This is a genomic window from Celerinatantimonas marina (assembly GCF_046054165.1).
GTDB lineage: Bacteria > Pseudomonadota > Gammaproteobacteria > Enterobacterales > Celerinatantimonadaceae > Celerinatantimonas.
This window is the reverse complement of sequence record NZ_JBFNXK010000006.1, coordinates 1-56,975: the sequence shown is the minus strand read 5'-3', so window position 1 is coordinate 56,975 and position 56,975 is coordinate 1. Positions and strand designations below refer to the sequence as shown.

Below are 56,975 nucleotides of genomic sequence, written 5' to 3'. Positions count from 1 at the left end.
GGCCGGGAGTATTGGCCTGAATATGGTTGATAGTAATTCCGGTGGAAAATATCGAGTGATGGCGGAGGTGGATAGTGCCTGTTATGCCGCAAAAGAGCAGGGGCGAAATCGGCTACATGTTTTTGAATTAGATGATGAGCAGCTTATTGAGCGGCAGGATAAAATGCGTTGGGTTGAGCCGATCCAACAAGCCATCCGGGAAGAGCGGTTCGTCTTGTATGCACAGCCCATTGTCGCCGTTACTCATGATGAGCCTGGTTTACATTATGAAGTTCTGGCCCGAATGCAGGATAAACAGGGGATCCTGATTGCTCCCGGTATTTTTTTGCAGGTGGCTGAGCATTACAATTTAGCGGATCGGGTCGACATGGTGATCATTAATAAAATTTTCGACTGGCTGGAAGCCCATCCCGCGCATGTGGCGCAGTTGTCATTGTGCTCGATTAATCTATCGGGGTTATCTTTAAGCAATCATGAATTTGTGAATTGGTTATTGTCCCGTCTGCAACGACTATCGATTCCGCTTCACAAACTTTGTTTTGAAACGACCGAAACGGTCGCCATTAGTCATATTCAGGTGGCCACCCAATTTTTTAGTGAGATTAAAAGCATGGGCTGCAAAATTGCTTTAGATGATTTCGGTTCGGGACTTTCGTCATTTGGCTATCTGAAAACACTCCCGATTGATTTTCTTAAAATCGATGGCTTATTTATCCGGGAGCTTCCCGAAAATGCCATGGACTTGGCCATGGTGAAGTCGATCAACGAAGTGGCACATGTGCTGGGTAAACAAACGATTGCTGAATTTGTAGAAAATGAAGCGGCGATGCAATGTCTTACTGAAATCGGGGTCGACTTTGCGCAAGGCTATTATATCGATAAACCGATGCCCATTGAGCATCTTCCCCATTAAACTTGTTGGCTTTTCGTCAAGCGTATACACTGCGGACAATTGTTTCTGCGAGGGTATGCCGTGATTCCGTTGCTCTGTAGCGAGTCATTTTTAAAAATGACTGCAACTTCGATGAGTCAAGATTTTCAATTACCGATGATATCCCGGGCCCCTGTTGTGGGTCTTTATTTGGAATATAGTGCGGAAGGATTAGCGTTAAAGCTGGCGGATGAACCTAAGCTGGGTGGCGTGCAGGTGGATTTTGGGCATGGCCGCAGTGAATACCGGCGCAAGCAGGGCGGTGCCGAAGCGGTGACCAAAGCGTTGGGGATCAAAAAAGGCTGGCGGCCGGTCGTCTTAGATGCCACGGCAGGACTGGGCCGGGATGCCTTTGTGATTGCATCGCTCGGATGTGAAGTGCGAATGATCGAGCGCTGTGCTCCGGTCGCGGCGCTGCTCGCCGATGGTTTAGCACGGGCCCGTCTTAACGGTGAATTGGCTTGGGTGGATCAGTTGATGAGTCTGCACTATGCCAGCAGTTTGGACAGGTTGAGTGAGTTAGGGCAAGGCGTGGATGCGGTGTATCTGGACCCGATGTATCCGCATAAGAAAAAATCGGCACAGGTCAAAAAAGAGATGCGATTGTTTCAAATGTTGGTGGGCGGCGATGATGATGCCGATGGTTTGCTTGCTGCGGCGCGGCAAACCGGCGCTCGACGAATTGTGGTGAAACGTCCGAATTATGCGGACTGGTTAGCGGGTGAAAAACCGCAGGCCGAATTGAAAACCAAAAGTCACCGATTCGATATTTATTTATCGCACTTGTAAGTAGCCATACCCAAACTTCAAGCATGGATGAAAGCGCGCCCGTTCAGGCGCGTTTCACTAGTACCGCATCAATGGAGTGATTCCCGACACTTTTGGGGGATTACTGCGTGATCATCTTTTGTGTGCCTTTGGCTTTTTCTTCATCGCTTTCTGGCGGTTGTTCCGGGATCAACAATCCTTTTTGGCAAGCAGGTTTGGCCGCCATCTGTTGATGCCAACGTTGCAGGTGATCCAACCCATCAATACTCACACCGCTCCACTCATAAATTCGAACCCACGGCCAGGTCGCAATATCGGCGATAGAATAGTCTCCTGCCAGATATTCGACTTCACTTAATCGGTGATCCAGTACTTCAAATAAGCGACGACTTTCGTTTTGATAACGCGCGATCGCCGCTGGTATTTTCTCTGGAAAATAGCGATAGAAGACATTCGCCTGACCCATCATCGGCCCGACGCCACTCATTTGGAACATCAGCCATTGTGTGACAATGCTGCGTTGTTTCAGATCGGTCGGTAATAATTGTCCACTGCGTTCGGCCAGATACAACAAGATGGCTCCACTTTCAAAAACACAGAAATCATCATGGTCATGATCGACGATGGCGGGGATCCGACCATTCGGATTAATCGCCAGAAATTCCGGTTGTTTTTGTTCATTTTGGCGTAAATTAATCGGGTGAACTTGATACTCCAACCCCATTTCTTCAAGGGCAATAGAGACTTTAAAGCCGTTTGGTGTGGCCGCTGTGTAAAGAGAGATCATCTGTTTTCCTCGATAAGATTTAAAATGTGGGATTTTTCAACCCCATTCGAGCCTAGATGGTGATGTGTTGCCGTTCTTTAACTCTGAAACGCCGGGCGTTGAGCTATTTGAGCTTGCCAGTGCGCTAATGCCGGCAGCCGATGATCAACGTGGATATCTAACACGGAGGCCATTTTTAGCATGACGAAGGCACTAATATCGGCAATCGTAAAGCGCTCGCCCGCTAAATAAGAGCTTTGCGAGAGGCGCGTGTTCAGTTTGGGGAGTAAGGTCCGAAAACGTGATAATGCTTCATGTCCCCAGTCTTCAATGCAGTTTTCTCGATCTTGATACACTTTTTTTAGATTTCGAACGGCTTGGGCCACCAGAATAATGCCCTGAAACTCGATTAGCCGTTGCCACATTTCGATCCGGGCTTGCTCTTCACCACCGATACCGAACAAATTAGGTGTTGGATGGAGTGCTTCGAGATAGCGACAGATCGCCACCGATTCACAGAGATATTCCCCCGAGTCTAACTCCAGTACTGGCACTAGCCCGTTGATACTTTTAGCCTGAAAGGCTGCGGTTAAATTATCTCCAGCACGAACATCAAGCTGTTCTCTGTCGATCTCAATGCCTTTTTCGCGGATAAATAAATTTACCCGGAGGCAGTTGGGTGTGATAGGCATTTCATAGAGCTTCATCGTTTTACGTGCCATATTGTTTGTAATATGTTACATATTAAAGACAATATCTAAACGATCAGTCAAGAATGATTTTTTAGGAATGCAAAATGGCAAGACCATGTTCATTTGATCGTGAACAAAAACTGGATGAAGCAATGCAGCTGTTTTGGCAACAGGGGTTTGAAAGCACATCGATTCGAGATCTGGAACAACATCTGGGACTCAATCGATTTAGTATTTATCACAGTTTTGGCGATAAGCAGGCGTTGTATCATTTGGTTCTCGATCGCTATCAACAACGTTCCGAGGCGCTTTGGCGACAGATTATCGATCACAGTGATAGTCCGTTGCAGGCTCTTCACAATTTAGTGGACAGCTTTTTGGCTCGGGTCAAAACACAGCCGCAAGGTTGCTTGATCCAAAGTGCACTTCTTGAATGTGCGGCTGAAGATGACATTGTGCAGCAGATGTGCCGGGCTCAAATGCAAACGTTAGAGCATATTATTATGGAGCAGTTTGCACTGCTGGGATGGGAAGGTGAAACACGAGAGGCATTAAGTGCGTTTGTGTTGACCCATTTACAAGGGTTACGAATGCTGGGCAAGACCCATTTAAATACCTTGGTTGAACAAAGTGCTCAGCAATTGAAAGCATGGATCGAGAGGCAAGCTTAGTATCACCCTGCGGGTTCCATACAGCATCTTGAACGGTGTCGAGCCCTGTTCGCTGAACTCATGAGGCATCACCGGTCGCCTTTTGTTCAACATGGGGGTCATTGAAATAAAATATAAGCATGAACGTTCAATAGCCTTTAGGGGCAATTCGTATGGATATGATAGCGTTTAGTCATAAAAGGGTGATTCACTTCTAATTTCTACGACAAAATCCCCCGTGAAATTTGCTTCGGCGAATCGACAGGACTAGAGTTAAATCATCGCGCAGGGATAGCGTGATATGGAAAGAGATAACATCTGACCTTTGTTGACCGACAGAAAGCGGGGGAAGCATTAGCTTCTCTCGCTTTTCTCGTTTTAACCCTATCAATTTCATCAAATCTGGCTGACATCACTGCATTTTTTAGGCTTTTTGTTGAAAAATCGGTATGATCGGGCGATTTTTGGAAATGAGGTGGCTCAATGCAAACATGGGATGTTGTGATTATCGGTGCTGGTGCCGCCGGATTAATGTGTGCGGCGCAGGCAGGCTACCGTGGCCGACGGGTGTTGCTGCTCGATAATGCCAAACAAGCAGGTCGCAAAATTCTCATTTCGGGCGGTGGTCGTTGTAACTTTACTAATACTCATGCCCAACCCGATGCTTATATCTGCCACAATTCCCATTTTGTTAAATCGGCACTCAGCCGCTTTAGTGCCCATGATTTTATCGAGCTGGTGGAACGCCACGGACTGAATTATCACGAGAAAACACTCGGGCAGTTGTTCTGTGATGAGAGCGCTAAAGATCTGTTAGAAATCCTGATGACCGAACTTTCATGGTCGGGAGCCAATCTGCAACTGCGCACTGAAGTTCTGAAAGTCATAAGAACCGATACTGGTTTTCTGATCCAGACCAGTGCGGGTGAATTGCAGTGTCTGTCACTGGTTGTGGCAACCGGTGGCTTATCGATGCCGAAACTAGGCGCTACTCCGCTGGGGTTGCAACTGGCGGAACAGTTCGGGCTGCATGTTTATCCAACCCGAGCCGGTCTCGTGCCTTTTACACTGCATGCCGAAGATAAAGTGCGTTTTGCACAGATCTCCGGCGTTAGTGTGGCCTGTGAAGTTCACAGTCTCTCAGGAATGAGGTTTCGGGAAAGCTTGCTGTTTACCCATCGCGGTTTATCGGGACCGGCTATTTTACAGATTTCTAGTTTTTGGCAGGCCGGCGAGCCGGTTTGGATCAATCTTCTCCCTGACGTGAAAGCGGGGGATTGGTTGCAAACTTTGTCACGGGATCGTCCACGTGTCAGCCTACGTAAATTGCTGAGCGAAAAGTTACCGAAACGATTTGTCGATATCTGGTTGGAGACCGATATTGCCGATACCGCAATTGGCCAACTACCGCTGAAACGGCGCGAGCAGCTGGCCGAACAGCTGAATCATTGGGAACTAAAGCCCAATGGTACCGAAGGTTATCGAACGGCAGAAGTTACTTTGGGTGGTGTAGATACCGACGAGCTTTCCTCTAAAACGATGGAATGCAAAAACATCCCTGGGCTTTACTTTATCGGTGAAGTGGTGGATGTGACGGGTTGGCTCGGGGGTTATAACTTTCAATGGGCCTGGAGCAGCGGCTGGGCCGCCGGGCAAGTGGTTTGATGCTGTTGTAGAACAATAAAATCTCCCCGTTGTCACGTTGATGACTTCACTTTCATTGTGTGACTATTCGACCATCTTCGATGGTTTGTCCTAAAGGGAATGAATTTAAAGGCCCTTGAATCACAATGTAATATAAAATTTCATTGGATTGGTTGCGCCAGCTTCGAGCTCCATTAGGTGATATTCGTAATGCTGTTCCTTCTTTAATTGGAATGGTTTCTTCATCAATCAGAAATTGCCCATTTCCTTTTATAAATAGGTACACCTCCTCATTATTGACGTGGCGATGAAAGAAAGGCATAGAGGTATGTGGCGCGAGCAGATTTAAGGAAATAATTGAGCCTGTGCAATTCAAAATCTGACTTAAAAATAATTTGCCAGAGGCGGTGGCCGGAATACTTTTATGAGTAAATGTACAGCTGCTTAAATCAGCCATATCTTGAATTTGGAATACGGAATAGTGGGTTCCGTGGTGAATATTATAGTTTTCTGACGACATATTTATTCCTTATCGATGAGGATCCCGTTCACTCATAGCCTAAATTGCCTCACAATATGTTCAACATAATATTTTGAAAGGAGATCAATGATGTCGTGGCCAAAAGAAAGAAAGGCAGAAAGCAGAAAAAAAATATTAGAAAGTGCCGCTCGACTCTTTACGGCTTATGGCTATGAGCGGATTTCTATTGGTGATGTAATGAAAGATGCAGGTAAAACTCATGGTGGCTTTTATTCTCATTTTTCATCTAAAAATCAACTGTATGCTGAGGCTATACAACAAGCTGCAAAAAACAGTATGAATCAGCATGGGGATGAAAATCTCGATCAAGTTTTTACAAATTATCTGAGTATGGAACATGTAAAGCTTGATAAGGCATCCTGCCCACTGGCTTTTTTATCCACTGATGTTGCAACCAAAGAAAAAGCAATCAGAGATGTTTATACCCATACTTTTACGGGATTTGCGGATTTAATTGGGCGTAGTCAGCGTATTGATAGTCAAGAAAAATCGTATGCCATTTCTGCTCTTTTAATCGGGGGCGTTGCTATCGCTCGAGCATTAAGTAATGACACGTTAGCGCAAGCTGTATTGAATTCATGCCAAAAGATCTGTCATCAGCTATCTTCAATTGAAGAGGATTCGATTTGAATTCATTTTTTATATCCAGATTATGGATAACATCGCAAAAGATGGCTCAAGGGAGCTTGAGCAAGAGACTCCTTTATGCAAAGGAGCCTCGGTCTTTTTGATTAATGATGATTCATTTTCTACATCACGAGATGGTTTAGTCCATTTCTGTAAGTGCGGTTTGACCTGCAATACGGCCAAAGGTAAAGATATCCGTCAAGGCGTTACCTCCAAGGCGGTTCCCGGCGTGGATGCCACCTGCGACTTCCCCGGCTGCATAGAGATTCTTGATGGGTTGATTATTTTCATCCAGAACCCGCGTGGCGGTATCAATTTTTAAACCGCCCATCGTATGGTGAACCGCCGGATGGCGAGGTGTGGCATAAAATGGTGCTTTTTCCACCTTCAAGCTAAAGGTATCTTTGTGGAATTCGGGATCGTATCCGGCCTCAACATAGCTGTTATATTTGCTAATAGTATCCACGAGCACGTCAGGATCCATCCCCACTTTAACCGCTAGCTCTTCCAGCGTATCCGCTCTGTAGAGCGTTCCTGCTTCAACTTGCTGATCTAGCTTTTCTTGGCTGGTATTGACCGCATGTTTTTTGATTTCATCATCGGCAATCAGATAGAAGAGCCCCCCTTCGGCCAAGGCGGCTTTGGTCAATACGTCACGCCCCGCGAATTCATTGATGAATCGTTTCCCCTGAGTATTCACAATGATGAAGTTCTCTGGTGGAACCACAATTCCGCTGAACAGCTCTCCGGTAATGGGGTCGGCGACCGGCATCATCTGAGAAAATCCCATCCCGACTAAGCTCGCCCCCACGGATTGACCAAGGATAATACCATCCCCCGTCATTGCGGATGAGTTGGTGGTGTTGATATCGTCAGCAATGTTACTCCAGTAGGTATTGTATTGTTGCAACATCTTGGTGTTGGCTCCAAAGCCGCCGCTCGCCAAGACTACGGCTTTCGCATGAACGGTAATTTTTTGACCGTTTACCCCGGATGCGATGATCCCTTTGATTTCACCATTGTCGATCAGAAATTCTTTGGCTGGACTATCAGTGATGATGGTGCCGTGCATTTTTTCAATGTATTGGCTTAATGCAAGAATGAAGGCCGTCCCATATTTTTTGATGGGTTTATGACCACGGCGCCATAGGGCACCCACGGGGGCACAAACGCTTTCTTTGTCATATTCGACGCCGATATCTTCTAACCATTTCACACTTTCTAACGCACGGTCAGTTAAAATTTTGACTAAATCGTATTGGCCATAGATGGCGTTGCCTTGAAGATCGGTCCGTTTCCCACCGAAGTAAGTTTGCATTCTGTGTAGCAGGGGAGAATCAAATAGATAGCCTTTCCCTTTACCAAATTGGGCTTGGTAGTTGGCAAATTCGTCTTTTAGAGCGCGGAAATCTTCTAAATACTCGGCGTGAATGTCGCTCTCCGCCGTGTTCATGAGTGTTTCAAGGGTATGCCTTTCACCTGGATTTTCATCGAAACTATGTTGCCATTCGGGGTCTGCGGCATTAATTGGACCACCGGAACGGATCGTGTTGCCCCCCAGAGCCGGGAATTTTTCGAGCACGATGGCACTCTTGCCTTGTTGGAGCACGGTGGCTGCTGCGCTTAGGCCTGCACCACCTCCGCCGATGACCACAACATCACAAGTGTACTCTTCGTCCTCTTTATTTAGGCTGCTCGCAGGTTTGGGCCGCTTTCTTAAGATATCAGGGTTAACCCCTGCTAATTTTACCGCTTTCGCTACACCATCAAGAACCGCGTGACTTGTTTCCGAGGCACCCGATAAGGCATCCACATTGAGTGTTTGACCTTCGATGATTTTATTTGGAATTCGGACAAATACGACGTCTGCTAGACCTTCGGTCTCACGACTGGTATCGATATCGATGCGTTCAATTTTCTTCTCGCTGAAGGCCACTTTCATGGGTAGCGCGCCCCCATGACCTAGTGCGTGAACTTCATAAGTGCCCGGTGTAAATGAAAACGCTTCTTCTTCGTTTAATTGGTTTGAAATTTTGGCAAAACGCATGAAGCGTAAGAAACAGATGTCTAAAAAGTCGACGGTTTCTTCGTTGTTGAGCTGCCCTTTTTCATCAAACGCTCGATTGGCATTCCCAAGCAAGAATTCGTAGCCCGGCATGACATTGGCATTCACTCCGGGGGCATCCAAGATCTGTCGCAGGTGTAGCTGTGCGCGAGATGAGCCTTGAGCATCGATAGATGCACCCAAGATCATCACGGGTTTGCCATCGAGTGGATGGAGCTCGTAGCTGAGCCATTCCAGCACACTTTTTAGGCTAGAGGGAATCGAGTGGTTATATTCCGGTGTCGCAATAATAACGCCATCGCTGGCCATGATTTTTTCATGGATCTCTAAGAGCTGTGCGTTATTGGAGGGTTGGTCCTGATTAAACATCGGGACATCATTGATTTCTAACAACTCGATCTCTGCGGTGGCTTGAAAATGAGTTTGCATAAATTGAAGTAAAGTCCGGTTGTAGGACTTGGGAGACGTTGTTCCGACGAGTGCTGTAAATTTCATTTTTTATGCCTCCTGTGTTTGCCAAACGTATTTTTTGTCTTTTTTTATGCCAGCTTTGTTTGATAAGAGTTTTGTAATAAGGCCGGTAAATAGAACAAATTCTCTAAATATTTCATCGAGTTCTGCCTGCTTATCTGCATCGATTAAAGCCCCTTTGGCATTAAAGGCGGCTTGTGATTTTCCAAGTAAGAACTCACTGCTTGGCATCAGCCGTGCGGCTAATTCTGGGGAATACAAAATTTGGCGAAGTTGAGCTTGGGCCCGTGAAGAACCTAATGCACCGTGAGAAGCTCCGACAATCAACACCGGCTTATCGATGAGAGCTTGACTGGTATAACTGATCCACTCCAATGCACTCTTCAATACGGCCGGAATGGCATGATCGTATTCGGGCGTTGCAATAATGACGCCGTCAGCCTGCTGGATTTTTGTCGAAAGAGCGTCGACGGCTTCAGGCACCTGGCTCTCTTCTACTTCGTAAAAAGCCGGTAGTTGTTTGATTTCATAGAGCTCGATTTGGGCTTCGTCTTTAAAATGCTCTTTCATGAATTGCAATAACATGCGGTTTGTTGACACGTCTGAATTGGTGCCAACAATAGCTAAGTAGTTCATATCGGAGGATCCTATGCTGTAAAACCATAATGGGTATCTGGATATTGTTTTAACACAGTCCGAAAAGGCTATCTAATAGCTAGTTATTCGCACCTTATAAGTAATTTGTTATGATGTAGAGATAAAGGGGAAGGCAGGTCGGAAAATGTCAAAATATCACACTCAAAATACCCTCTATTTTATTGATGCGTTGCTCAAATTTAGCAATTACAGTAAGGCGGCTGAGTCTCTCTATATTTCTCAACCTTATCTGACCCAAGTGATCAAACGTATTGAAAAAGAGCTGCACTGTCAGATCATTAATCGTAGTGAACTGCCTTACCGGTTAACGGAACAGGGCAAAATTTATTATGATTATCTTGGCTCTTTGGAGACGGTTCACGCCAATATGCGTCGGCAAATTACCGCGATTACCGACATGGGCAAGAAGACATTAAAAATCGGCGTTTTATCCAGTATCGGTACTTATCTTATCCCATTGTTTTTGCCTAATTTTTTGCGTCTCTATCCGGAATGTCAAATAGAGTTAGTGGAAGATATACCGGAGAATAATGAGAAGCGGCTTTTAAAAGGGGAAGTGGACTTTTTTATAGGCCAGAATTCAAGCCATATTGCGCCTAATCTTCTGACTGTTTCTTGGGGAAGGCATGGGTATCTTGCGATCATCCCCAAATCTTGCGAGCTTTATCGAGATAATACCGCCACCATTGCTCCCGGCCGTTTGGCCATCGAAGATTTATTGCGGCAAAAACTGGTGTTAACCACCAGAGGGTCGGCTATTCGATCGCAGGTGGATCATTTGTTGGGCATTTATAAAATTAAGCCCACTATCGTGATTGAAAGCAGTGAAATTTCAACCGTAAAACGCCTTTCGATGGCTGATGTTGGCCTTACTTTTGTGCCTAAAAGTTTGATCGTTGAGCCATGCCCTTGCAAATACAATATCTATCCATTGCCGATTGAACAATTATATTTAGATTACTTTATTGCCTACCGATGTGACCGCAAGTTGTCAGCTCTGGACCGAGGCTTATTGGATTCATTTCTGCGTTACAAAGATATAGTCCAGTATTAATGCGATGAAAGGAGCATACATGACTGAAGGTCATCAAGTGATCGAGCTGATGGGAACGAAGATCCGTCTTTATTTTAAAGGGCATCAGGCGGAGCAATGGCTTGCTGAGGCATGTGCCATGTTAAGGCATTATGAACAGGTTTTTAGCGCTAATAGTGATCAGTCTCAGTTGTTTGCTTTGAAAAAAAATGCAGCGAAGCGAGCGGTTGTTGTGGATCCGGAGTTGTATGAATTAATCCGGATAGGAAAGGCGCATAGTCTTGAGCCCAATAGTTTTTTGAATATTGCCATCGGTCCTTTAATTAAGCTCTGGCGTATTGGTTTTGAAGAGGCCAGAGTGCCTCGCCCAGAAGAAATCCGTCAGGTTTTGGAGCGTCTCGATCCTGCCGATATTATTCTGGATGATGAGCAACAATCGGTGTTCTTTGCTCGAGAAGGTCTAGAAATAGATTTAGGGGCTATTGCTAAAGGATATTTCAGCGATAGGGTCATGGATTTTTTTAAGGAAAAAGATCCGGTTTCGGCCCTGATTGATATAGGTGGCAATTTACTGGTTTATGGTGAATCACCTAAAAAAAATCCAGATTGGGCGGTGGGGATCCAAAATCCTTTTTTGCCACGAGGCCACTGTGTGGCCAAAGTTGCCATAAGAAATCAATCGGTGGTGACTTCAGGGATCTATGAACGGACCTTGGAGCATTGTGGGCATCAGTACCATCATATTTTTGATAGCCACAAAGGGTATCCGGTTGACAATAATGTGGCTTCTCTGACCATCATTGCCGATGAATCCTTGATGTGTGATATCTATACCACGCGACTTTTTGGATTGGATCCTACCTCTATTTTAGATGCCGTGAATAAAATTGAAGGGATGGAAGCGATTGTGATTACTGTGGATGGACAATTCGCGACGACCGCCAATCTTAAGGATAAAATAACAATGGCTTAAACTGAAGAGCTCACGTGAGAGTCTGAATTAAAGTGTTAAATATTCCCCTTGTAGCCTGCTTGGCAGAACTTGGGAGTGAGTCAATCGCATAAACGATGAAACCACTTTTGATGGAGAGCTTGTCTGTGTTCCGTTTGGTTTTAAATCCCCGAGAACATCCGCGCTGAGTAGACTGGTTTGAGTGTATCGGTGAGCACGAGTTTATGTTTGATGTCATCGTGGTGTGGATTTGCAAGAGCGATAGCATATTCTGATGACAGATTAACTGCGGCACTTGGAACGTAAAGCAGTGCAGATTTTCCGGCGTTTAGAAAAGCATCGCCAATTCTTTGCGTGGATGTGGGATAGGGCATTTTGTTCCAATCGCTGGGCAACTGAGAACTGTCAAAGTACTCGATACGGATACTATCATCAGCTGTATAAATTGCTTTGCAGTGTGACGGCGGGATGAGCCTGGGCGAGGTGTGGTAATTTGCTGCTTCCAGCATCGCGGTCGCCATATCGAGGGCAAAATAAATGACCGGTATTCCCGGTGAATTCCAACGAGCGCCATCTTTAAAACTTGCCCCCAAACCGCTGAATACATCCGCAAAGCGTTCGTTAGTGACACGATAAAGTTTCATCAGACGTACTCACCATATTCCATCTTCCGCAGCGTTTGGCGCACCAGTTCGCGCCCGGCGTGCGTATCCAGGAGCGTTGCTGGAATCTCGCCACCTAAAGATGGGATCGGGCTATTCATCCATTCTTTAGCAAGTTCCATTGAGTCATAAATCTGCGCCGCTTGCAGATACACCCGGACCGTATCAATTAAATTATCGGTGACCGCGGGCGGTAATAGTTTCACGCGGTAGCTACGGCTGAGGTTGGATGCGTCTTTTCCGATAGACCGAGCCACCAGTTCTCTGTCACCAATGAATTTGGTAATGATTCGAAGTTTGTCGCCACTCAAGCCTGCGCGTACTGCAGTTAAGTATCCGCTCGGCGATAAAATATCAACTTCAGGGAACAACTGATCAATCGTTTCTGACGCTACGATTTGTGTATTCATCAAGGACCTCCAGTTCAATGATCAGATCTATAAAGATTGTATTGCGGAATTCAAAAATCGTCAATTTAACGTTCAGATATTGTTGATATGACGAATATGGTCTTAATCGAGTACAACGAAACCGATTTGCTGTTCAGATGCTGAAGCCCTTTGTTTATTTGGAGGGCGAAGAATGATGACCATTGGGGGCTGTTTCGGAGGTGTCTGCTGTTGTTATCGCATGAATATGCGTGTGTTCATGCGAGTGTTGATGAGGATGACGGTGCAATACGGCCGGTTTGATCTGTCCTTGCTCCAATACCATGGCTCGGGTTGCTAGTCGATCAATCACCCGTTGATCATGAGACACGATAATCATCGCTTGATCGAGTGTTTCCAGATGTGAGAGTAGCCGTTCTTCAGCTTGGGTATCCAGTCCATTTGTGGGCTCATCTAACAAGAGGATCCGAGGCTCCATCGCTAACACCGTCGCCAGTGCGACCATGCGTTTTTCACCACCGGACAGCCGATAAGTGACCCGGTCAGCAAAGGTTTCCAGCCCAAGTTGTCGAAGTGTGGTCAGGGCGGTTGCAATGGCTTGTGGCCGGGTTTGACCTAGATTGAGCGGACCGAAAGCTACATCTTCAAGGACGGTTGGGCAAAATAATTGATCATCGGAGTCCTGAAACAGAAAGCCGATTTGTGTCCGGAGTCGGTGAAAATCGGCTTCGGTAGAACATTGTTTCCCAAATCCAGTGATGGCTCCCGATCCACAAGGCGATAAGCCAACTAGCAGTCGTAACAGCGTAGATTTACCGGCCCCGTTGCCGCCGACTAGCGCCAGTCGTTCATGTTCATAAAGACTAAACGAAACCTGCTTTAAGACCTGGCGATCGGCATAAGCAAATTGTAGCGATGTGACTTGCAGTATGCAGGTTTCTGGCTGAATCGCAGTGCAAGTTACCATAGATTTAGAAGTACTCATGCAAACACCTGCCAGATGAGAGGAAGTAGACATAGGCTCCCGGAGATAGCCAGAAACAAGGTGTCCCGAAGTTGCCAGTTGCTTTGCTCCAGTAGATGAAACTGACCGTTGAATCCCCGGCAACGCATCGCATCATGTACCCGTTGTGCCCGTTCCATGCTTCGCACGAGTAACATCCCGATAAGCCAGCCGAAACTGCGCCAAGTGTGCATATTCCCTTGGGCGCGAAAGCCTCGGGCGGTCATGGCTGTACGTAATCGGGAATACTCGCTAAATAAAACACTAATATAGCGGACAGTCATTAAAAATAAATGGATCAGTTTTTTAGGCACGCCTAAACGAGCCATAGCTCGTCCCAGCATGATGGGTTCTAGGGTGCCAATGAGAGCCAATACTGCTAGCACGACAGCATTCCCTCGCAGGACTATCACTACAGCGCGTTCGATACCGCTTGCACTTATATGCATTCCCCATAAAGAAGCCATCGGGTCTCCGGGATAGGCAAAAGGTAAAAAGACTAAGACCAAAACCATGAATCCTTCGAAAGCCAATAGTCTGTGGATGATGACTCGCCAGTCGATGTTTACGATTCGGGCCAGTAACAGCGCGAGACTCAACATGCTCAGTAGTGGGCCGAGCTGAGTCAGTGAAACCGTCACCGCGACAAACACGAACATGGTCAGGAGTCGGGCTCTAGGATCGCATTTGGCTAGCCAGTCGGGTTGGCAGGCGAGAACTTCAAAGCGAAATTCGCTCATGTCTTGGCCTGTTTACGACTTTTTAGCCAGAAACAAATCCCCGCCAGACCAAAGATATACCCGATCCCTCCCAGAATATCAGAGAATCGAAATGCTCCTGCATCTTTACTTAATTCCATTCGCAGTGGTCCAATTTGTTCGGCAACCGCTTGTGAAATCAGGTTTTTAAGTTGAGTCGGATCAAGAGCGGCCGGGCTGGCTGATGTAGCTTTCGGGGTGTTGTGACGCGTTGTCGATGGTGCTTCCGTTGTGGTATCGCTATCTGCCGCACTGAGATCCCAGTGGGCAATATGTCCATCATGGGTATCAGCTACAACGGTCACAGCAATTTTCCCAGTAGGAATTTCGAGCCGAAAATCGCCTTTGGTATTGGGGTGACCGGTAGCGATGTCTACACCTGCTTTATTTTGCAGACGAATATTGGCGCCTTGAGCGGGAACTCCACCCGAAAAATAGGCATTACCGACAATGGCTTGTCCATCACGCCAGGCGAATACTTTTAGTAAATGTGCATGTGCCACAGGGGCGAGCAATAGCCACAATAGGGTGATCCCTAAACTGAATTTAATGGGTTGCATCGGTAGATACCTTGGTTTCAATACGCTGACGTCCATCCAGTAGGAGTTCTGGGGATACCTGGGCGATAAACTGGATGACAATGGCGGTAACGACCGCTTCGATCAGCATCAACGGAATATAGGTGATCAAAATGACTTTTCCGGCGGAATAATATTCTGGGCCACTGAGAACAAGCACGACACAAACCATGACTCCGGTTAGAAAAACGCCGACTAGACCGGCTAATCCCCCGATCAGAAAGAAGATTTTTTTCCCGGCTCCAGATACGATAGCACGCCGAAGTAGTGGTCCAATCCCGTAGTAACAGATAATGGCGGGGAGGGCCATATCGAGTGTATTGACGCCTAAGACGAATGGGCCGCCGAATCCGAAAAACAGGGCTTGCAAAGCCAGCGCGACCAGGAGTGCCGGAACGGCCATCCAACCTAAAATTAATCCCATAAGCCCATTTAAGAGTAAATGTTCGCTACTTGGCCCTACGGGAAACGCAACCAGCGAGGCCACAAAAAAGGTGGCTGCGAGTACCGCAGTTTGTGGTAGACGGTCATAATCCATGCGTTTGATCGCATAAATCATGGCAACGACGGTCACCACCGCTCCGGTGACCAATACGGGGGTCGACAAGACGCCTTCTGGAATATGTGCCATGTTCCCCTCTATTTCATGTCTCGGGTTTTCACCCAGATTAGACCCCCCAGTTCGGTGGGGACCATTTTACCATTAGGGTTTTTCATCGGTTTTCCATCGATCAACGCTGCGAATCCCCACCAGCCGGAGTGTGGCATGGCATAGCTGAATGTTCCGTTAGCGTCGGCTTTAATGACTTGGGTTTTGTAGGGATCGGAAGGAGGCGTGACTGAACCATCATTGATCCATTCCACTTCAACTTCTGCAAAAGCAACGGGTTGACCATGATGGGTGACCACGCCGCGAAATTCATTCCCGGTCCACAGACCAAAAGGGCGGGTTAACGGATTTATTTCAACAGGTAATCCTATTTTGGCATCCCAGTTATCCTCCATCCCGTAGGCATCCACGACGACTTTTGTGTAGTGAATGATCATTTTGCCTTCGGCCGGCTCCCAGTAAGGCGCCGGTTCCAGATAAAACAAATAATCACCTGGTCTTTTGATTTTGTATTGGGTCTTATAGGCTTGAGCTCCCTGACGAGTGATAGGTTGCAGTGTTGATAATAGATTTTGTTTCCCTTCCGGTGCGACCACACCAAATTGGACGGGCTGGCCCATATTCATGGCCGGTTCCATCTCCATAGGATGGGTAAAAAACAAATTGAGATCGAGCGTGCTTTCGGCTGGGGTCGAGACAATATCATGAGACGGGATGATCTCCTGAAAGTGAGCCATCGCGGGTAATGTCACCAGCGATAATGAAAGTGACAGCATCAGGGTAGGAACAAACGATTTCATAAACACTCCGTGTTTAAATGTAAATGAGAAAAGCTATAAAATATTACTAATTTAAAATTCGTAATACTATGATGTAAAACAAAATCGCACCGTTTGTCAGAACAATCTAAAAATCAGGTTCGGGGATGGATATGATGATGGCTTGCCGCTGAATGATCATGGCTATGCGAATGGGGGTCTTCTTCAGCCTGCACTAAATAGAGTTTTCCATGTCGGATCCCTGGCATGGCAATCATCATATCGGCAAAGTTTTTAACCTGTTGCGTGGTTCCGCGAAGGATCACGGTTTCCAGGCAGTTATCATGATCCAGATGAATATGCGTTGTTGAGACGACCACATCGTGATGGGCATGGTGTTCGTTCAGTACTCGGTTGGCTAGTTGCCGTTCTTCATGATCATAGATATAAGTTAAGGTTCCGACAGATATCCCTTGATCTTCAGCATCGATATGTTCGTTTTCTAGCCAGTCGCGGATTAAATCCCGAATGGCTTCCGAGCGATTACGATATCCATGTTGGCGTAGGCTGCGTTCAAACAGTTCGATCAGGTCCTCATCCAATGATATGGATATACGTTCCAAAGCCATGCTCCATCTCCAGCTATTGTTAAAGCTAAATTTTATCATAGCCAGGATAGGGCGTTAAATAGCGGTCTTTACTCTTGGGGGCAATATATGCGGGAACCTTTTGATGTGGCGGGAGTGCAGTATATCGGTGGGCCTATTTGCGATATTCTATTCACGGCTAATTTTTCATCATCTAGGATAGCTCCTATGGGTCACGATTATATATTGTAAATAAATGAGATATTCATTCGGATTATGAATACACCCTGAGGCTGAATAAAGAATTCAGCTTAAATGGGGCATTCGATGAATATTTCATTTATAAAAAGTAGTTTTAAATATCAGAATATATTGACCATAGGAAATGATCGGGGGATAAAGAGCGAAAATAAGGCCATATTTAATGTGAGATGTATCATAAAAATAAATGTTTTCAGCGGAGCTTTTTATTTGTCGATCTCCATCAAGTTTTATTTATGCTGAGAGCCATAGGGTAATAAGCCATGCAAGGGGTTTTTCATCGATAAAAGCTGAATCGATTCAGCTAAATTTAAACGCGAAAAGGGGTTGGTATGACTAAATTATCTCTCATCTCATCGAGTCTTTTGGTGGCTTTAGCGAGTGCATCCGCCAGCGCAGCTCATTATGATATTACCAGTGAAAATCACTGGGTTTTGACTAATAAAACAACGGGAACGCCACAACCTTTTACGATTGAGCAAAAGGTGCTGCAGGGGGGAAAACAAAATGGCGTTAAAGTACTGACGATTAATAATGGGGTGATGGATATTACCTTAGTTCCCACTCGAGGTATGGATATTTATAAAGTTAAAAGTGGTGATGTTACTTTAGGCTGGAAATCTCCGGTGGAACAAATTGTGAACCCTCAGTTTATTAATTTGCAAAGTCGCAATGGGCTGGGTTGGCTGGAAGGGTTTAATGAAATGATGGTTCGTTGTGGTTATGAATGGACCGGGCATCCGGGAATGGATAAAGGCGAGCTATTAACTCTTCATGGTCGCGCTGATTATACGCCAGCCACTCAAGTGGTTGTGGATGTCGATGAAACGGCTCCCTATGCGATTCATATTAAAGGAGAAATTCTTGAACAGCTGTTTAAGAAAGTCAACTTTAAAACCTGGACCGAAATGACCATTATTCCTGGGCAAAAAGCCTTCTCAATTCACGATAAGCTTACGAACCAAGCCGATTATCCACATGAATATCAGGTGATTTATCATAGTAACTTTGCACAGCCATTATTAGAGAAAGGTGCCAAAATTGTTGCGCCAGTTAAACAGATTTCCCCCTTTAACGATTATGCAAAAAAAGGACTCAAAACCTGGCAAACTTATTTAGCACCAACACGTGATTTTGACGAAATGGTTTATAATATTTATCCTTATGCTAATAAACAGGGCAATACATTAGCCGTTCTACATAATGCGAAAGGTAATATGGGAATGGCCATTCATTATAATGTCAAAGAATTACCTGTATTAGGATTATGGAAAAATACCGACACCTTAGGGCAGGGATATGTGACTGGGATTGAACCGGGAACCAGTTTTTCATATAACCGCAGTTATCAGCGTAAACTTGGTTTAGTTCCCACCATAGGAGCTCATCAGAGTAAAGAATTCAATTTAATTTATATGATTTTAGACAGTAAAGATGCTGTTAATAAACAGGTGGCACAAGTTAAAGCGATTCAAGGAAATCAAAAAACAGAATTAAGAGCAACGCCATTAGTAAGTGGTAAAAATTTATAGTTGTTATAAAGAGCCGGGTCCTCCGGCTCTTTAAATAAAAGATAAGAGAAAAAACTAAGTGCGTGATACTTATTTATTGATCTGATTAAATCGTCATATGCCATCCCATGAAGTTTTATCAAAATCATCTTAGTTTTAATCGAATTAACTTCCCCGATAGGTTGACCATGAATTAGGGGTGATGAGAAAGGGCAGATGGTAATGGCCGGATTCAAGAAGTTCCACATCGAGCTGGGCATTGACATAAAGCGAGGGGATGTGCTGCGCTTTAAACCAACAACCAATCGCGGCGCTGAGTTGATAGCGTCCGGGTTCAAGAGTAGGAAAGATGCCTGTTGCCACTCGACCATCCCGATCACTTTCGGCTTCTGCAATGACGTGCCAATGGTCGTTTTGCCACACGGCAAGCGTCAGTTTCACACCTTGAGCCGGCCGTCCAGCCGTAGTGTCCAGCAGATGGGTTGTTAAGTCGATCATGGTTGGATTAAAGTCTCCAGTCGCAGTAATGTAATTGCTTTTAGGGCTTCAAGTGCTTCGGCTAGTTCGTGCTCTGCATCGAGTTGGAGTCGCCGGTTGAGCTCATCCAGAATTTGTTCGCCGCTACGGCCTTTGGCTCGAATTAAGAAAACCCGGCCAAAGCGTTGCTCGTAGCGCTGATTCCCTTCTGATAAAGCTTGAGTGAGGGCCTCGCTGGGATCAATGGAGGACTGTTCTTGTCGGGAAAAGGCAGATTCAGTATCGGTCATTGTCTTTTTTTCTCCGATCCGAGGATGCGCCTGTAAGGCTCGATCTAAAGCTTCTTCATCCCAGTCAGCCATTAAAACCATGGCCATTTCCTGCATTGCCTCATAGCTGAGATAAGGGCGCCGAGCCGTCAGTTGCACGGCCCATTCACGGATGGCTACACAGGGTTTAATCTGTTCGCGGGCGGCTTTGGGATCTAATTGGTTCCAGTGATGAAGCTGCATATTAATTTTTTACCCGTACCGATGAATGAACCGCGGGAGCTGATGAAGTGTGCTCCTGAGGCAAAAACAGGCTGAGAACAATAGCGGTAATACCACCAGCCGTTACCGCTGAACCGAATAGATTGCTGATGATGGTTGGGAACTGGCCTAAAATATCGGGAACCGCCTGAATACCTAATCCAAGTCCGAAAGACAATGCTACAATCAGCATTTCTCGTCGACCTAACGGTGATTGCGTGATAATCCGGATCCCCGCGGCGATGACACTGCCAAACATGACCAGAGTTGCACCCCCGAGTACGGCTGGGGGGATTTGTTCAACGATGGCTCCCAGCCCCGGGAATAATCCTAAGAGGATTAATAAAACACCAATATAACGACCGACTCGGCGACTGGCAACCCCAGTCATCTGAATGACACCATTGTTTTGAGCAAAGGTCGTATTGGGGAAAGAACCCAACATTGCCGCGATCATACAGTTTAGACCATCGCCGAAAATGCCGCCTTTGAGGCGGGTGCGAAAGGCTGCATTATCAATGGGTTGATGGGAAATCATGCAGTTGGCCGTGAGATCCCCGACCGCTTCAATCAGGGCAATTACCGAGACTAGTGCAATCGGTACAAATAAAGTCCAGCTAAATGAGAAACCAAAACGAAAGAGTTCCGGAACGGTAATCCAGTGATCCACGGTAATCGGTTTAAAATGGAATTCACCGCTCCAAGCCGCAAGCAGACAACCGGCGATAATTCCGATCATGATCGCGGAAAGCCGTATATATTGATTATCCAGCCGGTTGAGTAAAATGATTACACCGAGAGTGACGGCCCCTAAGATCAGTTGCATTGGGCTGCCAAAATGTTCGGCGTGCACACCGCCGCCCCAGTTGAGCATACTGACTTTGATCAGGCTAATGCCAATCAAGGTGATGACCGTTCCGGTGACGATGGGGGTGAAGATTTTTTTTAAAGGCTCAATAAACTGACTGACCAGTATTGGGATTAATGCAGCAATAAAGTTGACACCGAAAATCATCGCTAGGATCTGTTCACTGCTTGCGCCTTGGCCTTTCATCCACATTCCTCCCGAGATAATCACCCCAACATAGGCAAAGCTAGTGCCTTGCAGGCAGATCATGCCGGCACCGATCCCTTTGAAACGATGCGCTTGCAGAAAGGTCCCTATACCCGAAGCGAGTAGTGACATGCTGATGAGGTAGGGAAGGTAAGCATTCATCCCCAGTGCCGAACCAATAATGAGCGGTGGGGTAATAATTCCGACGACACTCGCCAGTAGATGCTGGCAAGCACAGAAGAGGGCTGTGGCCGCAGGGATCTTCTGTTCCAATTCGTAGAGCAGTGTGTTAGGTGATGTTGATGACATAGTTGACATCCTGTTAACTAAAATAATAACTAACGTTGCATAAATAGCTCCAATTTCATGAAAAAATGTCGAGTAATTATTGGGTATAAAAATACATTAATAAAATCAATCTATTAATTTATTTTTCTAGTAGGGAGTCGATATTCAATGATCATTAAATGTAAAACTTTTAATCCAATATAAATATATATTGAAACTTTAATTCCAAAATGGAGCATATTTTTAACACTTTGCTCATTATTGGTTCTTCTTTATTACAAGATATAGATATAGCAGACGCTCTGGTTTTATCTATAGTGATGAATAACTAAATAAGTTATTGTTTTATTAAGTAAATTTAATTTATAGGTATAAATTTCAGTCTCTTTTCGATACTGGTATGCAATTTGCCATTTCATGTTTAAAACGAATGAAGGAGACGATGATGAAAGCAATAGTAATCGGAGCCGGGATGGGCGGAATGTCTGCGGCGGTGGCTTTAAAACAGGCCGGTATCGACTGTCAGGTGTTTGAAGCCGTTAAAGAAAATAAACCAGTTGGTGCCGCGATTTCGGTGTGGTCTAACGGGGTGAAATGTATGAATCATCTGGGAATGGGCGCCATCATGGAGCAACTGGGCGGGCCGATGCAACAGATGGCTTATCAGGATTATCAAAGTGGTGGCGTATTGACTCAGTTTAGCCTTAAACCGCTGGTGGACAGCGTACATGAGCGCCCTTGTCCAGTTTCTCGCGCCGATCTGCAGGCCGCCATGATCCAGTTTTGGGGTGAAGAAAATATTAGCTTTGGTAAACGGGTAACTCATGTTGAACAGAATGCCTCGGGCGTGAGCGTGTTTTTCGAGGATGGCAGTCAGGCCGATGCTGATTTTCTGATTGCCGCCGATGGCAGTCATTCCATCGTGCGTCCGTATGTACTTGGTTTTCAGCCGGAGCGGCGTTATGCCGGTTATGTGAACTGGAATGGCTTGGTGACGATTGATGAATCGATTGCCCCGGCGAATCAGTGGACGACTTTTGTGGGAGAAGGAAAGCGTGTGTCGGTAATGCCGATTGCGGATAACCGTTTCTACTTCTTTTTTGATGTGCCGTTGCCGAAAGGTTTAGATGAAGATCGCAGTAGCGCCAAAGCCGATCTCCAAGGTTATTTTAAAGGTTGGTGTGAGCCAGTGCAGAAACTGATTGAGCAGCTTGATTATTCAACGATTAATCGGATTGAAGTGCATGATATCGAACCGTTTGAACAGATTGTTCAGGATCGAATTGCGCTGTTGGGCGATGCGGGTCATTGCACAACGCCAGATATTGGGCAAGGTGGATGTGCCGCGATGGAAGATGCGGTGGTTTTAGGGCAGGTGTTTAGTGAGCCGGACATCAGCATTGAAGCGGCTTTAGCCACTTATCAGGCGCAACGCGTGGCTCGGGTGCGGGATTTAGTGTTAAAAGCACGTAAGCGCTGCGATATGACGCATGGTAAAGAGATGCCGCGTACTGAAGCGTGGTATGCGGAACTTAAAGGTGAAACTGGCGAAAATATTATGGCTGGATTGCGGGAAACCATTATCGGTGGCCCACTGGGTTAAGCAATTTTGGATTTAAAGCTTTAAAGCGCCCAGCATGATGGGCGCTTTTTTAGTTTAACCAATATCGGCGGGATCTTCTTTTGGGGCCAGGCTTTGCAGCTCGCTGCGAGCCAGAGGCGCACTACTGTACGCGATTAAGGCGGCTTGCTGATAGTGGGCAATCAGCTCTCCGGCAATGGAAACGGCAACCTCCATCGGCCGTTTGCCACCGATCTGAGACAGCCCCATCGGGCTATGGATCTGGCTGATTTGTGCGTCACTAAACCCACGTTCTTTAAGGCGATACTGAAATCGGCGGGCTTTGGTTTGTGAGCCAATGACGCCAATATAACCCAGCGAAGGATGGTGAAGCGCCGCTTCACAGAGTTCAAAATCCAGTTGATGGTTATGAGTTAAGATCACCACGTAACTGCCAACGGGGGCCTGTTCAATCCACTCTCCGGGTTCATCACTATAAATCGACTCGACTCCCGGGATGTGTTGATCCCGGATAAATTCAGCGCGGTTATCTATCCAGCGAACCTGCAGGGGCAGTTGCGCCGTGATTGGAACCAAAGCCTGACCGACGTGACCGGCTCCGAACACCAGTAAGGTCGTGCCGCTGGACGCAAATTGTTCAAACCATAACGTGACATGTCCACCGCAGCACTGACCTAAACTTGCCGCCAATGGATACTCGTGCAAGGCTTGACTGTTAGCCCGGTTTTGTCGGCCGTCATTGAGCATCTCTTTAGCTTGGGCAATGGCCTGATACTCGAGATTTCCACCGCCAATGCTATCGTAGCATTCGGTTTCCGTGACGACCATTTTGCTGCCGATGGCCCGGGGCACGGAACCCCGGGTTGCGACAATCGTGATCAGAACATGAGCACGCCCCTGTCGTTGTAAATTGGCTAGCGCATCACTCCACTGCATTTTGAACCTCCTGTTGCATGCTGATAATGGCCTTGAGTACTCGCTCAGGCGTCGCCGGACTATCCAGTTGAGGCTGGCGTTGGTAGTGACTGAGGCTGGCAATCGCGTCATTGAGTGCAGACCAGACTGAGATGGCTAACATGAAAGGGGGTTCTCCGACGGCTTTAGAGCGATAGATAGTGGCTTCGTCATTGGGTCGATCAAAGAATTCGACATGAAACCGCTCGGGAAGATCGCTAATCGCCGGAATTTTATAAGTTGCCGGGCTGCTGGTTTGCAATCGGCCTTGCGCATCCCAGCTGAGCTCTTCGGTGGTGACCCAGCCCATCCCCTGAATGAAGCCGCCTTCAATCTGACCGATATCGATATCGCGGTTTAGGCTCTGACCGACATCGTGCAATATATCGACTTGCAGCACTTTGTATTCGCCGGTCAGAGTATCCACTAACACCTCTGAGACAGCGGCTCCGAAGGCGTAATAGAGAAACGGTCGACCTCGGCCGGTTTCGGGATCGTAGAAGATCTTCGGCGTTTTATAAAAACCGGTGGCAGAGAGTGAGACGCGATTCAGGTAGGCGAGTTGGACCGCTTCGGCAAAACTGATTTGCAAGGCGCCGATCTGGATTTGTCCCTGACTAAAGTGGATCTGATGTTTTTCCTGCTGATAGTGATTGGCCAGACACGCGATCAGGCGATCTTTTAAGGTCATCGCGGCATGATAGGTAGCCATGCCATTGAGATCGGTACCGCTGGAGGCGGCGGTTGGCGAGGTATTCGGTACCTTGTCGGTGCGAGTGGAACTGATCCGGATTTGACTGATATCGATGGCAAAGACCCGCGCCACGATCTCGATGATCTTGGTATGCAGCCCTTGCCCCATCTCGGTGCCTCCGTGATTCACCAAAATACTGCCATCGGTGTAGATCTGTAACAAGGCTCCGGCCTGATTCAGGTGCTGTGCGGTAAAAGAGATCCCAAATTTAACGGGAGTCAGCGCCAGACCTTTTTTAAACAGCGGATTGCACTGATTAAATTGAGTGATTTGTTCCCGGCGCTGGCGATAATTGGCGCTATGTTCAAGCTGCTCAATCAGGGGCAACAGCCAGTCTTCTTCAACCTGTTGCCCGTAAGGCGTGGTGTGACGACCTTCGGAGCCATAGAGGTTTATTTTGCGGACATCGAGCGGATCCTGACCGGTTTTACGGGCGATTTCATCCATGATCTTTTCAATCAGCATCATTCCCTGGGGCCCACCAAATCCCCGAAACGCGGTGTTCGAAACGCGATTGGTCATGGCGCGATAACCGGTGATGCGAACCGCATCCAGATAATAACTGTTGTCTACGTGGAACATGGCTCGATCCACGATCCCTTCGGAGAGATCGGGTGAATGTCCGCAGTTTCCGATGAGACTCAAATCAGCGCCCAGCAATCGGCCTTCTGCATCAAATCCCACCTGATAGTGATGGTGAAACGGATGGCGCTTCCCGGTCATGATCATGTCTTCATGGCGGGGCAAGCGCAGTTTGACCGGACGTCCGGTTTGCTGGGCCAGTAAAGCGGCCATACATGCCCAGGGGGCGGCCTGGCTCTCTTTACCACCAAAACCGCCTCCCATACGGCGCATATCGACCGTGACTCGATGCAGCGGCCAGTTCAGCACTTTTGCGACCAGTTTTTGAATCTCCGCCGGGTGCTGGGTGGAGCTGTAAACAAACATGCCCTCATCTTCATCGGGGATCGCCAGAGCTACTTGGGTTTCTAGATAAAAATGCTCCTGTCCGCCCAAACGGAGTTCACCGCTTAATTTCAAAGGAGCCTGAGATAGCGCTTGTTCTGGTTCACCACGTTCGATGCAGTGGGTCGGCAGGACAAATTGTTGGGCTTGTTGCGCCTGCTGTTCATCCAGAATCGGAGCCGTTTGACGATAGTCGATTTTGACGGCACGCACCGCTCGGCGCGCCGCTTTTTCGGATTTGGCCGCAATCGCAAACATCGGTTGCCCATAGTATCGAACCTGAGTTTCAGTCAACAGCGGATCGCCGGGAATAATCGCACCAATGTCGCTATCGCCAGGGACATCGGCTAGTCGCAACACCGCAATGACATCGGGATGCTGTTGGAGTGGGGAAAAGTCCATCGACATAATGTCACCAGCGGCAATCTCACTAAAACCGACAGCTGCGTGGAGGAGATCGCTGGGCTCACGTAAGTCATCGACATAACGGGCTTGACCACTGACATGCAGTGCCGCGCTCTCATGGGGACGCGCACCGCTCTGGCGAGATGGTGTGGCATCTTTTTGTGGGGGTAAATTACGCATAATCTTGGATCTCCAGCGGCCGTGTGGGCTCCAGCGCATAATAGAGCGCCTTGCGCAGTAGATTTTGAGCAACACTCAAACGATATTGAGCGCTGGCTCGCAGGTCATCCATCGGTGTGTAATCCTGCGAGAGTGCTCGAGCGGCTTGCTCGATCAGGGCCTCATCAAGCTTGTTCCCTCGCAAGATTTGCTCACAGTGATGCGCACGCGCCGGAATTGCAGCCATCCCGCCAAAAGCGATCCGCAGCGATTGCACGCATCCCTTATCGAGGGTCAGGCAAAAGGCACCACAGACCGCGGAGATATCATCGTCAAAACGTTTACTGACTTTATACACGCGGCGAATATCATCCCTTGGCAATGGGATCTGAATCGACTCAATCAATGCGCCTTGTGGCAGTGACGTCTGTTTATAGCCTAAGAAAAAGTCATCTAAAGGCATACTCTGGCGTTGGTTTTGGTTGCGGATCGTCAAGTGGGCCCCAAGAGCTAACAAGACGGGTGGCATATCGCCGATGGGAGAGGCATTGGCGATATTGCCAGCCAATGTGGCTTGGTTGCGGACTTGAGTGGCCGCAAAACGTTCGAGCAGCTGCGCGCATTCTGGCAGATGCTCAGTAAAGATGGGGATGAGTTCCGTTAACGTCACCGCCGCTCCAATTTCAAGGCCTTGCTCGTTTACGATTAATCGGTGTAGTTCTTTAACCTGCGTGGTTGAAATGAGTATCTCCGGCTGCTGTAACTGTTGGGTGACGGCTAGGGCTAAATCACTGCTACCGGCAACGAGTTGTGCCTCGGGATATTGGCGTTGTAGCGTGGTGAGTTCTGCAACATTCCGGGGAAGAAAAAAGTAACGATTATCCTGTTGTAGTGAGGGAATGGACTCACTGCTAATTTGGATGAGCTGTGCATAAGTTTCGCGTTCCCGCAGGCTAAAAGCATCGCGCCAAGAATGATTCGCGAGCGCCAGAGCCGCATCGACAATCGGGCGATAGCCGGTACAACGGCACAGATTTCCTCCTAGTGCCCGCAGGATCTGTTCTCGATCAGGCGTTGCACGTTGGTGAAACAGAGCAAACAGCGACATCACAAATCCCGGAGTGCAAAACCCGCATTGCGAGCCATGATGCTCGACCATGGCCTGTTGTACCGGGTGGAGCTGGCCATTGACGGCCAGATGCTCAACGGTGATCAGTTGCTTGCCATGTAGGCTGGCTACAAATGTAATACAGCTATTGATGGCTCGATAGCTGAGTTGTCCGGATCTATCCGGATTCGGCTCGGCAATAACAACCGTGCATGCACCACAGTCGCCACTGGCACAGCCCTCTTTCGTTCCTCGCTGCGTCATATTGGTGCGCAGCCACTCCAGAACCGTGAGTTCCGGAGCGATGTGTTCAAGCTCATAGGCCTGTTCGTTTAATAAAAAGCGGATCATAGACTACCTCGTCAAATCAATCGATCTCAAGGCAACCGGTGGGGGGGATCTCGCGTGGACGGGCCTTCTCGGTCGTTTCCCGATATTCGGTTTATTCTGACGTGTTGATCGAGTGTAAATGTGGGGCTGATCTCAGCCGTATGCCCTTTAAAACAGGCCCATCTTCACAAAATGGCTGCAATAACGATCAACACATCTGAGTTATGTTAAGCATAATTCCTGCCTATTTTTCAGTTTATTAATACAAAACAAACAGTCCAATGATGAATGTGTAACTTTTGTGCAACTTGCTTAGAGGCCCAATGTGATTTTTAGAGAAATTCGAGTATCGATAGTGCAAAGATGGAGAATGCTTTTGAATGGATGATAAGCCATAGGGACGAATTAGGTTTAGAGGGTTATTGAAAAGGCAGGCCGTTTAACACTCTATCAGAGAGTATCCAAAGCGCTTTGATAGAGTGTGTGATGGGAAACTGCGTGGTCGGGGCTAATAAGAAACAACGTGGCGATTGACTTGTTTAAAGATAAATGTGGATATCAATCCAACGACACAAAATGCAATTCCGATTAAAAAAGCATCTTTATAACTATGGGTGGCTCCGAATACGGAATTCATAATGGTGGGACCGACGTAACCGGCGATGGCAAATCCACAAAACATGATCCCGAAGTTCACACTATTGTTTTTGACGCCAAACTGATCGGCGGTTAGTCCCGGGAACACGCCCATAAAAGCACCGAAGCAGATACCGATCAATGAAATACTGATATAAAAGAGAGTGGTATCACCGCGACCGGCGCTATAGATTAAATAAAGACCAATAATCGAGAGCAAGCAAGCTAACGCTAAGGTGTTGATTCGACCAAACTTATCGGAGAGAAATCCGGCGACGATACGCCCACACACATTGAATAGGGCCAGTGTCGAAACGGCAGCCGTGGCCTGAATGGTATCCATGCCGATCAGATTCTGGGCAAGAGGGGATGCCATCGCAATACACATTAAGCCCGCGACGGCGCCGCACATTAATAACACCATTAACAGGTAAAACACCGGTGTTTGCAGCATCTGCCGCCAGTTTTTGTCGGGATGCGTGCTGGCGATAGTTGATATTTTAGGTTGCCAGCCGGCTGGCTTAAAATGGTCCGGACATTTTTGCATGAACAGCGAACAGATACAGACGATGAGTAAAAATGCGAGCCCAATGATTTTAAACGAGGCGATGACGCCCATATGCTGGGTAATCGCCGCTGCAATAGGGGGGATAATCACGGAACTGATGCCGAATAAGGCGGTTGTAAGTCCTCCGACCAAACCGCGTTTATCCGGAAAAAATTTAATGGAAGTACTGATGGTGGAGCCATAGACCATCCCCAGCCCCAATCCGGTAATGATCCCATAAAACAAAATAAGCTGAGAGATATGGGAAGCGTAGCCACAGAGTAGCATTCCGCCACCAAACATCACACCACCGACAAAAATGACCAGTTTTGGCCCGAAGGTATCATTGATTTTACCGCCCGTGATCATGGTAATCGGGCCGATAGAATTACACACCACAAAGACGATGGCTAAATCAGCCGCTGTAATAGGTTGTCCCGTCAGTTGCTGAAGGTAGGCCGCCATCGGTGTTGAAAAGACACTCCAGGCATACATGGATCCGATGCAAAGGTTGATGAAGCAGCTGGCCAGTAAGATCAGCCATCTTTTTTTTGAATAATCCATATAGATTCTCCCTGTTTGTTGAAGCGAAACAAGAGTGGGTTTAGTTTTAAATAGTATGAATATATTTAAAGAGTAACATGTCAATATTTACATAGTTTGAATCAGTCGTATGTTGTTTTAAGTCATGTTCGTTGTTGAGGCGCTGGGAATACGCTAATGGATGGGCTTATTGAGATATGAATCGTTGTGCTTTTAATGATGCCCTTTTCTCTTGCTGGAAAGCGCAATGATCAGGGATCAAAGGGGCTTTGCAGGATGGCTCTGTATATCAGTGATGGTCTGAACGCTAAAAACGCGGCTCGTGAACCCGCCCATAGGCCCATATTGAGCATCGGTAGAAAACCGATGCTCTGAATCGCATGGGGGCGGATGAGTCTATGGACTTTCGATGGTTTAGTCCGTTTCTAGATCCTCCAACTGTTGGTTGAGTTGTTCCCAATTTTGACAGGCTTGATAACAGGCTTCGGCTATCTGTGGAATTTCTTGGTAAGCGGTAGGCAGTCGATCTTCGACTAAGTCATGCAATTCACTCGCTCGTTCCGAAGCGATTCGTTTGGCACGACGGACTTCTTTGCGCAGCTGTTGGATGGCGTCATTATCCATTCTGGATCCTTATTGTTTTGGGGCGGAATGTTCAAGCGTGCAAAATGTATGCATATTTTTAGAGCCTTATAAATCAAATAGATGTGAAACATAAAAGCCAATGTTGTGAGGTCTTTGTCATTATTTGTATCGATAATGACAAGGTATTGTTTGAATGATGGCCTCAGCGATTTCTGATGGGAGCACGTATCGACTTCATGAGTGCGATAGTTTATGAATTTGATTTATAGCTTGGATTGGAGGCGCAATGAATCAGCTCCGCAGTCTCGTTATTACATATTTACACGCATTTGTTGGATATTGAGGGCGTTGATCGAAACAGCGTTTAGTGGGATAAATAATATCCTGTCTGTGTTACGGTAGCGTTAATGACAGATAGAGTGCAGCCCTATTCCCCAACTATTTTGGTGAGGAACTTCATATGGATATAAGCCGACAAGTACTGGATGAAACCCCGGTAGGTCCCCTGCTATTAGTCGCGAACGACCATGCTCTGTTGCAGCTTTGTTTTATGACGCAGATTGCACTGGCTGATCGTCCGGCCATTGTCGCCGAATGCTCGGAAAATCAGGTGATCCGGCAGGTTCGGCATGAGTTGAATGAATATTTTGCGGGAACCCGACATCGGTTTGAAGTCCCTCTCGAATTACATGGTACTCCTTTTCAACTTGAGGTTTGGCAAGCATTACAGCAGATCCCTTGGGGGAAAAAAGTAAGCTATAAACAGCTGGCTCATTGGATTGATCGACCCAATGCCTCCCGGGCCGTTGGAATGGCGAACAATCGGAACCCGATTCCAATTATCATCCCCTGCCATCGAGTGATCGGTTCAGATGGCAAATTGGTCGGATATCGGGGCGGCGTGATAGCCAAACAAAAATTACTCGCGCTAGAAGGGGCGTTTTGATAGTCCCTCATTCATCATCTTTTATTTTCTTTGTCGAATGGGGGAGTGCTCATTCAGATTTCCGGGATCAATCACTGGCTTTGCGATCCTTTCCGCTTGATGAGCGATATCCCAACCCATAATCCGGAATTTTTACGCATTTGAAAAAGTAGATGATATTTTTAGCGTCAAAGCCATTAATAAATACCCAGTGAGCCCGATTTTGATCGGCGTACTGAACGAGTCGATGGGGCCTATTGGTGTGACGATAATAACTTGATACTTGAAGATATGCAGGCGCAGTTTTTTCAGTCACTTTGGTTGGGGTTTCGGACGGATTCGCTGATTTAAAACCATCGACGCTCATATTCCTAGCGGAGTTCCCGTCATAATTGACGATTCTCTCGAAATGAGATCTTTTCCTTTATGGGGCGAACCCAGCCATAACCATACGCAATGACGCCATATAGGTATTATTATTTTGAGAATACTTTAGAAAGCTGTATTCGATATGGATTGTAGTGTTGTTCAAGATGAATTTAGTCCCGGTCGTGAGTTTGGGGATGTTTGAGCCTCTTGACCCCCTTGGTATTTCCAAATGCTATGGGTATGATTTTTAAATATTATTGATAAGTTTTTCTCTTTGGAGTCGTTATGCGCGGGTGTCGCTTGTGGTCATGGATGGGGTATGGCGTTTTTTTATCTACGGTTGGGATTTTTTGCTCTGCAGTATCCATACGCGCATATGCCAATCTCAAATTAGAACCTATTGGTTTTAGTCAGTTACCTTCGCATACTCGTTTTGCCGGGAGCTCCGTTGGGGGTCTTTCTGGGTTGGATTACGATCCGGATAGTCAGCAGTGGATTTTGATTAGTGATGATAAGGCGAGCAAGGGACCCGCTCGGGCTTATTTGGCCAGATTGCCGATATCAGCCCAACAAGTCGGTCCATTATCACTGAAAAAGATGATCGAATTCTCGCAACCGAATGGCACACCTTATCCGAACTGGGTGCATTTCACTCTCAATCAGCGTGGCGATGTTCCTGATTTTGAATCCGTTCGTTTTAATCCGGTCACTCATGCGATTCGTTACACCAGCGAAGGCGTTCGGATATTGGGATTGGATCCATTTATTCGGGAAGCCAAGCCGAATGGACGTTATTTGTCATCGCTACCGATCCCGGATGCCGTGAAAATGGATAGGATCCAAGGACATCATGGGGTTTACAATAATCTGGCATTCGAAGGCAGTAGTTTTACCGGTGATGGAAAATATTATTTCGTGGCGATGGAAACGGCATTGCAACAAGATGGAAAGCCTTCAACGGCGACTCAGGGAGCACCGGCTCGAATCATTCAATATGATCATAAGGACCATATCATTGCTCAATATGTCTATCCGGTTGAACCGCTGGCGAAAGCACCGGCCGACGGTTATCAGGGCGAGAATGGGGTTTCTGAGATTTTGGCTCTCGATGCTCGGCATTTGCTGGTCTTAGAGCGAGCCGGGATTCAAGATAGCCATGGAACATATCATAATTATATTCGCATCTATCAGGTGGAGTTGGATGGCGCGAGTAATGTGAAGAATGTGGGCTCCTTGCGTGATGTTCATTATCAACCCCTGCATAAAAAATTGCTGTGGGATATGAATCAGGCTGGAAATTTCCCGCTGGATAATTATGAAGGCATGAGTTTCGGTCCGCGACTGGCCGATGGTCGGCGGACCTTAGTGCTCATTTCCGACGATAATTTTAACCCACAGCAGCATACCTATCTGGTCGGCTTTGCCATGGATGAGTAAGGTATTTTAGACGGTCATCCGGTGTCATCGTGATCGGAACCGGCTCCATGTTCGCCTGACGTCGTGGATCATAAAAATTGATGGGCCTGATCACTGATCGCCATGTCGACCCCCCAGTGGCGTAACTGTTGAATGACCTGCGGTTGATTGGGGGTATAGGTGCAAACTTTATAACCCGCGGCCTGAATGGTGTGAACCATGGTTTGGTTTAGATATTCATAGTTGGGATGAACGCTAAAGGCATTTATGGAGGAGAGCTGGGATTCCCAGTCCCTTGGTAGGTCATCCCAGAGCTGTCCTCGGCGGATCGATGGGAGTTGTTGCTGTGCATGCTGTAGGGCTTGGAGACTAAAACTGGAAATAATTAATTGCTGTTCCGGAAAACGGCATTGCTTGAGTACGCGAGCAACTTCCAAGACCAGCCGTTCGGGATCATCCTCGGGTTCCAATTTGAGCTCTAAATTGAATGAGAGCCGGAATTTCTGGCAACAAGTTAACCATTGCTCAAGAGTCGGCAGTTGTTCTCCACAATAATCGGCTGAAAACCAACTGCCGAAATCCCATTGTTGCAGTTGTTGATAGTCAAGGTCTCGGATATAGCCGTGTCCATTACTACAGCGATCAATCGTTGCATCATGGATCATGACCGGGATGTGATCCCGGGTGAGTTGCACATCGGATTCGATCCAAGGCAGATGATGCGCGGCCGCTAGTTGTAGGCCAGACAGTGTATTTTCCGGAGCAACGCCTGCTAAAGCTCGGTGTCCTGCCAATATCATCTTCATCTCCTATAACAATGGGAAGGTTGCAGTACTATTCTGTAAAGGCTTGTGAGCGCCAGCGCAGTGTTTCCTCAAAGCGGCGGTCATTATCGCTACAGAGCTGATACAGTGTATCAATGAAATGTTGCTGAAAACTAGCGGGTCCGGAGGCTTGATGGCCTGCCAGTTCGCCTGCTACACCAAAAAGAGCCGTAGCGACGAGCGTGCCAGATTCATCGATGGAACGAAAGGCCGCAGTTAATGCCGTTAAGCTGCATCCCATTCCAGTAACTCTGCTCATGAGCGGATGTCCATTGAAAAAGGCATCGACCTGCGATCCTCGGAGAATATAGTCGGTGGCTCCGGAGATGCTGATTTCCAGCAGTGCTTTATCCGAGTACTGATGGAATAGCGCTTGTGCTGCTTCTAATGCCTGCAAGCTGTCATCACCACTATCGACCCCCTGCCCTTGGCTGGGAAGACCTGCGAGAGCCATAATCTCGGAGGCGTTGCCCCGGATGACCAGCCGTTGGGCCATCCTACAAAACTGTTTAGAAACATTGGTTCGATAGTGACTGGCACCGCAACCCACCGGATCCAGAATGATCAGTTTGTGGTTAAGGTTGGCCTGTTCAATCGCAAATTGCATTCGAGCGACGCGTTGCTCATCAAGGGTTCCGATGTTAATGACTACGGCCTGACAAAGTGTAATGAGCTCGGCCAGTTCCCGACGGCTATGTGCCATAATCGGAGAGGCTCCGGCGGCTAATAAAATATTAGCAGACAGATTTTTAACCACATCGTTAGTCAGATTAATGATCAATGGGGACTGTTTGGCCAGTTGGGGCAGCTGGCTGGCCAATGGTTGGGGATTTTGAAACATAAGAGACTCCTGTTAGATTCATAACAGTTGAGACTCCGTAATGGGGAACTGAAAAATCGAAATGAACGATGACAATTAGTTTCCTACGGCAGTATCAGCTGCATCAGGTTCAGCGGGTTTTGCAATAGACAATCTCAGCCAGTAGTGAAGGTACTTCGAAATTGGATCACGGTGTGAATTTCGACTTACCGGTACACTCAAGGCACCCCGACTAATCAAATGGTCCGCTCCAAATCGGAGCTAGACAGCCGTTATCCTGCCTGTTTTAGGTCGATTTCGCAATATCCTGTTTGGCGATCATTAAATTTTCTAGATCTGTTTTTAGCGCACAGGCTCGGGATTGACTTTGCATGCAATAATGCCGAACTCTGGGGAGAGTGCTTTGAGAGCTCCAAAGGGTCGTCGGATATGTTAGCCATTGGAGGGGATCGATGGCTGCTTTGGAATTTTGGAATGATATAAGTGGTTTTGCTAAGTGCCTATTCACTACGGCATCGGTGGCGGATTCGGCCATGAGTAATCCGCTCCCACCCCATAAACAAACGATGCTTGGAATAAGGTACCAACATGAACATCGGCTAGGCATTCTCTGCTCCTAACGATCAGTTGACTTAACATCCTTGATTATAGCGCAATCTGTGACTGATGGAGGCCGCTGAGCTTGCGAATTTGAATTGAGGTCGAATGCATCAGACAGCCTTTGAATGAGACTACAGGGTATTTTCGAATACTTTTTTCAAATAAACAGCGACGCCATCCTGATCATTGGTCAAGGTATGCGGGTTGTCTGGGAGCAGTCGTTGTAAGCGCTGATCGGCATTAGCCATTAATATTCCTTCTTTAACCAGCTCCAACATCTCTTTGTCGTTGAGTCCGTCGCCAAAGGCAATGGCATGTTCGGGACTGATTTGTAATTTATCCAGAACCATTTTTAGAGCTGTTCCCTTGTTGGCATCTCCGGCCATGATTTCTAGGCAAGTCGGAAGTGAAAAAGTAATATTTAAATGGTCACCATAGCGTTCCAGTAGGATCCGTTCTAAATCGATGAGACCGTCCGGATCACCAATGAAGAGCATTTTGCTGATCCCATCCCGGGTGACTTGGCTGAAATCGGTTCGAGTATAGGTAAAACCAGAATGATCGGTATAGCTTAATATTCGATCATTATCCTCTTCGACAAACCAGTGATCATCATGATAAAGATTACGGTAAAAATTACAGCCCTGAGTGAGTTTTAAAATGTCATCGACAGCGAGTGCCGGAACATCTTTCTTAAACAAAAGTTGGCCATCACTGGTATGAACACGGGCTCCGTTTGAGGTAATTAAATACATCGGGAAACTGAAGTCCTGAGCAATACGGCTGACATCCCGATAGTGTCGTCCTGAAGCAATTAGAATATGGATTTGTTGTTGGGATAGTTGATTGAGTAAGGCAATGGTCGTTGGAGAGACCTGATGAGTGCGGTTTAAGAGCGTTCCATCTAAGTCTGAGGCAATAAGTTGATACATGGGGTAAATGTCCTGTAGGGAGCCATTGAATGATGATTTAGATTATCTATTTTCAATGTTTCAGTTGGTATTCGATATTGACCTAGTGTACTGGAAATGGCACCGATTCTCGACGGTGATCATTATAGAATGTAATCATCTTTTGAATGGCTTGCTGACGGTCCGGATCGGACTCAATGAATAATTCATGAAAAGCATTTTTAAAGCATTGCTGCTGGCTGTTGGGTTGTTTTTGAATAAAGCGCTGCTGAGCGGCAATAGAAACAATAGGGTCCGCCAGTGGGGTGAGCAGTAAAATGGGGGTGGTGAGCACAGGGAGCCGGGCAATTTGGGCCATCGCCCGAAAACTTTCCGTAAGCCAGCGGTTGCTGACCCCTGTGATGAGCAGATTGGGATGGCATTTGAAAAGCTCTTGTAGGGCCAGATAGTTAGTTTGACTATGTGTGAGCGGATTGACGGAAAAATCAGGCCATTGCAGGTTTTTCTGGCTTGGGGCATAGGATTGTTGATGGCGGGATTGGTCACGGATCGCTAGTGTTTTCGCAATGATGTATGCCAGATGACGGGGCAGATAGTCAGGCAGTTGGATCCCGAACATGGGGGCACTGAGCGTACAGGCTGAAAAATCCTGTGGGTAGCGATTTAAATAGAGCGTCGCAATCGCGCCCCCCATCGAGTGGCCCAATAAAAAACGTTGTGAGTAGCGTTCTAGCTGTAAATGGTTAAACAGAGTTTTTAAATCAGAGACATAATAGTCAAAACTGTCAACATCACCGAGCAGGGGATCGGCATTGAATCGTTGTGATGCACCTTGTCCTCGATGATCACAAAGGACAACATCAAAGCCCGCTTGTTGTAGTTGGGTGGTTAGTTTTTGGTATTTTAAGGCACTTTCACTGCGACCTATCGCAAATACAATTAGTGCATGCTGAGAGGGTGATAACCGGGTGTGAGCATAACTCACTTTTTGCTGAAGTTCCCCCTCAAAAAAGTCAATTACGGTAAACGGTGCACTGGGTTTTATCGCAGACATCAGCATGAATTCCGGACACGATTATTAATCACTGATTAGCTTAACAGTATCTCTTTGGCTTGAATAGTGAGTGCTGATCTGCCGTTCAAATGTGGGTCAAATTACTTTGGCGGTAATTGCGAAGCTGCTCTAACAGTTCGCAATAACATTGTTCCAGGTGTTCTAGCCCCTGAGTATAATTGCGTTCATCACTGTGTTGCAGCCATTGGCATGTGTGTTCCAATGGCGAAAACATCAATAAACTGGCAATCCCGGTAAAAATACCCACTACTTGGATCTTCAGTTGATAATCTTGTCGGGCCTGTTGTAATAACGCGAGTTCATGTTCGGACTGATCGCAGATCTGGTCAATCCAGAAAGTTAATTTTTGGGAATTGCCAAATTGAAATTGCAACTTTTGCCAATCGATTAACTGCATAGGATTACTCGGGTTTTCGGGTGTAAATCGGGCCGGGGAAAGCGCGGACGTTTTCGCCGGCATCGGTTAATTTGACATTCCCCGGTTTACTGACCTGATCAATGCGTAACACGTTGTGCATTGGGATCAACGAACTCTGAACATCGGCAAACTCACTTTTGAGTTTTTCTTCGCTAGGATCAACCACGACGGTTGAGTTGGTGTTGAATACGAATTCACTGATTTCAATAAATCCAAAAATATGACTTGAATTAACCTGTTTGGCATATAGGTCATATTGTTTCCCATTATTGATAAACTGAATACGATAGAGTGAATTAGTTGCCATGATCGTAATATTAGCCTCTTTCCAAACGGCGCTATTCTATAGTGTGAGGCGTGATCTTTCAAAAGAAAAGCACTGATGCTTCAATTGCGGAGATTACCGGATAAAATCCGCTAAAAACCCAAAGTTCTGTGATGGGATAAGGGAGAATAGCTAATAATGTTGTGAAAATGTTTCATGTATGTAATGAGATCAAATTCTTGCTTTTAAGATATAAATGAATCACCTCTTTTCTTGAATTTTAATGCACTAAATTGACCCAGATTCAAATTTCCCGAGAATGCTTCTGATATCTTGCCTAAAGATTAGTCTTTGTTGATCCTTTTGCAGCTATTTATGCTTGATTTTGACAGGACCGATCCTGTTTTTGCGGTTATTTTCTACAAATATTCGGTAATGCCGCATAAATCAATGTCTGGGAATAGGGTCTGTCACCGGTGTTCAACGGGCCGGTTGGGTGTCGGTATTTTTATCGTCATATCCGGCTCAAAGGATCGTGAAACCGGGCGCATGGATCAGCGAAACAATAGACCCCAATTGGTTTTGAGTGGTTGGTAAAGCTAATGTGGGAGACCGGTGGGATCCTCGGGATCCCGCTGAAATAACGACGAGAAACCATAGAGGATTAGGTTATGCAACTGACACGTTTTACCGACTACTGTATTAGGTCGCTTATTTTAGTGTCAACGCGACCTCCGGAGCACCTGACGACGATTACTGAAATTGCTGAAACTTACAAGCTGTCACGAAATCATGTCGTAAAAGTGGTCCATCGCCTAGGACAATTAGGGTATTTGCATACGCAACGAGGCAAACATGGCGGTGTGCGTCTGGCCAGAAATGCAGAAAATATCAAAATGGGTGAGTTAATTCGAGATGTGGAACCCCGGCATTCATTAATTGACTGTAGTGCTCCGGGATGTTGTTTATCACATGATTGTCGAATGAAGTCGATCCTGAATCGGGCCATCCGGCTTTTTTATGGCGAACTTGACCGTTATACATTAGCAGATATTATCAGAGAACCTGAACACGTCTTTGAATTATTGAATCTGCATGATGAGTTATTTTAATCTGTTAATTAATGTACATATTGCCAGCGCGATAATCAGTTTTTGTGGTTTTGTTTATCGCTGGCAATTGGCACTGCGCCAATCCCCTCAATTACAACATCCATTCCTTCGAATTTCTCCACATGTTATCGATACGCTGCTGTTAGGATCGGGGATCTGGTTATGCGTTCTGCTGGGTGTTTATCCGTTTTGGAATAACTGGCTGACGGCTAAACTGCTCCTGCTTATCGTTTATATCGGCGTGGGTACGATGGCGATTAAGCGGGCTAAAAACCAACGACAACAAGCGGTATACGGCATCGTTGCTATCGTTATTTTTGCCTTGATTACGTTAGTCGCGTTGGATCATCAACTAGTCTAACCTTTACGCCAGTAGGCGGGGAAAAATAAGACGGCTACTGTTAGAATTTCCAGTCGTCCCATTAACATCCCTAAACTTAAGAGCCATTTGGCTTGATCCGGCAGTGATGCAAAATTACTGCTGGGTCCGACAACATCACCGATACCCGGACCGACATTGGCCACCGCGGTAATGGAGGCACTGATTGCGGTCGTGGGATCCAACCCCATATAACTTAAGGCACTGGAGATGATGATAATGGTCAGGAAATATCCGACCGAAAACGCAACCATCGAGCGGATGATCTCATCGTTGACGGGGCGGCCATTATAACGTTGGGGGAAGATCCCCCGGGGATAGAGCAACTGTTTAATTTGTTTTTGAAAGAGTGTGGCTGCAATTTGCAGGCGAAAGATTTTAATCCCCCCAGCGGTGGAGCCGGAACAGGCTCCGATCAGCATGAGAAAGATAAACAATGTGGTCGTAAAATGTCCCCACTGACTGAAATCCGTTAAGCCGTAACCGGTGGTCGTGACAATCGATAGAATGTTAAATAAACTGATCCGTAGTGCGTCAACATAATCATAGGCTGAATGCCGCCACAGCCACAAACTCATCACCGCTCCCAGACCGATAATCAATAGCAAAAAACCTCTGATTTGGGCATCTTGAGTTAAATCTTTCAGACTGCGGTGCCGAAGTGCCTGAACAAAGAGTAAGAAGGGCAGCCCGCCTAAGAACATAAACAGGATGCCATTCCAGTGGGCGCTGTTACTGAAATGAGCCATCGACTGATCTGAGGTTGAATAGCCGCCGGTTGAAAGGGTAGTCATCGAGTGATTAATCGCTTCAAACCAATTCATCCCGGAAGCCTTGTAACCAATCGCGCAGAGGATACTGAGAATGGTATAAACCACCAGAATATGGGTGGCGACATATTTGGTGCGGGGCGCGCTTTTATCAGACCAGTCAGAGGATTCGGTCTGGAATAATCGCATTCCGCCGACATTCAAAAAGGGCAGGATGGCTACGCCCAGCACGATGAACCCGATCCCCCCCAACCATTGTAGCAGTGAGCGCCACAGTAGCAGTGCCGGCGGTAAACTATCCAACCCGGATAGCACGGTTGAGCCGGTTGTCGTCAGACCGGACATCGTCTCAAAATAGGCATCGGTAAAACTAATATGTCCGAGGAGCATCAGCGGCAGTGCGCCAAAGGCACAGCATCCCACCCAGACAAAAGTCGTCAGCAGAAACATCTCACGGGCATGTAGCTGGAAGTTTTCCATGTGGCCGAGCCGTAACAGCAACAGTGCACATAAATGAGTGACGATAATGGATTGCCCAAATTGGATAAATCCCTCACTGCCGCTAAAAAAAGCCAGCGATGCGGGAATATACATAAATAGCGCCAGTTTGGATAAGACCAAACCGGTGACAAAGGCAATAGGACGCAGATTGACGATCATCAGAGAAAAAATGGACTCGGTTGGAAAAGACGTTCGACATCCGGGATATATTTCTTATCGACCAGAAACATCACCACGTGATCATCTTGTTCGATTCGGGTGTCATCGTGAGCGATGATGACTTCATCTTCACGCACTACCGCACCAATAGTGGTTCCCGGAGGGAGTTTCAGTTCCCCAACCATCCGGCCGACCACTTTAGAGGTATGTTGATCACCGTGAGCGATTGCTTCAATCGCCTCGGCTGCACCTCGGCGCAGTGAGTAAACGTTGACGATATCCCCTTTACGAACATGGGTCAGCAGGGCTGAAATCGTCGCTTGCTGGGGAGAAATTGCCACATCGATGACGCCATCTTGCACCAGCTCGACATAAGCGGTTCGCTGGATCAAAACCATGGCCTTCTTCGCACCCATTTTTTTGGCGAGCAAGGCGGACATAATATTAGCTTCGTCATCATTGGTGACGGCAATAAAAACATCGACCTGATCGATATGCTCTTCGTTGAGCAGTTCCTGATCCGAGGCATCACCACAGAATACAATCGTATTATTTAACACTTCAGAAAGATGTTCAGCCCGGGCCAACTTGCGTTCAATTAACTTCACGCTGTACTGACTTTCCAGCCGTTTCGCCAGTGCCGCACCAATATTTCCTCCCCCGACGATCATGATCCGGCGATAGGGTTCTTCAAGACGCTGCAGTTCGCTCATGACGGATCGAATATGGGTACTGGCGGCAACAAAGAAGACTTCATCATCGGCTTCGATGACCGTCGTGCCTTGGGGGCGAATGGCATGGCCGCGGCGAAAAATGGCGGCTACCCGGGTCTCGGCATTGGGAATATGATCCCGGAGTACCGAAAGAGCATTGCCGACCAAAGGTCCACCATAGTAAGCCTTGACGGCGACTAGCCCCACTAAACCATAGGCAAAATTCATCACCTGCAATGCGCCGGGATAGTCAATCAAACGGCTGATATAGTCGGTGACCAGTTGTTCCGGTGCAATCAGATGATCGAGCGGAATGGCTTCGGGGCGAAATAATTTATCCTGTTCGGCCAAGATCGCTTCGGAGCGGATCCGAGCCACTTTATTGGGCGTGTTGAACAGAGTATAAGCAATCTGGCAGGCGATCATGTTGGTTTCATCACTGTTGGTGACAGCAACTAGCATATCGGCATCCTGAGCACCAGCTTCACGCAACACATCCGGATGAGCACCGTAGCCATTGACGACTCGAAGGTCAAATTTATCTTGTAACTCGCGCAGACGTTCATTGTTGGTATCAACAATCGTGATATCCGACTTTTCGCCGACTAAATTTTCTGCAAGTGTTCCGCCGACCTGTCCGGCTCCCAGAATAATGATCTTCATCTTCTCTGCAACATATTGAACAGCCTATTGGCTTTGTGTATCGAATGCCTGCGCTGGACCATTTCGGCGCAGGCGGGAATATTATGCAGGCCGTTTGAATAAACGCGCATAATAAAAACCATCCATCTGTTGTTGGCCGGGTAAGATTTGCCATCCCGGCTGCTGAACTGTTTCATCATCATGGATCGCAAGCAGCTGTGCATCAGCCGTTTCGGTCAAAAATCGACTAATTTGCTGACTGTTTTCTTCTTTTAGAATCGAACAGGTTGCATACAGCAGTGTGCCACCGGGTTTTAGCCATTGCCATAAGGCGTTTAAAATTTGCCACTGCAAATGGGCCAGTGAGGTAATATCATCGGCGCGGCGTAACCATTTGATATCTGGATGTCGACGAATGACGCCGGTTGCAGAGCAAGGAGCATCCAGTAAAATTCGATCAAAGGGCTGTTGGGCCCATTGTTCCGGTTGGCTGGCATCAGCGGCAAGAACATCGGCATTGAGTTGTAATCGGGCCAGATTTTCTCGAACCCGCTGCAGTCGGTGTTCATCAATGTCAATCGCGGTCAGTTGCAGTGTCGGTTGGCATTCCAACAGATGGCAGGTTTTGCCTCCGGGAGCGGCACAGGCATCCAAAATGACTTCGCCGGGCTGAGCGTCTAAAAGTTGGGCTGCCATTTGCGCGGCCGCATCCTGAACGGAGACACTCCCGGTTTCAAATCCGGGGAGGCGATGTACATTCACCGGGTTTTCCAGACGCAGCGCCTGCGGTGCCAGATCACTGGCCTGTGCTTCCAGCTCGTTTTCTGCCAGGAGTTGTTGATATTCATCCCGGGTGTAGTGCTGCTGATTGACGCGAAGCCACATCGGGGCCCGCTCATTATTGGCCTGAAGGATCGTTGTCGCTTCAACCGGATAATGCGCTTGTATTTTTTCAATCAACCAGTTGGGATGGCAAGCCTGTAAGGTTGGTTGTTGTGCGAGTTGTTCCAGCAATGATTCCCGTTGCCGGTCCGCCTGACGCAGTACTCCATTAAAGAGTTTGGAAAAGTTGCCGAGCTTGAGCTCCCGACTGGCCTGAACCGTTTCACCCACTGCTGCATGCGCAGGAATACGCATGTAAAACAGTTGGTATAGTCCGGCTAAAATCAGAAAATGTCCCTGTCGGTATTTGCCTTTGAGCGGTTTGTCCATTAATTGGCGAGCCCAAAAATCCAAACGCGGGAGCAGTCGGATAATACCGTAACTGATCTCTTGGGCGAGGGCGCGATCTTTGGCTGGGCAATTCACCAGTTCTTGATCTAAAAGCTGGCTGAGTGAATTGGATTTTTCTACGACCAAATAGGCTAATCGGGCACTGAGAGCCCGGGCACTCAATGTTTTCATTCAGCAACCTGTAGTTGGGTCCCTGGAGCAAACCAGTCACTTCGGGAGTTGAGAATATCAGCTGCACCTAATGGTTTTTTCCCTGGAATTTGCAAGACGTGCAAGGCAATGGATTGAGCGCCGGTAGTGACCACGATCCCGTGTTTATCCGCTTGTAAAATAGTTCCGGGAGGCTGAGTCGATTCTTGCTCGATAACGCTGGCCTGCCATACTTTGATTGAAAGCTCATTGATCTGAAAATAACTGACAGGCCAAGGGTTAAAGGCCCGAATACAGCGTTCGATGTGTGAGGCACTGTCTTCCCAGTTTATTTGAGCTTCTGCTTTGGATAATTTTTCGGCGTAGTTCGCCAACTGATCATTTTGGGGTTCGGGTTGTAATTGACCCAGACTGAGTTGGTCAATGGCATGGATGAGCGCTTCTGGACCAACTTGAGCCAGTTTGTCATAGAGTGAGGCGCTGGTATCCTCTGCCTCAATGGGGAGTGATTGACGATACAGCATGGCACCGGTATCGAGTCCCTCATCCATTTGCATAATGGTGATCCCGGTTTCGCGATCACCGGCCCAGATAGCGCGCTGGATCGGCGCAGCTCCACGCCAGCGAGGAAGCAAGGATCCGTGGACATTGATACATCCTAATCGGGGCGTTTCTAAAACGACTTTCGGCAGGATCAATCCATAAGCAACTACGATCATCAGGTCTGCTTGATGGCTAGCTAAAATGTCTTGTGCTGATTCATGGCGTAAACTGACCGGTTGATAAACGTTGATTTGATGTTCCATCGCCAGTTGTTTGACAGGGCTGGCGGTTAATTTCTTACCACGTCCAGCAGGCCGGTCCGGTTGGGTATATACGGCCACAACTTGATGAGGACTGTTGAGTAAAGCTTCCAGATGGCGCGCCGCGAAATCGGGCGTGCCTGCAAAAATAATTCGTAACGGTATCAAACCAGGCTCCTTAATGGCCGGAAGCAGTTAGTCTTTAGAACGATGTTCACGTTTGGCCATTTTTTCCATCTTTTGTCTCACACGTTGCCGTTTGAGGGGGGAAAGGTAGTCGATAAATAATTTCCCCATCAGATGGTCCAGTTCATGTTGAATACAGATGGCCAGAAGCCCGGTAGCCTGAATTTCAAAGGCTTCCCCCTCCCGGTTCAATGCTTGAACAGTAACTTCTGTTGCCCGCTCGACATCGGCTCGATATTCAGGAACGGATAAACACCCCTCTTCATTGAGTGCGCAGGCAGCGTTTTTGGCTGTAATTTCCGGGTTAATTAAGGTAATTCGCTGATCGCGCGTGTCTGAACAGTCCATGACCACGATGCGCTGATGAACATTAACCTGAGTTGCAGCAAGACCAACCCCGTCTTCGGCATACATCGTATCGAACATATCGTCGACAATTTGCTGAATTTCGGGAGTAATCTTCTCGACCGGTTTGGCCACTTTACGTAGCCGTTCATCAGGGAATTTTAAGACATCAAGCACTGCCATCGGTTAAACCACCTTTCTTTCATTTTATGAGGGTATCGGATTCTTTTTGGGTATTTTAGTCATTTATGATCATAAAAAACAGCTTTAGCACCGGATTTGGCGGCTGTCGTGGTCGATTTTATGTTTCTATTTCATCAATAGTGATGATTTACCGAGGATTTGGCAGGGCTATGGTATAGTGTCTTATTTATCAATAATGGCGATGAGATGCTTTCTCCCAATGCTTCGTTATTACTTCGGTTGAGCTCTGTGTCCGGTATCGGACCGGTTCGAATTCAGCAACTCTTAACGCATTATTCATATGCGCAATTGCATGCGGCGACGCTGACGGATTGGCAAAACTGGGGATTGAGCACGAAACAGTGTCAGGAACTTGAGCAGGGCAACCATAGCTTAGAATGCTCACTGAAATGGCTTGAATATTCATCTCATCAGTTAGTGAGTTTAGCTGATGAGATGTATCCGGAGCGCCTGAAGATGATTAGCAGTCCACCTCCAGTATTGTTTGTTGTGGGTGATATGGCGCTATTGAATGCGCCTCAAGTGGCTATTGTCGGAAGTCGTCATGCCGGATTTAATGCAATGGAGCAAGTTAGACGATTAGCTTCCGAATTAGCAGCTCTGCGGGTGGTGGTCACTAGTGGACTGGCGTTGGGGATTGATAGTGCGGCTCATCAGGGCGCACTGATGCAGGGGAAAACGATAGCCGTGATGGGAACGGGGCCGGATCAAGTCTATCCCCGTCGGCACCGAAAACTGGCCGAAACGATCCTCGAACAGGGCGCTATTGTGACTGAATTTCCGCCGGGGACGGTTCCCCGGGCTCAGAACTTCCCTCGTCGCAATCGGGTCATTAGTGGTTTGAGCTTGGGGGTGGTTGTCAGTGAGGCCGCTCGCCAGAGTGGTTCCTTAATTACGGCCAAATATGCATTGGAGCAAAATCGTGAATTATTTGCGATTCCGGGAAATATCGATAATCCTTTAACACAGGGACCCCACCAATTGATTCAGCATGGTGCGAAGTTGGTGACCTGTTGTGGCGATATATTGGATGAATTATGGCCGCTTATGCCAGATATTTTGGACAAAGTGGCCTTAGACACAGATAATATTGATCAACAGCAATTGCCAAGTGGTGGATTGTTGGATAACGTAGGTTATGAGACGACTACGATTGATCAGGTCGTCGAACGCAGCTTACTGCCTGTGGACAAAGTCATCAGTGCGCTCATTGAGCTCGAAATGTCGGGTGAAATTGTGGCGGTATCTGGTGGGTATGTTCGATTGAGGAGGAACCCGTGATGTTTGATATCCTCATGTATCTTTTTGAAACCTACATTCATAGTGATGTTGAATTGCTCATGGATCATGATGAACTCACTGAAGAGTTGACTCGTGCCGGTTTTCGAAAAGAGGAGATCTACAAAGCCTTAGACTGGCTAGAACAGCTTGCTGCGCTTCAGGAAAGTGATCAGCATCCTTATCTGAATCCTTCAGCAACGCCGTCGATCCGAATTTTTACTGATTCGGAGATGAACAAATTGGATGTGGAATGTCGCGGTTTTTTAATGTTCTTAGAACAGATTAAAGTGCTTACCGCAGAAACGCGAGAAATGGTTATTGATCGGGTGATGGAGCTGGATAGCCAAGAGATCGAACTAGAAGATCTGAAATGGATTATCCTGATGGTGCTCTTTAATGTGCCCGGTAGTGAGTCGGCTTATCAGCAGATGGAAGAGTTACTGTTTGAAGTCGGGGATGGCTTGCTGCATTAACCCATCTTACAGGTGACTCCGGCTTAGCCCGCAACTCAGAGATTATGGCTAAAATCGATTCAAATTTATTTACGGCCCATAAGCACGCGCTTGACGGGCCGGAAGAGTCTTGCCCGGAATGCGGTGCTCCTTTGGTGTATCAGCATCGTAAGGGAGGATCGTTTATTAGTTGTAGTCGTTTCCCGGATTGCCATTTTACCCGCCCCCTTCACCAAGATTCCGAACGAGTCGAAAAAGTCTTGCCGGGTACCGTTTGTCCGCAATGTGGCCGAGAGTTAGTGCTGCGTAGTGGTCGCTATGGCTTATTTGTGGGGTGCAGCGGATTTCCAGAATGTGAACATGTTGAACAGGTTAATCCGAGTGAAGAATCTCATATTGAGTGCCCCAGCTGTCATCAGGGACAGCTCGTGCGTCGTCAGTCTCGGTTCGGTAAAACCTTTTATGCCTGTGATCAGTACCCCGGTTGTAAATTTGCCGTCAATCATCCGCCAGTCGTCGGTACCTGTCAGTTTTGTGGCTTCCCTTTGTTGGTCAAACGGCAGATGGCTCGAGGAGAAACCTATTATTGCGCCAGTAGAAAATGTGGCAAAGTACAACCAGAGCCAGAAACTGACTCTGATTGAGATTGATGGTTAGCGGTGCAGATATTCATGTAATCCCGGGAATCCGGATTCGGGCAGAAGTTGGGCCAACTCGGCTAGCCGTTGCTGTAAAAGATGCGCATCGGGTGCTGAAATATTGATATGCCCCATTTTTCTTCCGGGACGTTTATCTTTCCCATACCAATGAACTTTACATCCCGGTAATGCATAGATTTGAGGATCGATGGCATCCTCACCCAGAATATTGACCATGGCCGTCGGGGTCCGCAGTGTGCAATCCCCTAATGCTAAGCCAGCCACGGCTCGGTTGTGGTTATCAAACTGGCTGACGAACGCTCCCTGTTGGCTCCAGTGGCCGGAATTATGAACTCTTGGCGCAATTTCGTTCACTAATAGTTTTTCATTGACGACAAAACATTCCACGGCCAGCACACCTACGTAATTCAATTGTTGGGTTAATGCTTCAAAGATCGTGAGAGCTTGGGATTCCAGAGCCTGACTTTGTCCTCCATCGATCACCGAAACGGTCAGTACGCCTTCATGATGATGGTTCACGGCCAGTGGATAGGTGACCACATCGCCCTGATGATTACGTGCGCCGATAATCGAGACTTCCCGATCAAAGGGGATCATTTGTTCTGCCACGATGGCCTGTTTGGGATCAGAGGCCAGAAACGCTTCGATTTTCGGCCATAAAGTGCTTGCTTCTTGAGCCGATTTTAAGCGCCATTGCCCTTTTCCATCATAACCGGCTAAAGCACTTTTTAAGACCAAGGGAGCGCCTAATTGGCTGAGTGCTTCATCAAAGCTGGCCCGATCCTGAATGATGCGATACGGTGCGTTAGCCACTCCGGCTGATTCCAGTAACTGTTTTTCTAAGCGGCGATCCCCACCCGTTTTGATAGCCTGAGCATCCGGGAACAGTTTGCCACTCTGCTGGCATTGGTCCAGCACCGGGTGAGAAATATGTTCAAACTCACTGGTAATCACATCGGCCCATTCAATGGCTGCGGCCAGATCTTGAGAATATTGATGATGGCTGAGGGGATCGACGACGATAGCGGGACCGACGTCAAAGGCGCGAAACTTAAAATTGAGAGGAATGCCATCCAGCGCCATCATTCTGGCTAACTGACCCGCCCCAAGGACTAGGATATTCATGCATTCTCCTCAGTTGGATCCGGATGGGCCAATACCTGTTCGGTCTGTGCTCGACGAAATGCTTCGACTTTAGCCATGAGTTGCGGATCACTGGTTGCCAGGATCTGGGCGGCTAAAAGCCCCGCATTGGCTGCTCCTGATTCACCGATTGCAAGTGTGCCTACGGCGACACCTTTGGGCATTTGGGCGATGGATAATAATGAGTCCATTCCTTTAAGCGCGCGTGATTGAACCGGAACGCCTAGTACTGGGAGCGGCGTTGACGCGGCGCACATTCCTGGTAAGTGTGCGGCTCCTCCGGCTCCGGCGATAATGACTTTCAGGCCACGATCTTTGGCTGTTTGAGCGTATTCAGCGAGTAGCTGGGGGGTGCGGTGCGCTGAGACGACTTTAGTTTCATACTCGATCCCAAGTTGATCGAGCATAGCAGCGGCATGCTGCATAGTGGGCCAATCGGACTTGGATCCCATGATAATTCCGACTTTCATTTCCGACTCCTGTGAGTTGCTGCTTACATCGAAACGGTTGGCATTATAAACGTAAATCAAGGTCTGCTGAAATCCACAACCACGATTTGTCTCGGATGTTTCCATATCCAAAGGTTGTCGCTAACATTTTAGGTATGGATAGAGTAATGTATATCAAAACTATATTTGAGGAGCATCTTTTGAGTGATTTGCTTGAAACCCTAGAAGCTTTGCATCAAGGGCTTGTGGTTGGATACCCTACCGAAGGCGTGTTTGGTGTGGGGTGTGATCCAGATAAACCCGCAGCGATTGAAAAGTTATTAACGATCAAGCAGCGACCCAAATCGAAAGGATTGATCCTTATTGCGGCAAATTTTGCCCAGCTTGCACCTTATGTTGATTTATCCTCTATCGATGCTTCAACTCAGGAACGAATTTTTGCCAGTTGGCCCGGCCCGGTGACTTGGGTGTTACCTGCTTCAGAAATCACTAGTGATTGGGTTACTGGCCAATTTGACACGGTCGCTGTTCGGGTGAGTGATCATCCATTGGTCATTCAGCTGTGTGAGGGGTTCGGTAAACCGTTGATCTCAACTAGTGCGAATCTATCGGGTCAGCCTTCAGCGACGACTTATGCTGAGGTTGAGCAACAGTTAGGCGATCAACTGGCAGCTATATTATTCGGACCTACTGGCGGGCGGGATAAACCCAGTGCGATTTATGATGGGTTGACCGGGCGCGTAATTCGGGAAGGCTAACTGTGGGTATGATTGATCGCCAGCAGGTTTTAGCATTCTTGCAGCAGTTACAAAATTCGATCTGCCGATCTTTGGAAGCTGAAGATGATGCTCAGTTTATCTGTGATCGCTGGCAGCGGCCGGAACAAGAAATATCATCACTGCTCGGTGGCGGTGAAAGCCGGATCTTAAAAGGCTCCGTTTTTGAGCAGGCTGGGGTGAATTTCTCGCATGTGCGCGGTCGGAAACTTCCGCCTTCGGCGACTCAGAGCCGTCCTGAATTGGCAGGCCGTTCATTTGAGGCGATGGGAGTATCGCTCGTGATCCACCCTCGTAATCCTTATGTGCCGACTAGCCATGCGAACGTTCGTTTCTTTATTGCGGATAAACCGGGGGAAGATCCGGTTTGGTGGTTCGGTGGCGGATTCGATCTGACGCCGTATTATCCTTTTGATGAAGATATTCTCCATTGGCATCAGTGTGCTGAGCAGTTATGTCGGCCTTTTGGTGCAACCCGTTATCGTGAGCATAAAAAGTGGTGTGATGACTATTTCTATTTGCCACATCGAGGAGAAACCCGAGGGGTGGGTGGGTTATTTTTTGATGATCTCAATGCGCCTGATTTTTCGGAAGCTTTTGCCTACATGCAAGCGGTAGGCAAGGGGTTCATTGACGCTTATCTGCCTATTGTGCAGCGTCGAAAACGGATCGCATATGCAGAATCTCAACGGCAGTTTCAACTCTATCGACGGGGTCGATATGTCGAGTTTAATCTAGTTTATGATCGTGGCACTTTATTTGGCTTGCAGTCGGGTGGTCGTACGGAATCAATTTTGATGTCGATGCCGCCATTGGCTCGCTGGGAGTATCAATTTGAACCCCAACCCGATTCGCCAGAGAGCCGATTAGCGGACTATTTGAAACCTCGGGACTGGTTGTCTGAATTGGTGCTTAAGTAGCTGCTCTGGCTTAAAAAAGATCAATCTCAAAATAAACTAAAAAATTCATCATCTTTTGCTTGCATGTCAAAGAAGATTGGATTATTTACTAAAACTGCAAATTGGTTGGTGATGCCCCGCATCGTTTTTGAAGAGATGAAGCTAGTTATGAGTGGATCTTTTGCAACGAATCGTCGTTTTTATGATGATAAACATTTCCCTCGCGGTTTTTCACGTTCGGGTATCTTTACTATTAAAGAATCTGAACTATTGGAAGCTTACGGGCATGCGTTTAAAGAATTAGATGAGCAACTTCGTGAACCTGGAGACGAAACAGAGCAACATTTTGTTGCTGTTTGTCGCGGGGAACAGACAGCGGTGACGCTGGAAGAAAAAGCTTGGCTAAAATTCAAACAGCGTACTGGTCGTCGTCGCTTCCATGCTTTAGTTGGATCGCCTCGAGTGGCTGCTGCAGAGGCGGATGATGATGCCGGCAGTAGTGATGAAGATGATTTAACAGTTGATTAATCCATAAGCAATGACGCGACTGTTTTATAGGTCGCGTCGTTATTGGTGCGTGCAAATTGTTGTAAAAATCGCTAATGTAATCGAAAGTCAGCGGTAAACAGAGGCATTCACGTGGATCGTTACGCAGTTATTGGTCATCCTATCAGCCATTCCAAATCTCCCTATATTCATACCCTTTTTGCTCGTCAAACCCAACAACCCCTAGTCTATGAGGCCATTGATCTCTCCGAAGAGCATTTTGAACAAGAATTAACGGATCTTTTTGCAAATGGATTAAAAGGGTGCAATGTCACTATTCCTTTTAAAGAGAGAGCGTTTAAATTTGCATCACAGTTGACCGAACGCGCCCAGCGAGCGGGAGCTGTTAATACTTTAAAATTAACCGATGATGGTATTTTGCTCGGAGACAATACCGATGGTGCTGGGTTGCTTTCCGATCTCCACAATCGAGTTGGCGAATTGAAAGGTTTGAAGATCGCATTACTCGGTGCGGGTGGGGCCGCTCGAGGTGTATTGGCTCCATTATTGACAGAGCAGCCTGCTTTGGTTGTGATTGCTAATCGCACTGCCAGTAAAGCGATTCAACTTGCGGAAGATTTTTCCGATTTAGGTGTGATTCGGGGATGCGCTTTGGATGAGTTAGCGGGAGTTTTTGATTTAATTATCAATGCAACATCTGCTAGTCTATCGGGACATACGATTGCCATTGATGAAAAGCTTATTCACCCGGATATGGCTTGTTATGACATGATGTATAGTGCTGGGCGGACGGTCTTTAATCAATGGGCCCGGGAGCATGGTGCTCGTCAGGTCATCGATGGGCTAGGGATGCTAGTCGCTCAGGCGGCTGAAAGCTTTGCTTTGTGGCGAGGGATCCGTCCGGGAACTCGGCAGGTGATGAATGAAATCCGGCGGAATTTTGCATTATGAGTCTGATCTAATCCTTCTATAGGGGAAAATCGATACCTATTTACAGGGATTTTCATTTATGAACGAGTTGGCTATAGTGAGCAATAAATTTATTGTGTTTATTCAATTTGTTGCAATTAGTATTCATGATGATTTCATTGATGCTTAGTGGGTATCGATCCTTGATGGTTAAATTTTGTTGCAATAATCGTGTTTTGTGAGGCTTCATTCGTGAAGCAATGAGATGTGCTCAGAAGCCGATTGCACCAATATAACCAGCAACGTTCAATAGCCTTTCATAAGCCATTTGTCGTTTAGATGGATTATATAATGATCATGGAAGATGCCGTAATAGTCTTTGCCTTGTGTAAAGATGATTGAAATCAGATGTGTTAATGCATAACTAAGGTACTTTTCATGAAGCGATATCGGGTTAACCGAAAGGGTTCTTTACCTAAATTTTTTGCTTATACCGTCTCATGCCTATGGCTATTAGGTGTTTCTGTCGCCACTGTCGCGGCTCCAGAAACTCAGTCAGCCGGTAATAACAATACGCAGCCTCTAGTTTATAGCCAGTATACTCAGGATGGGAGTGTAGACCGTAACACGGTTATCATGTTGGCAAAACAGTTGGCTCAAAAGCCATATCAGGCTCCTCAAGTGCCTTTATCTGATAGTCTGAAAAATCTGTCGTTAGCACAGTATCAGAATATATTATTCCAACCGAATCAGGCGCTCTGGGCTCAGGATAATTTGCCGTTTCAGATGCAGTTATTTATGCGGGGGTCTTATTTTGACGATCCAGTGGAAATAGGTATTGTGGATGGCGGTCACTCAACTCACCTTCCTTACTCTCCTGATTATTTTGTCTCTGGCTCGGATCAACCGCTGGATTTGCCTAAAGATGACATCGGTTTCTCTGGCTTTAGTCTTTATTACCGCTTAAATCAGCCACAAATCTATAATAAAGCGATTCAGTTTCAGGGCGCTAGCTATTTTCAAGCGATTGGTAAAGGGGAAACTTGGGGCGCTTCAGCACGAGGATTAGCAATTAATACCGCCGATCCTAAAGGTGAAGAAGTGCCACGATTTCGGGCCTTTTGGGTCAGTAAGCCCAGTGTGAGTAGTAATAGTTTAGTGGTGAATGCCCTGCTGGATAGCCCGAGTGTCACAGGGGCTTATCGTTTTACGATTCGTCCAGGGGATAGTACGAATGTTGATGTGGAAGTGGCCTTATTTCCCCGGCAAGATTTGAGTAAAGTAGGCTTGTCACCGATGAATAGTATGTACATGTTTTCGGGTAATGATCGTCGGGGGATCGATGATTATCGTCCACAAGTGCATAATTCGGACGGCCTGCTGATGGTCAATGGTAAAGGTGAACGATTGTGGCGACCTTTAGCAAATCCGACGACATTGCAAATTAGTGGTTTTGTCGATGATGCCCCCATTGGTTTTGGTTTAATGCAGCGTGATCGTAAGTTTGCTGATTATCAGGACTTGGTTGCTAATTTTCAGGATCGCCCGAGCCTATGGGTTGAACCGATTGGTAACTGGGGACAGGGGAGTGTCACGCTCATTGAGATCCCTTCCGATGATGAAATTCATGCCAATATCGTGGCTTACTGGTCTCCCAAACAGCCATTAAAAGCCGAAACAGAATATGATTTTTCATATCGACTGCATTGGGGGCAAGCCCCTCATCCTGCTATTAACGAGTATGTTGTGTCATCAACGATTAGTGGTCATACCAAAGGGGCTGCGAATAATACCGATCGTCATTTTGTAGTGGATTACACCCCAACAGGAAATAGCTTGCCTGCTGATGGGGACGTTCCAACCATTAATGTCACGACAACGGCAGGAGCAGTGAAAGAGGTTCAGGTGGTCAAAAATCCTCATACCAAAGGGTATCGGCTTAGTTTTGATCTGGAACCCGGAGATGCCCGTGCCGCAGAACTTCGGGCGGAATTGAGTTTCGCTGATTCTCGCAAAGCTGAGACCTGGCTTTACCGTTGGACAGCTAAATAGTTGGGGTGAGAATGGATCTAGATCAACACTCTGTTTTTGCCGGTATGCCCGATGAGCAACCGGCAGCCATGCCCCCTCAAGACCTGAAACATTTCAGTAAAGAGCAGGTTCGTACACCGATTCAGCCGGCGCATTTACATTCGGCGGTGTGGCGGCGACTTCTGATTTTGGGAAGTGCATTCATTATCTCAGTCGCTGCTATAAATGAAATGCGTATTGTGTTGGGCCTTGGTGGACTGACATCGCTTGAATACTCGGTATTGGTATTGTTTGCTCTGACTTTTTCATGGATCACCATCTCTTTTACCGCGTCTATCGCCGGTTTTTTTCGGGTGCTTCGTAGGGCAAACCGAGAGGTAAATTGGCTCGATACAGCATTGACGACGAAAACCGTCGTTTTGATGCCAACTTATAATGAAGATCCAACACGTCTGTTTGCCGGATTGGAAGCGATGGCTCGGCAGATTTATGACGTGGGTGGTGGTGCTCATTTTGACTGGTGCATTATTAGCGATACCACCGATGCGGATGTCGCTCGTCAGGAACAGCAAGCCGTATTATTAATGCGGCAGCGATTACAAGGTATCACTCGGGTCTATTATCGTCGACGCCGTTATAATGTGGCGCGTAAATCTGGGAACGTTCAGGATTTCTGTACCCGTTGGGGGAGTCGTTATGATCACATGTTGGTCTTGGATGCTGACAGCCTGATGAGTGGCCGAGTGATGGTCGAAATGGCGCGACGGATGCAGGCTAATCCGGATCTGGGATTATTACAGACTATTCCTCGCTTGATCAACGGGACTACATTAGTCGCGCGGCTACAACAATTTGCCGGTCGGGTTTATGGACCGATTGTTGGTTCGGGTTTGGCTTGGTGGGTGGATAAAGAAGGTAACTTCTGGGGCCATAATGCCATTATTCGAATCAAAGCGTTTATGAGTTCGGCTGGCTTACCGGAACTTCCTGGAAAACCCCCGTTTGGTGGCCATATTCTCAGCCATGATTTTGTGGAGGCCGCATTACTGCGTCGAGCTGGGTGGAGTGTCGAAATTGCCGATGATCTGACCGAATCCTATGAGGAATCCCCTCCATCAATTGTTGATCTAGCGATTCGTGACCGGCGTTGGTGTCAGGGCAACTTGCAGCATAGCCGGGTGATTGGTGGTAAAAAACTGCATTGGGTAAGCCGTATGCATATTCTCACCGGGATCATGTCATACGTGTCATCGCCACTATGGCTATTATTAATCTTAGTGGGGTTAATGTTGGCACTTCAGTATCAATTTGTGCGACCTGAATATTTCCCTCGGGGATTTTCGTTATTTCCCACTTGGCCGCTTATGGATCCCGAGCGTGCTTTACGGCTGTTTATGATTACGATGGGAATTTTGTTCGGTCCGAAAGTATTGGGATTGATCTCTTTCATGGTCGATCGACGACAGCGCAAGCAGGCGGGTGGCTTTTTACGGTTGCTATTGAGTTTTATCGTTGAAATTATTGTGTCTGCATTGATCGCTCCGATCATGATGCTCATCCACAGCGGGGCGGTGACTTCTATTTTATTGGGGCAGGATAGTGGCTGGAATCCACAGCGTCGTGATGATGGCCGAATCCCTTGGAAAGATCTCTGGTTTCGGCATCGTTGGCATGTTTTTGGGGGCTGTATTCTGGCGATTTCAGCTTATGTGATCTCCTTAGATGTTTTAGCGTGGCTTTCTCCAGCGATTATCGGCATGGTCTTGGCTGTGCCTTTGTCTTACTGGACCGGATCGAATCATTTAGGACATACCTTAAAACGGTGGGGGTGGTTGAAAATTCCTGAAGAGCAGGAAGAACCATCTATTTGGCTAGCAACTAAGGCCAATCTGAATGTTTATCGTCGGTGGTTGGAGCAGACTCCATCATTGGAAGAAGTCGTAGGTGATGAATCCCAATTGAAGGCGCATTTATTGTTAACCGATCATTTTACTCCCAGAGAACCAGGGCGGGTGGATGCGATTGATGCGACAGCGGCTTTAAAAATAGCGGATGCCCAAAATGTGGTACAAGCCGTGTCATTTTTAACAGCGAAAGAAAAGGCTCGGGTTCAAAATACTCCTGTGTTGATGAAAGCACTGGCAGCCCTGTCATCGGAGCAGAAGTTAAGGCTTGCGGCCCCTGATTTATCAATAGCTGAACGAGAGAACAATCGCTTGATTGAATTGATTCGGGGGATTTAAGGTTCTAGTAACATTTGCCCGTCGTCTGGCGGGCAAATCAGTAAGACTTTGTTAGGCAGGCATTGTTTCTGATTGTTCTTGTAGGTAATTATCTTTCAAAAAGACGTAGTTTGCTGCAGATTGTTTGAGAAAATCAAATTCTGAATCCTTCAAAGCACGGTAACGGGTCACTGGATTGCCCAGATAAAGATAGCCCGATTTCAAATGCTTCCCAGGAGGGACCAAACTTCCTGCGCCTACAATGACGTCATCTTCAATGATTGCACCATCAAGAATGATTGCTCCCATTCCAATGAGAACTCTATTTTTAACCGTGCAGCCATGTAACATCGCTTTATGGCCAATAGTTACATCATCGCCGATGGTGAGAGGTAGCCCATCAGGAGCAGTATCACTCCGACGGGTAACATGTAATACGGAACCATCCTGAATATTAGTCCGACAGCCTATTTCTATATAATTAACATCGCCGCGTGCAGCGACATATGGCCAGATACTGCAATCATCGCCAATAGTAATTTGTCCGATTAAAACCGCAGTGTCATCAATCATGACCCGTCCGCCAAATTTAGGCGATTGCCCCTGATACGTTCGGATAGCCATGCTTTACCTCTTCGCTCTGTAAAATATAACCCAATTTTATCATAGACCATTCACGTACAGGAGATAGATTCAAGTTATAGAAACGTAATCTTTGATCAAGACCGATTAAAAGCAGAAATGGTATTTTCGGCTAAATAAAATCAAACGGTGAGATTATTGGCTATTTAGAACGAGAGATCCCGCAATTACACCAAAAATTGGCGATTTTTAGAGCAATATCACGAATGGCTGCTGGAAAACTCACCAGTGTTGGATAAAATCTCTACAAACAATCAGAAAAACTAAAAAAAGGGGAAAAAAAGGTTGCGCAAAAAAATGGGGTCCCTATAATGCACCACCACTGACACGGCACACCGCCTCAAACGGTCACC

General features: G+C 47.0%; 58 protein-coding genes (1 of these 58 running past the window's edge). 22 read left to right on the top strand and 36 right to left on the bottom strand.

Going from position 1 to position 56,975, the window contains the following annotated elements; all coding sequences use genetic code 11:
- Both ABUE20_RS08105 and ABUE20_RS08100 read left to right on the top strand, forming a co-directional pair.
- Positions 1 to 913: the end of a sensor domain-containing protein gene (locus tag ABUE20_RS08105; RefSeq protein ID WP_408619381.1), read on the top strand. Its footprint begins 1,211 nt before the window's first position; 913 of the gene's 2,124 nt are visible here — the last part of the coding sequence; its start codon lies off the left edge, out of view; it ends in the stop codon at positions 911 to 913.
- Positions 914 to 1,024: 111 nt separating this feature from the next.
- Entirely contained in the window at positions 1,025 to 1,720 is a 696-nt protein-coding gene (locus ABUE20_RS08100; protein WP_408619380.1) for a class I SAM-dependent methyltransferase, read from the top strand.
- A 100-nt stretch (positions 1,721 to 1,820) separates the two neighbouring features.
- Here the strand turns inward: ABUE20_RS08100 and ABUE20_RS08095 are convergent, their stop codons facing one another.
- Positions 1,821 to 2,486 (bottom strand): glutathione S-transferase family protein, encoded by a 666-nt coding sequence (locus tag ABUE20_RS08095; protein WP_408619379.1) that lies wholly within the window; start codon positions 2,484 to 2,486, stop codon positions 1,821 to 1,823.
- A gap of 77 nt (positions 2,487 to 2,563) precedes the next feature.
- Positions 2,564 to 3,172: a glutathione S-transferase family protein gene (locus tag ABUE20_RS08090; RefSeq protein WP_408619378.1), complete on the bottom strand. Its 609-nt coding sequence runs from the start codon at positions 3,170 to 3,172 to the stop codon at positions 2,564 to 2,566.
- 89 nt (positions 3,173 to 3,261) lie between these two features.
- Between ABUE20_RS08090 and ABUE20_RS08085 the strand changes: the two genes are divergently transcribed.
- The gene (locus ABUE20_RS08085) at positions 3,262 to 3,828 is read left to right on the top strand and encodes a TetR/AcrR family transcriptional regulator (protein WP_408619377.1); all 567 of its coding nucleotides are present in this window, start codon (positions 3,262 to 3,264) and stop codon (positions 3,826 to 3,828) included.
- Between the two features lie 462 nt (positions 3,829 to 4,290).
- Entirely contained in the window at positions 4,291 to 5,472 is a 1,182-nt protein-coding gene (locus tag ABUE20_RS08080) for a BaiN/RdsA family NAD(P)/FAD-dependent oxidoreductase (protein ID WP_408619376.1), read from the top strand.
- Between the two features lie 52 nt (positions 5,473 to 5,524).
- Here ABUE20_RS08080 and ABUE20_RS08075 read toward each other — a convergent pair whose 3' ends face one another.
- Complete coding sequence (locus ABUE20_RS08075; RefSeq protein WP_408619375.1) at positions 5,525 to 5,971, bottom strand: cupin domain-containing protein; 447 nt, start codon at positions 5,969 to 5,971, stop codon at positions 5,525 to 5,527.
- A gap of 87 nt (positions 5,972 to 6,058) precedes the next feature.
- On the opposite strand from ABUE20_RS08075, the gene ABUE20_RS08070 reads away from it, so the two are divergent.
- Positions 6,059 to 6,622: a TetR/AcrR family transcriptional regulator gene (locus ABUE20_RS08070; protein ID WP_408619374.1), complete on the top strand. Its 564-nt coding sequence runs from the start codon at positions 6,059 to 6,061 to the stop codon at positions 6,620 to 6,622.
- 136 nt (positions 6,623 to 6,758) lie between these two features.
- Here ABUE20_RS08070 and ABUE20_RS08065 read toward each other — a convergent pair whose 3' ends face one another.
- Complete coding sequence (locus tag ABUE20_RS08065) at positions 6,759 to 9,179, bottom strand: flavocytochrome c (RefSeq protein ID WP_408619373.1); 2,421 nt, start codon at positions 9,177 to 9,179, stop codon at positions 6,759 to 6,761.
- A 3-nt stretch (positions 9,180 to 9,182) separates the two neighbouring features.
- The gene (locus ABUE20_RS08060) at positions 9,183 to 9,791 is read right to left on the bottom strand and encodes an NADPH-dependent FMN reductase (RefSeq protein WP_408619372.1); all 609 of its coding nucleotides are present in this window, start codon (positions 9,789 to 9,791) and stop codon (positions 9,183 to 9,185) included.
- 145 nt (positions 9,792 to 9,936) lie between these two features.
- Between ABUE20_RS08060 and ABUE20_RS08055 the strand changes: the two genes are divergently transcribed.
- Together ABUE20_RS08055 and ABUE20_RS08050 are read left to right on the top strand one after the other, a co-directional pair.
- On the top strand, positions 9,937 to 10,866 hold the full coding sequence (locus ABUE20_RS08055; protein WP_408619371.1) for a LysR family transcriptional regulator: 930 nt from the start codon (positions 9,937 to 9,939) through the stop codon (positions 10,864 to 10,866).
- 19 nt (positions 10,867 to 10,885) lie between these two features.
- The gene (locus ABUE20_RS08050; protein ID WP_408619370.1) at positions 10,886 to 11,818 is read left to right on the top strand and encodes an FAD:protein FMN transferase; all 933 of its coding nucleotides are present in this window, start codon (positions 10,886 to 10,888) and stop codon (positions 11,816 to 11,818) included.
- A 140-nt stretch (positions 11,819 to 11,958) separates the two neighbouring features.
- On the opposite strand, the gene ABUE20_RS08045 is transcribed toward ABUE20_RS08050, so the two are convergent.
- The 8 genes from ABUE20_RS08045 to nikR form a co-directional block, all read right to left on the bottom strand.
- Positions 11,959 to 12,441: an RES family NAD+ phosphorylase gene (locus ABUE20_RS08045; RefSeq protein ID WP_408619369.1), complete on the bottom strand. Its 483-nt coding sequence runs from the start codon at positions 12,439 to 12,441 to the stop codon at positions 11,959 to 11,961.
- Positions 12,441 to 12,887, bottom strand: coding sequence for an antitoxin Xre/MbcA/ParS toxin-binding domain-containing protein (locus ABUE20_RS08040; protein ID WP_408619368.1), 447 nt, complete (start codon positions 12,885 to 12,887; stop codon positions 12,441 to 12,443). The genes ABUE20_RS08045 and ABUE20_RS08040 overlap by 1 nt, the downstream gene beginning before the upstream one ends.
- Before the next feature lie 136 nt (positions 12,888 to 13,023).
- A complete protein-coding gene (locus tag ABUE20_RS08035; RefSeq protein ID WP_408619367.1) occupies positions 13,024 to 13,833 on the bottom strand; it encodes an energy-coupling factor ABC transporter ATP-binding protein in 810 nt (269 codons plus the stop codon).
- Positions 13,830 to 14,591, bottom strand: a complete 762-nt coding sequence (gene cbiQ, locus ABUE20_RS08030) for a cobalt ECF transporter T component CbiQ (protein ID WP_408619366.1) — start codon at positions 14,589 to 14,591, stop codon at positions 13,830 to 13,832. The genes ABUE20_RS08035 and cbiQ overlap by 4 nt, the downstream gene beginning before the upstream one ends.
- A complete protein-coding gene (locus ABUE20_RS08025) occupies positions 14,588 to 15,169 on the bottom strand; it encodes a NikL family nickel/cobalt ECF transporter subunit (protein WP_408619365.1) in 582 nt (193 codons plus the stop codon). The genes cbiQ and ABUE20_RS08025 overlap by 4 nt, the downstream gene beginning before the upstream one ends.
- Entirely contained in the window at positions 15,156 to 15,818 is a 663-nt protein-coding gene (gene cbiM / locus ABUE20_RS08020; protein ID WP_408619364.1) for a cobalt transporter CbiM, read from the bottom strand. The genes ABUE20_RS08025 and cbiM overlap by 14 nt, the downstream gene beginning before the upstream one ends.
- A gap of 8 nt (positions 15,819 to 15,826) precedes the next feature.
- On the bottom strand, positions 15,827 to 16,597 hold the full coding sequence (locus ABUE20_RS08015) for a DUF4198 domain-containing protein (RefSeq protein WP_408619363.1): 771 nt from the start codon (positions 16,595 to 16,597) through the stop codon (positions 15,827 to 15,829).
- Positions 16,598 to 16,710: 113 nt separating this feature from the next.
- A complete protein-coding gene (nikR, locus tag ABUE20_RS08010) occupies positions 16,711 to 17,184 on the bottom strand; it encodes a nickel-responsive transcriptional regulator NikR (RefSeq protein WP_408619362.1) in 474 nt (157 codons plus the stop codon).
- Between the two features lie 551 nt (positions 17,185 to 17,735).
- Here nikR and ABUE20_RS08005 point away from each other — a divergent pair.
- Positions 17,736 to 18,935 carry an aldose 1-epimerase family protein gene (locus ABUE20_RS08005; RefSeq protein ID WP_408619361.1) on the top strand — a complete coding sequence of 400 codons (1,200 nt, stop codon included), beginning with the start codon at positions 17,736 to 17,738 and terminating at the stop codon, positions 18,933 to 18,935.
- 144 nt (positions 18,936 to 19,079) lie between these two features.
- On the opposite strand, the gene uraH is transcribed toward ABUE20_RS08005, so the two are convergent.
- The 3 genes from uraH to ABUE20_RS07990 are packed head-to-tail and all read right to left on the bottom strand — an operon-like array spanning position 19,080 to position 21,284.
- Positions 19,080 to 19,412 (bottom strand): hydroxyisourate hydrolase, encoded by a 333-nt coding sequence (gene uraH, locus ABUE20_RS08000; protein WP_408619360.1) that lies wholly within the window; start codon positions 19,410 to 19,412, stop codon positions 19,080 to 19,082.
- Positions 19,409 to 19,903, bottom strand: a complete 495-nt coding sequence (uraD, locus tag ABUE20_RS07995) for a 2-oxo-4-hydroxy-4-carboxy-5-ureidoimidazoline decarboxylase (RefSeq protein WP_408619358.1) — start codon at positions 19,901 to 19,903, stop codon at positions 19,409 to 19,411. The genes uraH and uraD overlap by 4 nt, the downstream gene beginning before the upstream one ends.
- 1 nt (position 19,904) lies before the next feature.
- Complete coding sequence (locus ABUE20_RS07990) at positions 19,905 to 21,284, bottom strand: nucleobase:cation symporter-2 family protein (protein ID WP_408619357.1); 1,380 nt, start codon at positions 21,282 to 21,284, stop codon at positions 19,905 to 19,907.
- Positions 21,285 to 21,708: 424 nt separating this feature from the next.
- Between ABUE20_RS07990 and hpxO the strand changes: the two genes are divergently transcribed.
- The gene (gene hpxO / locus ABUE20_RS07985; protein WP_408619356.1) at positions 21,709 to 22,866 is read left to right on the top strand and encodes an FAD-dependent urate hydroxylase HpxO; all 1,158 of its coding nucleotides are present in this window, start codon (positions 21,709 to 21,711) and stop codon (positions 22,864 to 22,866) included.
- A gap of 54 nt (positions 22,867 to 22,920) precedes the next feature.
- On the opposite strand, the gene xdhC is transcribed toward hpxO, so the two are convergent.
- From xdhC to ABUE20_RS07960, 5 genes are all read right to left on the bottom strand, one after another.
- Complete coding sequence (gene xdhC / locus ABUE20_RS07980; protein WP_408619355.1) at positions 22,921 to 23,781, bottom strand: xanthine dehydrogenase accessory protein XdhC; 861 nt, start codon at positions 23,779 to 23,781, stop codon at positions 22,921 to 22,923.
- Positions 23,768 to 26,104: a xanthine dehydrogenase molybdopterin binding subunit gene (gene xdhB / locus ABUE20_RS07975; protein ID WP_408619354.1), complete on the bottom strand. Its 2,337-nt coding sequence runs from the start codon at positions 26,102 to 26,104 to the stop codon at positions 23,768 to 23,770. The genes xdhC and xdhB overlap by 14 nt, the downstream gene beginning before the upstream one ends.
- Positions 26,097 to 27,542 carry a xanthine dehydrogenase small subunit gene (xdhA, locus tag ABUE20_RS07970; RefSeq protein ID WP_408619353.1) on the bottom strand — a complete coding sequence of 482 codons (1,446 nt, stop codon included), beginning with the start codon at positions 27,540 to 27,542 and terminating at the stop codon, positions 26,097 to 26,099. The genes xdhB and xdhA overlap by 8 nt, the downstream gene beginning before the upstream one ends.
- A 487-nt stretch (positions 27,543 to 28,029) precedes the next feature.
- Positions 28,030 to 29,268: an L-lactate MFS transporter gene (locus ABUE20_RS07965; RefSeq protein ID WP_408619352.1), complete on the bottom strand. Its 1,239-nt coding sequence runs from the start codon at positions 29,266 to 29,268 to the stop codon at positions 28,030 to 28,032.
- A 393-nt stretch (positions 29,269 to 29,661) separates the two neighbouring features.
- Positions 29,662 to 29,871, bottom strand: a complete 210-nt coding sequence (locus ABUE20_RS07960) for a CCE_0567 family metalloprotein (protein WP_408619351.1) — start codon at positions 29,869 to 29,871, stop codon at positions 29,662 to 29,664.
- A gap of 421 nt (positions 29,872 to 30,292) precedes the next feature.
- Between ABUE20_RS07960 and ABUE20_RS07955 the strand changes: the two genes are divergently transcribed.
- The gene (locus tag ABUE20_RS07955; RefSeq protein WP_408619350.1) at positions 30,293 to 30,778 is read left to right on the top strand and encodes a methylated-DNA--[protein]-cysteine S-methyltransferase; all 486 of its coding nucleotides are present in this window, start codon (positions 30,293 to 30,295) and stop codon (positions 30,776 to 30,778) included.
- 633 nt (positions 30,779 to 31,411) lie between these two features.
- Complete coding sequence (locus tag ABUE20_RS07950) at positions 31,412 to 32,563, top strand: esterase-like activity of phytase family protein (RefSeq protein WP_408619349.1); 1,152 nt, start codon at positions 31,412 to 31,414, stop codon at positions 32,561 to 32,563.
- A gap of 68 nt (positions 32,564 to 32,631) precedes the next feature.
- Here ABUE20_RS07950 and ABUE20_RS07945 read toward each other — a convergent pair whose 3' ends face one another.
- From ABUE20_RS07945 to ABUE20_RS07915, 7 genes are all read right to left on the bottom strand, one after another.
- Complete coding sequence (locus ABUE20_RS07945; RefSeq protein WP_408619348.1) at positions 32,632 to 33,342, bottom strand: glycerophosphodiester phosphodiesterase family protein; 711 nt, start codon at positions 33,340 to 33,342, stop codon at positions 32,632 to 32,634.
- A gap of 34 nt (positions 33,343 to 33,376) precedes the next feature.
- Positions 33,377 to 34,207: a hydroxyethylthiazole kinase gene (thiM, locus tag ABUE20_RS07940; protein WP_408619347.1), complete on the bottom strand. Its 831-nt coding sequence runs from the start codon at positions 34,205 to 34,207 to the stop codon at positions 33,377 to 33,379.
- A 265-nt stretch (positions 34,208 to 34,472) separates the two neighbouring features.
- On the bottom strand, positions 34,473 to 34,721 hold the full coding sequence (locus ABUE20_RS07935; protein WP_408619346.1) for a hypothetical protein: 249 nt from the start codon (positions 34,719 to 34,721) through the stop codon (positions 34,473 to 34,475).
- 196 nt (positions 34,722 to 34,917) lie between these two features.
- Positions 34,918 to 35,718 (bottom strand): Cof-type HAD-IIB family hydrolase, encoded by an 801-nt coding sequence (locus ABUE20_RS07930; RefSeq protein ID WP_408619345.1) that lies wholly within the window; start codon positions 35,716 to 35,718, stop codon positions 34,918 to 34,920.
- A gap of 82 nt (positions 35,719 to 35,800) precedes the next feature.
- Positions 35,801 to 36,751: an alpha/beta fold hydrolase gene (locus ABUE20_RS07925; RefSeq protein WP_408619344.1), complete on the bottom strand. Its 951-nt coding sequence runs from the start codon at positions 36,749 to 36,751 to the stop codon at positions 35,801 to 35,803.
- An 85-nt stretch (positions 36,752 to 36,836) separates the two neighbouring features.
- A complete protein-coding gene (locus ABUE20_RS07920; RefSeq protein WP_408619343.1) occupies positions 36,837 to 37,169 on the bottom strand; it encodes a hypothetical protein in 333 nt (110 codons plus the stop codon).
- 4 nt (positions 37,170 to 37,173) lie between these two features.
- Positions 37,174 to 37,500, bottom strand: a complete 327-nt coding sequence (locus ABUE20_RS07915; RefSeq protein WP_408619583.1) for a DUF1820 family protein — start codon at positions 37,498 to 37,500, stop codon at positions 37,174 to 37,176.
- A gap of 626 nt (positions 37,501 to 38,126) precedes the next feature.
- Between ABUE20_RS07915 and ABUE20_RS07910 the strand changes: the two genes are divergently transcribed.
- Together ABUE20_RS07910 and ABUE20_RS07905 are read left to right on the top strand one after the other, a co-directional pair.
- Complete coding sequence (locus tag ABUE20_RS07910; protein WP_408619342.1) at positions 38,127 to 38,567, top strand: Rrf2 family transcriptional regulator; 441 nt, start codon at positions 38,127 to 38,129, stop codon at positions 38,565 to 38,567.
- Complete coding sequence (locus tag ABUE20_RS07905) at positions 38,551 to 38,928, top strand: SirB2 family protein (RefSeq protein WP_408619341.1); 378 nt, start codon at positions 38,551 to 38,553, stop codon at positions 38,926 to 38,928. The genes ABUE20_RS07910 and ABUE20_RS07905 overlap by 17 nt, the downstream gene beginning before the upstream one ends.
- On the opposite strand, the gene ABUE20_RS07900 is transcribed toward ABUE20_RS07905, so the two are convergent.
- The 5 genes from ABUE20_RS07900 to def form a co-directional block, all read right to left on the bottom strand.
- Positions 38,925 to 40,373: a TrkH family potassium uptake protein gene (locus ABUE20_RS07900; RefSeq protein WP_408619582.1), complete on the bottom strand. Its 1,449-nt coding sequence runs from the start codon at positions 40,371 to 40,373 to the stop codon at positions 38,925 to 38,927. The two genes, ABUE20_RS07905 and ABUE20_RS07900, sit on opposite strands and share 4 nt — an antisense overlap.
- 2 nt (positions 40,374 to 40,375) lie before the next feature.
- Entirely contained in the window at positions 40,376 to 41,752 is a 1,377-nt protein-coding gene (gene trkA, locus ABUE20_RS07895; protein ID WP_408619340.1) for a Trk system potassium transporter TrkA, read from the bottom strand.
- Between the two features lie 81 nt (positions 41,753 to 41,833).
- Positions 41,834 to 43,126 (bottom strand): 16S rRNA (cytosine(967)-C(5))-methyltransferase RsmB, encoded by a 1,293-nt coding sequence (rsmB, locus tag ABUE20_RS07890; RefSeq protein WP_408619581.1) that lies wholly within the window; start codon positions 43,124 to 43,126, stop codon positions 41,834 to 41,836.
- A 5-nt stretch (positions 43,127 to 43,131) separates the two neighbouring features.
- On the bottom strand, positions 43,132 to 44,085 hold the full coding sequence (gene fmt, locus ABUE20_RS07885) for a methionyl-tRNA formyltransferase (protein WP_408619339.1): 954 nt from the start codon (positions 44,083 to 44,085) through the stop codon (positions 43,132 to 43,134).
- 27 nt (positions 44,086 to 44,112) lie between these two features.
- Positions 44,113 to 44,631 carry a peptide deformylase gene (gene def, locus ABUE20_RS07880; RefSeq protein ID WP_408619338.1) on the bottom strand — a complete coding sequence of 173 codons (519 nt, stop codon included), beginning with the start codon at positions 44,629 to 44,631 and terminating at the stop codon, positions 44,113 to 44,115.
- Positions 44,632 to 44,838: 207 nt separating this feature from the next.
- On the opposite strand from def, the gene dprA reads away from it, so the two are divergent.
- The 3 genes from dprA to ABUE20_RS07865 are packed head-to-tail and all read left to right on the top strand — an operon-like array spanning position 44,839 to position 47,029.
- A complete protein-coding gene (gene dprA / locus ABUE20_RS07875) occupies positions 44,839 to 45,933 on the top strand; it encodes a DNA-processing protein DprA (protein WP_408619337.1) in 1,095 nt (364 codons plus the stop codon).
- On the top strand, positions 45,933 to 46,406 hold the full coding sequence (locus tag ABUE20_RS07870) for a DUF494 family protein (protein WP_408619336.1): 474 nt from the start codon (positions 45,933 to 45,935) through the stop codon (positions 46,404 to 46,406). The genes dprA and ABUE20_RS07870 overlap by 1 nt, the downstream gene beginning before the upstream one ends.
- 41 nt (positions 46,407 to 46,447) lie before the next feature.
- Positions 46,448 to 47,029, top strand: a complete 582-nt coding sequence (locus ABUE20_RS07865) for a DNA topoisomerase family protein (RefSeq protein ID WP_408619580.1) — start codon at positions 46,448 to 46,450, stop codon at positions 47,027 to 47,029.
- 9 nt (positions 47,030 to 47,038) lie between these two features.
- On the opposite strand, the gene ABUE20_RS07860 is transcribed toward ABUE20_RS07865, so the two are convergent.
- Together ABUE20_RS07860 and purE are read right to left on the bottom strand one after the other, a co-directional pair.
- Positions 47,039 to 48,169: a 5-(carboxyamino)imidazole ribonucleotide synthase gene (locus ABUE20_RS07860; RefSeq protein WP_408619335.1), complete on the bottom strand. Its 1,131-nt coding sequence runs from the start codon at positions 48,167 to 48,169 to the stop codon at positions 47,039 to 47,041.
- On the bottom strand, positions 48,166 to 48,657 hold the full coding sequence (gene purE, locus ABUE20_RS07855) for a 5-(carboxyamino)imidazole ribonucleotide mutase (protein ID WP_408619334.1): 492 nt from the start codon (positions 48,655 to 48,657) through the stop codon (positions 48,166 to 48,168). The genes ABUE20_RS07860 and purE overlap by 4 nt, the downstream gene beginning before the upstream one ends.
- A gap of 179 nt (positions 48,658 to 48,836) precedes the next feature.
- On the opposite strand from purE, the gene tsaC reads away from it, so the two are divergent.
- The 6 genes from tsaC to mdoH all read left to right on the top strand — a co-directional run bounded on the left by tsaC (position 48,837) and on the right by mdoH (position 56,001).
- Entirely contained in the window at positions 48,837 to 49,394 is a 558-nt protein-coding gene (gene tsaC, locus ABUE20_RS07850; protein WP_408619333.1) for an L-threonylcarbamoyladenylate synthase type 1 TsaC, read from the top strand.
- Between the two features lie 8 nt (positions 49,395 to 49,402).
- A complete protein-coding gene (hemF, locus tag ABUE20_RS07845; RefSeq protein WP_408619579.1) occupies positions 49,403 to 50,332 on the top strand; it encodes an oxygen-dependent coproporphyrinogen oxidase in 930 nt (309 codons plus the stop codon).
- A gap of 147 nt (positions 50,333 to 50,479) precedes the next feature.
- Positions 50,480 to 50,839 carry a MaoP family protein gene (locus tag ABUE20_RS07840; protein ID WP_408619332.1) on the top strand — a complete coding sequence of 120 codons (360 nt, stop codon included), beginning with the start codon at positions 50,480 to 50,482 and terminating at the stop codon, positions 50,837 to 50,839.
- A gap of 111 nt (positions 50,840 to 50,950) precedes the next feature.
- Entirely contained in the window at positions 50,951 to 51,769 is an 819-nt protein-coding gene (gene aroE / locus ABUE20_RS07835) for a shikimate dehydrogenase (protein WP_408619331.1), read from the top strand.
- A 396-nt stretch (positions 51,770 to 52,165) separates the two neighbouring features.
- Entirely contained in the window at positions 52,166 to 53,779 is a 1,614-nt protein-coding gene (locus tag ABUE20_RS07830) for a glucan biosynthesis protein G (protein ID WP_408619330.1), read from the top strand.
- 11 nt (positions 53,780 to 53,790) lie between these two features.
- The gene (gene mdoH, locus ABUE20_RS07825) at positions 53,791 to 56,001 is read left to right on the top strand and encodes a glucans biosynthesis glucosyltransferase MdoH (protein WP_408619329.1); all 2,211 of its coding nucleotides are present in this window, start codon (positions 53,791 to 53,793) and stop codon (positions 55,999 to 56,001) included.
- A 51-nt stretch (positions 56,002 to 56,052) separates the two neighbouring features.
- Here the strand turns inward: mdoH and ABUE20_RS07820 are convergent, their stop codons facing one another.
- Complete coding sequence (locus tag ABUE20_RS07820) at positions 56,053 to 56,604, bottom strand: gamma carbonic anhydrase family protein (protein ID WP_408619328.1); 552 nt, start codon at positions 56,602 to 56,604, stop codon at positions 56,053 to 56,055.
- Between the last annotated feature and the right edge of the window lie 371 nt (positions 56,605 to 56,975).

Excerpts from the sequence above, each read along its gene's own strand:
- ABUE20_RS08100 (WP_408619380.1), top strand. The coding sequence starts at position 1,025 with ATGAGTCAAGATTTTCAATTACCGATGATATCCCGGGCCCCTGTTGTG.
- ABUE20_RS08095 (WP_408619379.1), bottom strand. The coding sequence starts at position 2,486 with ATGATCTCTCTTTACACAGCGGCCACACCAAACGGCTTTAAAGTCTCT.
- ABUE20_RS08090 (WP_408619378.1), bottom strand. The coding sequence starts at position 3,172 with ATGAAGCTCTATGAAATGCCTATCACACCCAACTGCCTCCGGGTAAAT.
- ABUE20_RS08085 (WP_408619377.1), top strand. The coding sequence starts at position 3,262 with ATGGCAAGACCATGTTCATTTGATCGTGAACAAAAACTGGATGAAGCA.
- ABUE20_RS08080 (WP_408619376.1), top strand. The coding sequence starts at position 4,291 with ATGCAAACATGGGATGTTGTGATTATCGGTGCTGGTGCCGCCGGATTA.
- ABUE20_RS08075 (WP_408619375.1), bottom strand. The coding sequence starts at position 5,971 with ATGTCGTCAGAAAACTATAATATTCACCACGGAACCCACTATTCCGTA.
- ABUE20_RS08070 (WP_408619374.1), top strand. The coding sequence starts at position 6,059 with ATGATGTCGTGGCCAAAAGAAAGAAAGGCAGAAAGCAGAAAAAAAATA.
- ABUE20_RS08065 (WP_408619373.1), bottom strand. The coding sequence starts at position 9,179 with ATGAAATTTACAGCACTCGTCGGAACAACGTCTCCCAAGTCCTACAAC.
- ABUE20_RS08060 (WP_408619372.1), bottom strand. The coding sequence starts at position 9,791 with ATGAACTACTTAGCTATTGTTGGCACCAATTCAGACGTGTCAACAAAC.
- ABUE20_RS08055 (WP_408619371.1), top strand. The coding sequence starts at position 9,937 with ATGTCAAAATATCACACTCAAAATACCCTCTATTTTATTGATGCGTTG.
- ABUE20_RS08050 (WP_408619370.1), top strand. The coding sequence starts at position 10,886 with ATGACTGAAGGTCATCAAGTGATCGAGCTGATGGGAACGAAGATCCGT.
- ABUE20_RS08045 (WP_408619369.1), bottom strand. The coding sequence starts at position 12,441 with ATGAAACTTTATCGTGTCACTAACGAACGCTTTGCGGATGTATTCAGC.
- ABUE20_RS08035 (WP_408619367.1), bottom strand. The coding sequence starts at position 13,833 with ATGAGTACTTCTAAATCTATGGTAACTTGCACTGCGATTCAGCCAGAA.
- cbiQ (WP_408619366.1), bottom strand. The coding sequence starts at position 14,591 with ATGAGCGAATTTCGCTTTGAAGTTCTCGCCTGCCAACCCGACTGGCTA.
- ABUE20_RS08025 (WP_408619365.1), bottom strand. The coding sequence starts at position 15,169 with ATGCAACCCATTAAATTCAGTTTAGGGATCACCCTATTGTGGCTATTG.
- cbiM (WP_408619364.1), bottom strand. The coding sequence starts at position 15,818 with ATGGCACATATTCCAGAAGGCGTCTTGTCGACCCCCGTATTGGTCACC.
- ABUE20_RS08015 (WP_408619363.1), bottom strand. The coding sequence starts at position 16,597 with ATGAAATCGTTTGTTCCTACCCTGATGCTGTCACTTTCATTATCGCTG.
- nikR (WP_408619362.1), bottom strand. The coding sequence starts at position 17,184 with ATGGCTTTGGAACGTATATCCATATCATTGGATGAGGACCTGATCGAA.
- ABUE20_RS08005 (WP_408619361.1), top strand. The coding sequence starts at position 17,736 with ATGACTAAATTATCTCTCATCTCATCGAGTCTTTTGGTGGCTTTAGCG.
- uraH (WP_408619360.1), bottom strand. The coding sequence starts at position 19,412 with ATGATCGACTTAACAACCCATCTGCTGGACACTACGGCTGGACGGCCG.
- uraD (WP_408619358.1), bottom strand. The coding sequence starts at position 19,903 with ATGCAGCTTCATCACTGGAACCAATTAGATCCCAAAGCCGCCCGCGAA.
- ABUE20_RS07990 (WP_408619357.1), bottom strand. The coding sequence starts at position 21,284 with ATGTCATCAACATCACCTAACACACTGCTCTACGAATTGGAACAGAAG.
- hpxO (WP_408619356.1), top strand. The coding sequence starts at position 21,709 with ATGAAAGCAATAGTAATCGGAGCCGGGATGGGCGGAATGTCTGCGGCG.
- xdhC (WP_408619355.1), bottom strand. The coding sequence starts at position 23,781 with ATGCAGTGGAGTGATGCGCTAGCCAATTTACAACGACAGGGGCGTGCT.
- xdhB (WP_408619354.1), bottom strand. The coding sequence starts at position 26,104 with ATGCGTAATTTACCCCCACAAAAAGATGCCACACCATCTCGCCAGAGC.
- xdhA (WP_408619353.1), bottom strand. The coding sequence starts at position 27,542 with ATGATCCGCTTTTTATTAAACGAACAGGCCTATGAGCTTGAACACATC.
- ABUE20_RS07965 (WP_408619352.1), bottom strand. The coding sequence starts at position 29,268 with ATGGATTATTCAAAAAAAAGATGGCTGATCTTACTGGCCAGCTGCTTC.
- ABUE20_RS07960 (WP_408619351.1), bottom strand. The coding sequence starts at position 29,871 with ATGGATAATGACGCCATCCAACAGCTGCGCAAAGAAGTCCGTCGTGCC.
- ABUE20_RS07955 (WP_408619350.1), top strand. The coding sequence starts at position 30,293 with ATGGATATAAGCCGACAAGTACTGGATGAAACCCCGGTAGGTCCCCTG.
- ABUE20_RS07950 (WP_408619349.1), top strand. The coding sequence starts at position 31,412 with ATGCGCGGGTGTCGCTTGTGGTCATGGATGGGGTATGGCGTTTTTTTA.
- ABUE20_RS07945 (WP_408619348.1), bottom strand. The coding sequence starts at position 33,342 with ATGATATTGGCAGGACACCGAGCTTTAGCAGGCGTTGCTCCGGAAAAT.
- thiM (WP_408619347.1), bottom strand. The coding sequence starts at position 34,207 with ATGTTTCAAAATCCCCAACCATTGGCCAGCCAGCTGCCCCAACTGGCC.
- ABUE20_RS07935 (WP_408619346.1), bottom strand. The coding sequence starts at position 34,721 with ATGGCCGAATCCGCCACCGATGCCGTAGTGAATAGGCACTTAGCAAAA.
- ABUE20_RS07930 (WP_408619345.1), bottom strand. The coding sequence starts at position 35,718 with ATGTATCAACTTATTGCCTCAGACTTAGATGGAACGCTCTTAAACCGC.
- ABUE20_RS07925 (WP_408619344.1), bottom strand. The coding sequence starts at position 36,751 with ATGTCTGCGATAAAACCCAGTGCACCGTTTACCGTAATTGACTTTTTT.
- ABUE20_RS07920 (WP_408619343.1), bottom strand. The coding sequence starts at position 37,169 with ATGCAGTTAATCGATTGGCAAAAGTTGCAATTTCAATTTGGCAATTCC.
- ABUE20_RS07910 (WP_408619342.1), top strand. The coding sequence starts at position 38,127 with ATGCAACTGACACGTTTTACCGACTACTGTATTAGGTCGCTTATTTTA.
- ABUE20_RS07905 (WP_408619341.1), top strand. The coding sequence starts at position 38,551 with ATGATGAGTTATTTTAATCTGTTAATTAATGTACATATTGCCAGCGCG.
- trkA (WP_408619340.1), bottom strand. The coding sequence starts at position 41,752 with ATGAAGATCATTATTCTGGGAGCCGGACAGGTCGGCGGAACACTTGCA.
- def (WP_408619338.1), bottom strand. The coding sequence starts at position 44,631 with ATGGCAGTGCTTGATGTCTTAAAATTCCCTGATGAACGGCTACGTAAA.
- dprA (WP_408619337.1), top strand. The coding sequence starts at position 44,839 with ATGCTTTCTCCCAATGCTTCGTTATTACTTCGGTTGAGCTCTGTGTCC.
- ABUE20_RS07870 (WP_408619336.1), top strand. The coding sequence starts at position 45,933 with ATGTTTGATATCCTCATGTATCTTTTTGAAACCTACATTCATAGTGAT.
- ABUE20_RS07860 (WP_408619335.1), bottom strand. The coding sequence starts at position 48,169 with ATGAATATCCTAGTCCTTGGGGCGGGTCAGTTAGCCAGAATGATGGCG.
- purE (WP_408619334.1), bottom strand. The coding sequence starts at position 48,657 with ATGAAAGTCGGAATTATCATGGGATCCAAGTCCGATTGGCCCACTATG.
- hemF (WP_408619579.1), top strand. The coding sequence starts at position 49,403 with ATGATTGATCGCCAGCAGGTTTTAGCATTCTTGCAGCAGTTACAAAAT.
- ABUE20_RS07840 (WP_408619332.1), top strand. The coding sequence starts at position 50,480 with ATGAGTGGATCTTTTGCAACGAATCGTCGTTTTTATGATGATAAACAT.
- ABUE20_RS07830 (WP_408619330.1), top strand. The coding sequence starts at position 52,166 with ATGAAGCGATATCGGGTTAACCGAAAGGGTTCTTTACCTAAATTTTTT.
- mdoH (WP_408619329.1), top strand. The coding sequence starts at position 53,791 with ATGGATCTAGATCAACACTCTGTTTTTGCCGGTATGCCCGATGAGCAA.
- ABUE20_RS07820 (WP_408619328.1), bottom strand. The coding sequence starts at position 56,604 with ATGGCTATCCGAACGTATCAGGGGCAATCGCCTAAATTTGGCGGACGG.